This is a genomic window from Streptomyces sp. BE303, assembly GCF_036290945.1.
Taxonomy (GTDB): Bacteria; Actinomycetota; Actinomycetes; order Streptomycetales; family Streptomycetaceae; genus Kitasatospora.
Map to the genome: position 1 here is coordinate 57,672 of NZ_JAQYWZ010000751.1, position 55,341 is coordinate 113,012.

At 73.7% G+C, this 55,341-nt stretch carries 50 protein-coding genes and 1 pseudogene (2 of these 51 running past the window's edge); 23 read left to right on the plus strand and 28 right to left on the minus strand.

The genetic code is table 11. The annotated features are described in order from the left end of the window. The 3 genes from PUR56_RS22395 to lanKC all read right to left on the minus strand — a co-directional run. Nucleotides 1-218 carry the 5' end (the start) of an ABC transporter ATP-binding protein gene (locus PUR56_RS22395; protein ID WP_329950221.1) on the minus strand. It extends 1,573 nt beyond the left edge of the window, so 218 of the gene's 1,791 nt are visible here — the first part of the coding sequence; the start codon lies at nt 216-218; the stop codon falls past the left edge of the window. A gap of 204 nt (nt 219-422) precedes the next feature. Continuing rightward, nucleotides 423-560, minus strand: a complete 138-nt coding sequence (locus tag PUR56_RS22400; protein ID WP_329883777.1) for a SapB/AmfS family lanthipeptide — start codon at nt 558-560, stop codon at nt 423-425. Between the two features lie 115 nt (nt 561-675). Next, nucleotides 676-3,351 (minus strand): class III lanthionine synthetase LanKC, encoded by a 2,676-nt coding sequence (lanKC, locus tag PUR56_RS22405; protein WP_329950222.1) that lies wholly within the window; start codon nt 3,349-3,351, stop codon nt 676-678. A gap of 955 nt (nt 3,352-4,306) precedes the next feature. Here lanKC and PUR56_RS22410 point away from each other — a divergent pair. Further along, nucleotides 4,307-5,332, plus strand: coding sequence for a YihY/virulence factor BrkB family protein (locus tag PUR56_RS22410; RefSeq protein ID WP_329950223.1), 1,026 nt, complete (start codon nt 4,307-4,309; stop codon nt 5,330-5,332). Here PUR56_RS22410 and PUR56_RS22415 read toward each other — a convergent pair. Further along, entirely contained in the window at nt 5,329-6,534 is a 1,206-nt protein-coding gene (locus PUR56_RS22415; protein WP_329950224.1) for a mechanosensitive ion channel family protein, read from the minus strand. The two genes, PUR56_RS22410 and PUR56_RS22415, sit on opposite strands and share 4 nt — an antisense overlap. Before the next feature lie 217 nt (nt 6,535-6,751). Between PUR56_RS22415 and PUR56_RS22420 the strand changes: the two genes are divergently transcribed. Continuing rightward, a complete protein-coding gene (locus tag PUR56_RS22420) occupies nt 6,752-7,222 on the plus strand; it encodes a GNAT family N-acetyltransferase (RefSeq protein WP_329950225.1) in 471 nt (156 codons plus the stop codon). Between the two features lie 433 nt (nt 7,223-7,655). Here PUR56_RS22420 and PUR56_RS22425 read toward each other — a convergent pair whose 3' ends face one another. From PUR56_RS22425 to PUR56_RS22435, 3 genes are read right to left on the minus strand one after another with little or no spacing between them, the layout of a single operon-like run. Next, nucleotides 7,656-9,767 carry a xanthine dehydrogenase family protein molybdopterin-binding subunit gene (locus tag PUR56_RS22425; RefSeq protein ID WP_329950226.1) on the minus strand — a complete coding sequence of 704 codons (2,112 nt, stop codon included), beginning with the start codon at nt 9,765-9,767 and terminating at the stop codon, nt 7,656-7,658. Then, complete coding sequence (locus PUR56_RS22430; RefSeq protein WP_329950227.1) at nt 9,764-10,798, minus strand: FAD binding domain-containing protein; 1,035 nt, start codon at nt 10,796-10,798, stop codon at nt 9,764-9,766. The genes PUR56_RS22425 and PUR56_RS22430 overlap by 4 nt, the downstream gene beginning before the upstream one ends. Then, nucleotides 10,795-11,382, minus strand: a complete 588-nt coding sequence (locus tag PUR56_RS22435) for a (2Fe-2S)-binding protein (protein ID WP_443034547.1) — start codon at nt 11,380-11,382, stop codon at nt 10,795-10,797. The genes PUR56_RS22430 and PUR56_RS22435 overlap by 4 nt, the downstream gene beginning before the upstream one ends. Nucleotides 11,383-11,558: 176 nt before the next feature. Here PUR56_RS22435 and PUR56_RS22440 point away from each other — a divergent pair, with 176 nt between their 5' ends. After that, nucleotides 11,559-12,212: a nucleotidyltransferase domain-containing protein gene (locus PUR56_RS22440; RefSeq protein WP_329883785.1), complete on the plus strand. Its 654-nt coding sequence runs from the start codon at nt 11,559-11,561 to the stop codon at nt 12,210-12,212. Nucleotides 12,213-12,267: 55 nt separating this feature from the next. Here PUR56_RS22440 and PUR56_RS22445 read toward each other — a convergent pair whose 3' ends face one another. Then, nucleotides 12,268-12,930 (minus strand): hypothetical protein, encoded by a 663-nt coding sequence (locus PUR56_RS22445; RefSeq protein WP_329950228.1) that lies wholly within the window; start codon nt 12,928-12,930, stop codon nt 12,268-12,270. Nucleotides 12,931-13,116: 186 nt separating this feature from the next. Here PUR56_RS22445 and PUR56_RS22450 point away from each other — a divergent pair, with 186 nt between their 5' ends. Genes PUR56_RS22450 through PUR56_RS22460 form a run of 3 tightly spaced genes read left to right on the plus strand, consistent with a single transcriptional unit; the run spans nt 13,117 to nt 15,318 of the window. Continuing rightward, nucleotides 13,117-14,220, plus strand: coding sequence for a sensor histidine kinase (locus PUR56_RS22450; RefSeq protein WP_329950229.1), 1,104 nt, complete (start codon nt 13,117-13,119; stop codon nt 14,218-14,220). Beyond that, complete coding sequence (locus PUR56_RS22455; protein WP_329950230.1) at nt 14,217-14,894, plus strand: response regulator transcription factor; 678 nt, start codon at nt 14,217-14,219, stop codon at nt 14,892-14,894. The genes PUR56_RS22450 and PUR56_RS22455 overlap by 4 nt, the downstream gene beginning before the upstream one ends. 46 nt (nt 14,895-14,940) lie before the next feature. Further along, nucleotides 14,941-15,318, plus strand: a complete 378-nt coding sequence (locus PUR56_RS22460) for a hypothetical protein (protein WP_329883789.1) — start codon at nt 14,941-14,943, stop codon at nt 15,316-15,318. Between the two features lie 81 nt (nt 15,319-15,399). On the opposite strand, the gene PUR56_RS22465 is transcribed toward PUR56_RS22460, so the two are convergent. From PUR56_RS22465 to PUR56_RS22475, 3 genes are all read right to left on the minus strand, one after another. After that, nucleotides 15,400-15,834 carry a VOC family protein gene (locus PUR56_RS22465; RefSeq protein WP_329883790.1) on the minus strand — a complete coding sequence of 145 codons (435 nt, stop codon included), beginning with the start codon at nt 15,832-15,834 and terminating at the stop codon, nt 15,400-15,402. 146 nt (nt 15,835-15,980) lie between these two features. Further along, nucleotides 15,981-17,468, minus strand: coding sequence for a glycoside hydrolase (locus tag PUR56_RS22470; RefSeq protein ID WP_329950231.1), 1,488 nt, complete (start codon nt 17,466-17,468; stop codon nt 15,981-15,983). Nucleotides 17,469-17,839: 371 nt separating this feature from the next. Next, entirely contained in the window at nt 17,840-18,235 is a 396-nt protein-coding gene (locus tag PUR56_RS22475) for a MarR family winged helix-turn-helix transcriptional regulator (protein ID WP_329883821.1), read from the minus strand. A 215-nt stretch (nt 18,236-18,450) separates the two neighbouring features. Here PUR56_RS22475 and PUR56_RS22480 point away from each other — a divergent pair, with 215 nt between their 5' ends. From PUR56_RS22480 to PUR56_RS22495, 4 genes are all read left to right on the plus strand, one after another. Next, nucleotides 18,451-18,855, plus strand: a complete 405-nt coding sequence (locus PUR56_RS22480; protein WP_329883792.1) for a nuclear transport factor 2 family protein — start codon at nt 18,451-18,453, stop codon at nt 18,853-18,855. A 211-nt stretch (nt 18,856-19,066) separates the two neighbouring features. Continuing rightward, nucleotides 19,067-19,402: a hypothetical protein gene (locus tag PUR56_RS22485; protein WP_329950232.1), complete on the plus strand. Its 336-nt coding sequence runs from the start codon at nt 19,067-19,069 to the stop codon at nt 19,400-19,402. A 1-nt stretch (nt 19,403) separates the two neighbouring features. Next, on the plus strand, nt 19,404-20,402 hold the full coding sequence (locus PUR56_RS22490) for a tyrosinase family protein (protein ID WP_329950233.1): 999 nt from the start codon (nt 19,404-19,406) through the stop codon (nt 20,400-20,402). 175 nt (nt 20,403-20,577) lie between these two features. Continuing rightward, on the plus strand, nt 20,578-21,033 hold the full coding sequence (locus tag PUR56_RS22495; RefSeq protein ID WP_329950234.1) for an SRPBCC family protein: 456 nt from the start codon (nt 20,578-20,580) through the stop codon (nt 21,031-21,033). A 77-nt stretch (nt 21,034-21,110) separates the two neighbouring features. Here the strand turns inward: PUR56_RS22495 and PUR56_RS22500 are convergent, their stop codons facing one another. Next, on the minus strand, nt 21,111-22,367 hold the full coding sequence (locus PUR56_RS22500; RefSeq protein WP_329950235.1) for a GNAT family N-acetyltransferase: 1,257 nt from the start codon (nt 22,365-22,367) through the stop codon (nt 21,111-21,113). A gap of 326 nt (nt 22,368-22,693) precedes the next feature. On the opposite strand from PUR56_RS22500, the pseudogene PUR56_RS22505 reads away from it, so the two are divergent. After that, nucleotides 22,694-23,214, plus strand: a pseudogene (locus tag PUR56_RS22505) (AraC family transcriptional regulator); the annotation flags it as partial. Between the two features lie 69 nt (nt 23,215-23,283). Here PUR56_RS22505 and PUR56_RS22510 read toward each other — a convergent pair. The 4 genes from PUR56_RS22510 to PUR56_RS22525 form a co-directional block, all read right to left on the minus strand. Further along, nucleotides 23,284-27,591 (minus strand): nSTAND1 domain-containing NTPase, encoded by a 4,308-nt coding sequence (locus tag PUR56_RS22510; protein ID WP_329950236.1) that lies wholly within the window; start codon nt 27,589-27,591, stop codon nt 23,284-23,286. Nucleotides 27,592-27,600: 9 nt separating this feature from the next. After that, complete coding sequence (locus PUR56_RS22515) at nt 27,601-27,951, minus strand: CU044_2847 family protein (RefSeq protein ID WP_329883798.1); 351 nt, start codon at nt 27,949-27,951, stop codon at nt 27,601-27,603. Between the two features lie 506 nt (nt 27,952-28,457). Next, a complete protein-coding gene (locus PUR56_RS22520) occupies nt 28,458-29,204 on the minus strand; it encodes an SDR family oxidoreductase (protein ID WP_329950237.1) in 747 nt (248 codons plus the stop codon). A gap of 203 nt (nt 29,205-29,407) precedes the next feature. Next, nucleotides 29,408-30,304 carry an RNA polymerase sigma-70 factor gene (locus tag PUR56_RS22525; protein ID WP_329883822.1) on the minus strand — a complete coding sequence of 299 codons (897 nt, stop codon included), beginning with the start codon at nt 30,302-30,304 and terminating at the stop codon, nt 29,408-29,410. A gap of 353 nt (nt 30,305-30,657) precedes the next feature. Between PUR56_RS22525 and PUR56_RS22530 the strand changes: the two genes are divergently transcribed. Then, on the plus strand, nt 30,658-31,035 hold the full coding sequence (locus tag PUR56_RS22530; RefSeq protein WP_329883823.1) for a cupin domain-containing protein: 378 nt from the start codon (nt 30,658-30,660) through the stop codon (nt 31,033-31,035). A 172-nt stretch (nt 31,036-31,207) separates the two neighbouring features. On the opposite strand, the gene PUR56_RS22535 is transcribed toward PUR56_RS22530, so the two are convergent. Beyond that, nucleotides 31,208-31,888, minus strand: a complete 681-nt coding sequence (locus tag PUR56_RS22535; protein WP_329883800.1) for a hypothetical protein — start codon at nt 31,886-31,888, stop codon at nt 31,208-31,210. A 313-nt stretch (nt 31,889-32,201) separates the two neighbouring features. Here PUR56_RS22535 and PUR56_RS22540 point away from each other — a divergent pair, with 313 nt between their 5' ends. Further along, nucleotides 32,202-32,591, plus strand: a complete 390-nt coding sequence (locus PUR56_RS22540; RefSeq protein WP_329883802.1) for a hypothetical protein — start codon at nt 32,202-32,204, stop codon at nt 32,589-32,591. A 59-nt stretch (nt 32,592-32,650) separates the two neighbouring features. Here the strand turns inward: PUR56_RS22540 and PUR56_RS22545 are convergent, their stop codons facing one another. Next, a complete protein-coding gene (locus PUR56_RS22545; protein ID WP_329950238.1) occupies nt 32,651-33,187 on the minus strand; it encodes a DUF6480 family protein in 537 nt (178 codons plus the stop codon). Nucleotides 33,188-33,488: 301 nt separating this feature from the next. Here PUR56_RS22545 and PUR56_RS22550 point away from each other — a divergent pair, with 301 nt between their 5' ends. Beyond that, nucleotides 33,489-34,457, plus strand: a complete 969-nt coding sequence (locus PUR56_RS22550) for a helix-turn-helix transcriptional regulator (RefSeq protein WP_329883804.1) — start codon at nt 33,489-33,491, stop codon at nt 34,455-34,457. Between the two features lie 39 nt (nt 34,458-34,496). Here the strand turns inward: PUR56_RS22550 and PUR56_RS22555 are convergent, their stop codons facing one another. The 7 genes from PUR56_RS22555 to PUR56_RS22585 form a co-directional block, all read right to left on the minus strand. Next, nucleotides 34,497-35,021: an STAS domain-containing protein gene (locus tag PUR56_RS22555; RefSeq protein WP_329950239.1), complete on the minus strand. Its 525-nt coding sequence runs from the start codon at nt 35,019-35,021 to the stop codon at nt 34,497-34,499. Between the two features lie 492 nt (nt 35,022-35,513). Beyond that, complete coding sequence (locus PUR56_RS22560) at nt 35,514-35,747, minus strand: DUF6458 family protein (RefSeq protein WP_329883806.1); 234 nt, start codon at nt 35,745-35,747, stop codon at nt 35,514-35,516. A gap of 35 nt (nt 35,748-35,782) precedes the next feature. Next, complete coding sequence (locus PUR56_RS22565; protein WP_329950240.1) at nt 35,783-36,526, minus strand: hypothetical protein; 744 nt, start codon at nt 36,524-36,526, stop codon at nt 35,783-35,785. A gap of 97 nt (nt 36,527-36,623) precedes the next feature. Next, a complete protein-coding gene (locus PUR56_RS22570) occupies nt 36,624-37,169 on the minus strand; it encodes a hypothetical protein (protein ID WP_329950241.1) in 546 nt (181 codons plus the stop codon). Between the two features lie 238 nt (nt 37,170-37,407). Then, nucleotides 37,408-39,420, minus strand: a complete 2,013-nt coding sequence (locus PUR56_RS22575; RefSeq protein WP_329950242.1) for a PE-PGRS family protein — start codon at nt 39,418-39,420, stop codon at nt 37,408-37,410. An 87-nt stretch (nt 39,421-39,507) separates the two neighbouring features. Then, nucleotides 39,508-40,458, minus strand: coding sequence for a hypothetical protein (locus tag PUR56_RS22580; protein WP_329950243.1), 951 nt, complete (start codon nt 40,456-40,458; stop codon nt 39,508-39,510). Nucleotides 40,459-40,568: 110 nt separating this feature from the next. Then, nucleotides 40,569-40,988, minus strand: a complete 420-nt coding sequence (locus tag PUR56_RS22585; RefSeq protein WP_329883812.1) for a hypothetical protein — start codon at nt 40,986-40,988, stop codon at nt 40,569-40,571. Nucleotides 40,989-42,230: 1,242 nt separating this feature from the next. Here PUR56_RS22585 and PUR56_RS22590 point away from each other — a divergent pair. Next, nucleotides 42,231-42,707 (plus strand): DUF5959 family protein, encoded by a 477-nt coding sequence (locus PUR56_RS22590; protein WP_329950244.1) that lies wholly within the window; start codon nt 42,231-42,233, stop codon nt 42,705-42,707. A 166-nt stretch (nt 42,708-42,873) separates the two neighbouring features. Here the strand turns inward: PUR56_RS22590 and PUR56_RS22595 are convergent, their stop codons facing one another. Then, entirely contained in the window at nt 42,874-43,230 is a 357-nt protein-coding gene (locus PUR56_RS22595; RefSeq protein ID WP_329950245.1) for a hypothetical protein, read from the minus strand. Nucleotides 43,231-43,325: 95 nt separating this feature from the next. Next, nucleotides 43,326-44,099: a response regulator gene (locus tag PUR56_RS22600; RefSeq protein ID WP_329950246.1), complete on the minus strand. Its 774-nt coding sequence runs from the start codon at nt 44,097-44,099 to the stop codon at nt 43,326-43,328. Nucleotides 44,100-44,210: 111 nt separating this feature from the next. Here PUR56_RS22600 and PUR56_RS22605 point away from each other — a divergent pair, with 111 nt between their 5' ends. The 5 genes from PUR56_RS22605 to PUR56_RS22625 all read left to right on the plus strand — a co-directional run bounded on the left by PUR56_RS22605 (nt 44,211) and on the right by PUR56_RS22625 (nt 50,000). After that, nucleotides 44,211-45,818 carry a sensor histidine kinase gene (locus PUR56_RS22605; RefSeq protein WP_329950247.1) on the plus strand — a complete coding sequence of 536 codons (1,608 nt, stop codon included), beginning with the start codon at nt 44,211-44,213 and terminating at the stop codon, nt 45,816-45,818. Beyond that, complete coding sequence (locus PUR56_RS22610) at nt 45,815-47,008, plus strand: PP2C family protein-serine/threonine phosphatase (protein WP_329950248.1); 1,194 nt, start codon at nt 45,815-45,817, stop codon at nt 47,006-47,008. Before PUR56_RS22605 ends, PUR56_RS22610 begins: the two co-directional genes overlap by 4 nt. Before the next feature lie 247 nt (nt 47,009-47,255). Further along, nucleotides 47,256-47,777 carry a hypothetical protein gene (locus PUR56_RS22615; protein ID WP_329950249.1) on the plus strand — a complete coding sequence of 174 codons (522 nt, stop codon included), beginning with the start codon at nt 47,256-47,258 and terminating at the stop codon, nt 47,775-47,777. 749 nt (nt 47,778-48,526) lie between these two features. Continuing rightward, nucleotides 48,527-49,618, plus strand: coding sequence for a vWA domain-containing protein (locus tag PUR56_RS22620; protein ID WP_329883820.1), 1,092 nt, complete (start codon nt 48,527-48,529; stop codon nt 49,616-49,618). Nucleotides 49,619-49,832: 214 nt separating this feature from the next. Beyond that, nucleotides 49,833-50,000, plus strand: coding sequence for a hypothetical protein (locus PUR56_RS22625; RefSeq protein WP_329950250.1), 168 nt, complete (start codon nt 49,833-49,835; stop codon nt 49,998-50,000). A 60-nt stretch (nt 50,001-50,060) separates the two neighbouring features. Here the strand turns inward: PUR56_RS22625 and PUR56_RS22630 are convergent, their stop codons facing one another. Then, a complete protein-coding gene (locus PUR56_RS22630) occupies nt 50,061-50,753 on the minus strand; it encodes a polysaccharide deacetylase family protein (RefSeq protein ID WP_329950251.1) in 693 nt (230 codons plus the stop codon). A gap of 533 nt (nt 50,754-51,286) precedes the next feature. Between PUR56_RS22630 and PUR56_RS22635 the strand changes: the two genes are divergently transcribed. The 3 genes from PUR56_RS22635 to PUR56_RS22645 form a co-directional block, all read left to right on the plus strand. After that, on the plus strand, nt 51,287-51,790 hold the full coding sequence (locus PUR56_RS22635) for a hypothetical protein (protein ID WP_329950252.1): 504 nt from the start codon (nt 51,287-51,289) through the stop codon (nt 51,788-51,790). 418 nt (nt 51,791-52,208) lie between these two features. Beyond that, complete coding sequence (locus PUR56_RS22640) at nt 52,209-53,741, plus strand: hypothetical protein (RefSeq protein WP_329950253.1); 1,533 nt, start codon at nt 52,209-52,211, stop codon at nt 53,739-53,741. Between the two features lie 348 nt (nt 53,742-54,089). Further along, nucleotides 54,090-55,341 carry the 5' portion of a pyroglutamyl peptidase gene (locus PUR56_RS22645; RefSeq protein WP_329950254.1) on the plus strand. The gene runs 29 nt beyond the window's last position, so the window shows 1,252 of its 1,281 coding nt (coding positions 1-1,252); its start codon is at nt 54,090-54,092; the stop codon falls past the right edge of the window.

The window sequence follows — 55,341 nt, forward strand, 5'->3', positions numbered from 1 at the left end:
GCCGCACCCATCATCAGCAGTCCGGGGGCGAGGGACCGGTGGGCGGAGAAGTCGCCGACGATCTTCCGGACCAGCAGGGGGAGGGCGATTCCCGCCGCGGTGGCCACCACGGCGAGCAGCAGGGCGACGGCGAGCCGGACGGGCTGGGCGGCGAGTTCGCGGCGCAGCCGGACCACCGGTGAGGCGGGGGCGGGGGCGTTTGCGGGCTGTTCGGCCACGGAACACCTCTCTGCTGGGGCCGGCGGTGGGCGTCCGGGAGGTCGGCCCGGAGGAGCTCGGTGCGGGCGGGTTCCGCGCGCACGTGCTCCGTGCGGACGGGCCGGGCCGCAGCGGTGACCGCTGCGGCCCGGCGACCGACCGGGTGTCCGAGGACTACCGGCCGATCTCCCCGTACGGACCGCCCCGGCGGGCGGCGGTACGGATCAGAGACAGAGGAGCGTGCTGACCGTGCTGGTGCCGCAGTTCAGGACGCTCAGCGAGCTGGTGCTCGCGAGGGTGTCGTCGATCTGCGCCGCCTCGGTCTCGGGCAGCTCCAGGGTCTGGAGGTCGAGGATCGCCATGACGTTCTCCTTCGCTCGTGCGGTGCATCACCCGACCGGACGGCCGGGAGTCGGTGGGGGCGCGGGATCCGCGCCCGGGGTCGGCGGGCCGGTGGGCCCGCCGACGGGGGTGGGGTCAGCGGGGGGCGGCAGGGCGCCGGCGCGGGGGCGCGGTGCCGGGCGCCCCGGTGAACGGGAGGAACGGGGTGCCCGCCAGGGCCGTGCCGAGGGCCAGCAGCACGCCGGCGGAGCCGGTCGCGAGGTCCGTCGAGAGGCGCAGCAACTGGTCGCCGGGGAAGGCGAGCCGTCCTCGGTAGGGGATCCGGTGGAGGGCCAGCAGGGCACGTTGGCGGTCCAGCAGCGCGGTGCGGTCCGCCGAATCGGTGGCACCGGCGGTGTCGGGGGCGCCCGCCGTACCGGCGTCACCCGTCGCACCGGCCGCGCCGTTCCCGCCGCCCGCTCGCCCGCCGGTGCGGGCGAGGTAGCCGAGCAGCCCGGCCCGTCCGTTGAACAGACCGGCCTGGATGACGAACTCGGGCTCGGCGGCCCGCAGGATCGCCGCCTCCCGCTCCGCCAGGACGCAGTCCGGCCGGTGGGCGAGCAGTGCGTCCAGCACGAGGCCGATCCCGGCGCTGCCGGTCTCGATGTAGGGCAGGACCCGGCGGCCGTCGACCACCTGGAGCGTCCCGTCACTCACCTCGACGCACCGTTCGAGGTCCAGCCCCAGGAGCGTCTCGGCCTGGTCGAGCAGTGAGTGGTCCCCGGTGTGTTCGTGGAGCCGGACGAGGGCGAGCGCGGCTCCCGAGGCACCGGCCAGGAGCCCGGAGCGGCGCTTGGCGTCGCCGTTCCCGGCCTTCTCCCACGCCCCGGCGGCGGACCGGGCGACGTCGAGTGCCTCGTCCAGCATCCGGTCGTCGCCGGTGGCGAGCGCGAAGTGGAGCAGGGTGAGCGCGATGCCGGGGCCACCGGTGGCCAGGCCCGGTGATTGTTCGCCGTCCACGGCCCCGGGGAGGCGGCGCAGCAGACCCAGTGCCTGCTGGTGCTCGCCGAGCAGGTCCAGGACGTAGGCCACGCCGTGGCCGCCGTGGTAGAGGCCGGCCGGGAGGCTTCGGCTGCGGGCGGCGTCCGCCAGCCAGTCGACGTGTCCGGGGTCGACGGCGGCGCCGGTCGTGTGCAGGGCGTAGAGCACGCCGGCCGCGCCGTGGGCCAGGCCGAGTCCGCCGTGCGTGAACTGGGCGATGTCGCCCGGGAAGAGCCGGTCGGTCCGTTCGGGGGTGGCCGTCGCGGCGATGCCGGCGGCCAGCGAGTCCCTGATCGCGGGCCAGTCGGCGACCGGCTGCTCCAGCAGCGCGCGGGTCTCGGCGTGTCCGTGGCTCAGTTCGGGGCGGGGCGTGCGGCCGTCGTCCGGTGAGGAGCCGAGGTAGCGGCGGATGTCGTCGGTGTAGCCGGGAGGTACCGGGAAGCGGCGCTCGACGGCGTCCGCGAGCTGGCCGGCCTTGCCAGGGTCGAGGGCGGTGAGCTGGACCAGGGGGTAGAAGAGCCAGAGGCGGATCGCCGCCAGCCCGTACCGGTCGATGTCCGTCCCGGTGTGGCCGGGCGGGGCGGTGAACCCTGCTGCCCCGAGTGCGGGCCGGAGGAAGTCGTCGACGGTGCTGGCGAGTTCGAAGTCGATGAAGCAGAGCTCGCCGTCCGGACGGACGATCAGGTTGTGCGGGTGGAGGTCCCCGAAGACGACACCGCGGGCGTGGATCCCCGCCAGGGCCCGTTCCACCTGACCGACGACCGCGACGGCGTCCCGGGTGTACTCGGCGACGGCGCTCTCGTCGGCGTCCGGGTGGATGAGCGGGTAGCGGGCCGTGAGCCATGCGCTGAGCGACTGCCCGGCCACGTACTCCTGGACCAGGAACTCGTGCTCCCAGGCGGTGAGGAGGCCGTGTTCGGCCGGGACTCCGGGGACTCCCGACAGACGGCGGAGGACGGCGTGCTCGTTGCGCAGCCGGGTCACCGCGTCGACGCCGCGTTGGTCGAGGCCGGCGAACGGGCGCGCCTCCTTCAGTACGACGGGCGGCCCGTCCTTCCCGTCGCGGGCCAGGTAGACGCCGCCGGCGTTGGAGAAGTGCAGGACGCGTTCCACCGCGTACGGCAGTCCGGTGTCCTGCGGCGCGGCGCGCTCGGCGACGGCCGGGGCGATGCACGCCGGGACGGGCGCCCAGGAGGGGACGGAGAAACCGGCGCCGCGGACGTCGGGGACGAGCCGGCCGTCCGGTCCGACGAGGGCCAGCACCCGCTCGCCGGCCTCGTTGCGGCAGTGGCGTTCGGCGAACCCGCCGTACCTCAGGTAGAGCGGGCCGTCCTTCCAGCGCAGGTCGCTGAGGATGTACGGGCCCTTGCGGCCGGCCAGCAGCTCGCCGAGACCGTCGAGACATCGCTCCAGCTCCGCGTCGTCCACCGGGTACAGCGTGCAGAACTTGCCGCTGGAGCCGCGCGGCGCGTACTTGGAGTTCTGCACCTGGAGGATCGGCAGCCCGCGCAGGAACTTGAAGGTTACGCCCTCCCGGAGGCAGTAGGAGAAGACGGTCTCCAGCACCTCCTCCGCGGTCTCGATGCACGAGGAGACGTGGATCTTCCAGCCCTGGTCGGGGATCCGGACACCGACGGGACGCACGACGGCCCACATCTCCAGCTCGCCGTGCTCCCAGCCGTCGGGCAGCGGCCGGGTGACGGCGGCGAACTCCTCGTGCGCTCCCCAGCGCCGGGGCGAGTCGTAGAAGAGCGGGTCGGCGTAGGCGTAGGCCTCGTACCGGTTGTCCAACGGAACCCTCCTCGTGGCGGGGGTCTGGTCGGTGCAGGGTTCGGTGCAGGCGGGAAGAGCGCGCGGCGGAGCGGGGGGTGGTGGAGCGGGGGCGTGGAGCGAGGACGTGGTGCGGGACGACGGTGAATCCGTGCCCGCCCCGGGCGTCGGGGAGGTGCCGGCCGAATGCCTCGGGTATCGAAATCTTGTATGGCGATACGGCCATCCGAATAGTGGGTCCGCCGGGGAATCTCCGCAACGGCGCACGTTCTGCCCGGACGGCCGGTTCTGCGCACCCGGATTGCGCCGGTGACATTCCGAGAGCGGGGCGCGCGGCCACGCGCCGGCTGCTGCCGTTCGGCGTCGTTCGCCGCCGGTGGCGGCCTCGGGGTCGGCCGGAGCGGGGCGCGGGGGTCCGCCCGTCCCGTCGACTGTATGGCCGACCACCTGGAGGGACGGCCCCTCCGGGGCTCCGCCGACCGGCGTGGGCACGCGCGCCTCGCGGCTGCCGGCTCCGGCGCACGCCCGGCGGAGGGCAGGGTTTCGGCGTCCGTGGACCACCCGGGAAGGGAGTTCGGATTCTGTCGAAATGCCGAACAGAATCATCCGTTCCGCATTTCAGTTCTATTTCGACAGTATTTCTAGGATTCGGAAAATTCGTTTCTGCATGTCCTGGCTGCCTCGGACGGGAGCGGTCCGCCGGAACCCGTCCGGCCCCAGAGGCACCTCCGGCCCATCGGGCACCGATGAGCACGCCGGCCGTCGGGGTCGAGGCCGCACGAGCCACCCGCGTCGGTTCGCAGGTGTGCGACCGCCTGACGGCGCGGCGGGCCCGTGTGCGGCGGTCCGCGGCGGGCAGACGAGCGAGGCGCATCCACCCGCGCCGGCAGCACGCGGTGGCGGGGCGCCCGGGCCGTCCGCGCGGTGTGCGCGGGACGGGACTTGAGGAGAGCAGCCGTACGAGGAAGGAGGGACCATGCCGGCCTTGACCCACCGACACCGCGGCGACCGGGGCCCGTTCGGGTTGCGTCGCCGCCACCCGGCGCCCGGCGCCCGACGGGCGCCCCGCCACGGATCCGATCGGCACGTCCCGCAGCCCGGGCACGGGGTGCTGCGGCACGCCGGCCGGTTGCTGCTCGGCGACGAACTGTTCGACCGGGCGGCGGCCCTCACCTACTACGGGGTGCTGGCGCTCTTCCCCGGTCTGCTGCTGCTGACCGGCCTGCTCGGCCTCGCCGGGCCCTCGCCCGGAGGGCAGGTGATGGACGGCCTGCGCCGGCTGGCGCCCGGCCCGGCCGGCGACGTCCTGCGGGACGGCGTCGGGCAGGTGCAGCAGAATTCCGGTGCGGGCGGGGCGTTCGCGGTACTGGGGGCGGTCGGGGCCCTCTGGTCGGCCTCCGGCTACGTCGGCGCGTTCATCCGCTCGGCCAACGCCGTCCACGGGGTCCGCGAGCGCCGCCCGCTGTGGCGGCTGGCACCGGTACGGCTGGCGCTGACCGCGGTGCTGGTGGTGCTGCTGGCGGCGGGGGTGACGATCGTGGTCCTCACCGGACCGATCGCCGAGCAGGCCGGCCGGGCGCTCGGGGTCGGGGACTTCGGCCTCACCGTCTGGTCGTTCGCCAAGTGGCCGGGGCTGGTGCTGCTGGTCACCCTGACGGTCGCGGTGCTCTACCGGGCGGCCCCCGACCTCCCCTCCCGCGAACCGCGCCTGATCTCCCCGGGCAGCGCGCTGGCGGTCGCGCTCTGGCTGGCCGCCTCGGGCGGCTTCGCGCTCTTCGCCGCGTACGTCGACACGTTCGGGCGGATGTACGGGGCCCTGGCCGGGGTGATGGTGTTCCTGGTCTGGCTCTGGCTCACCAACCTGGCGGTCCTGCTGGGCCTGGAACTCGACGCCGGGCTCGCCCGCCGGCGGACGGCCGCGGCGTCCGGGCCCGCCGTGTCCAGGGCAGCCGTGTCCAAGGCCGCCGTGGCCGGGCCCGCCGCCGGGCGGGACGCGGTCTAACTCCGCCCCGGCCGCTCCCGCTCCTGATCCCGGTTCCGGTTCCGGTCCTGATCGCCGCCCGCCGGCTCGGACGGGTTCGGCCGCTGCGTGGGCACCTCGGCGTGGCCGCGGGCCGGGACCGCATCGGGAGGGAACGGGGCCGTCTCGTCCGGGAAGGACCCGGCCACCGCCTCGGTCCGGGCGACGGTGACCCGCGGAAGCGCGTAGGGGTGCCGGTCGCGCAAGAACGCGACCAGGTGCTCGCGGACCGCGCAGCGCAGCTCGAAGGCCCGGTCGGCGTCGGCCGCGGTCATCAGGGCCCGGACCACGATGGTGCTGGGGGTGGTGTCGACCACCTGGAGCGCCCGGCCGGTGCCGTCCCACCGCTCGTCGCCCGCCAGCAGCTTCTCGAACTCGGCGCGCAGCTCCTCGACCGGCGTGCGGTGGTCGAGGTGCAGCAGGACGGTGCCGGTGATCCCCGGGTCCCGCCGGGACCAGTTCTCGAACGGCTTGCCGGCGAAGTACGAGACCGGCATCACGATCCGCCGCTGGTCCCAGGTGGCGATCACCACGGCGGTGAGGGTGATCTCCTCGACCGTGCCCCACTCGCCGGCCACCACCACGACGTCGCCGATCCGCACCATGTCGCCGAAGGCCAGCTGGATCCCGGCGAACAGGTTGGCCAGCGAGGACTGCGCCGCGACGCCCGCCACGAGGCCGAGCAGACCCGCCGAGGCGAGCAGGCTGGCGCCGACCGCGCGCACCGCCGGAAACGTCATCAGGGCGGCGGCCAGGGTGAGCACCGCGATCGCCACGTCCGAGATCCGGCCGACCAGGTCGACCTGGGTCCTGACCCGGCGCACCCGCCCGGGGTCCCGCCGTCCGGCGGCGTACGTGGTCAGCGCGGACTCGATGAACAGCGACACCGTCCGCGCGGTCAGCCAGCCCGCACTGACCAGCACCGCCAGCAGGAGCGCGTGCCGGACCGGCGGCCGGATGCCCGGGCCGAGTCCGGCGGCCGGCTCGCAGCCGAGCAGCAACGCCGCCGTGGCCGTCGCCAGCACGGGTATCCGGCAGCGCCGCAGCACGTGCCACCGGCGGGCGCCGGGCCGGGCGGCGGACAACCGGCCGACGGCCAGCTGCAGCACCCGGTCCACGGCGAAGACGGCGGCCGGCACTGCGGCCGCCACCAGCAGCGGGCGAAGGACGGTCCAGATCGGCATGTGGGTCTCTCCTCCGGTCGTGATCGGGGTCCGGATACGCGTCGAGGCCCCGGGGGGAGAGCCGGGGCCTCGACGCCGGGCGCCGCGGACGGGGCGGCGCTGTCCGTCGCCTTCCCGCTGAGGGTTGTTCAAACATCCGCACGGCACCTGACCGGCCGGGCACCCCGGAGAGGCCCCTTCCGGGCGCGCCCCCGGGGCGGGCTGACACGATGACCGCATGGATGACGTGGACCTGGGCGGATTCGTCGTGCGCCGTGCGCGGGAGTCGGAGGCGGATGCCCTGGCGGGGATCGACACGGTCGCGGCCGGAGGCGACGACGGGCGGCGGGAGAGCATCCGGAGGTGGTGCCGGGAGGGCCTCGCGGTGGTGGCGCAGGGGCCGTCCGGCCTGCTGGGCTACTGCGTGGTCGAGTACACGTTCTTCGGGCACGGCTTCGTCCCGATGCTGATGGTGTCCTCCGCCGCGCGCGGCGGAGGCGTCGGCCGTGGACTGCTCGACGCCGCGGCGCACGCGTGCGCGACCCCGAAGCTGTTCACCTCGACGAACGTCTCCAACCAGCCGATGCAGCGGCTGCTCCGACGGGCCGGGTGGAGCCCGGTCGGCCTTCTGCACGGCCTCGACGACGGCGACCCCGAGCTGTTCTACCTCCTGCCGGTGGCCGGAACGAACTCTGTACCCGTGACCTGACCTGACCCGGCGCCGGCCGACGCGCGGCAGGGGCCCTCCACCCGACCCGAACGGTGACTCGGAGTGTCCGGCCGGTCGCCGGGCGGCGGGAGCGGAGGCATGTCTGCGGACCGGAGCGAGGGCGAGCGGTGAGTTCTTCCTGCCCGTGAGCGACGTGATCGTCACCTGACGACGTGGCGGACACGGGTCCGGCCCCGGCGGAGCTTCGCCGGGGCCAGGTCTCTCCGTGTCTCCAGGGCTACCGTGTCGCAGGCTCGGTGACGGATGCCGCGCAGAAGTGGGACCCGCTGCGCCCGGGCGCCGATGGGTCGGCGGCCGGCTCTGACGAGAAGATCTTCAGCGTCGACCCCCCTAAATGACGGTCGCTCACCAGCCGGAGCCGAAGAATTTTCGGTCTCGGTGCCGGCTTCCCTGCCGGTTTCCGTGCCCCGGGTCAGCCCGGCAGGTGCGGCAGGTGCGGCAGACGGGGCAGCAGGGCCTCGGGCCGGATCGGCAGTTCGCGGACGCGGACGCCGCACGCGTGGCGGACGGCGTTGACGACGGCGGCGGCCGTGCCGACGATGCCGAGCTCGCCGATGCCCTTGGCCCCCATCGGGTTCAGGTGTTCGTCGTGCTCGTCCAGCCAGAACGCCTCGACGACGGGGACGTCGGCGTTGACGGCGACGTGGTAGGAGGCCAGGTCCCGTTCGGCGTGGTCACCGAACCCCGGGTCCAGGGTGCTGTGTTCGAGCAGGGCCATCGACGCGCCCATGATCATCGCGCCGGTGAACTGGGAGCGGGCGGTGCGGGTGTTCAGGATCCGGCCGGCGGCGAAGACGCCGAGCAGCCGGCGCAGCCGCACCTCGCCGGTGTCGGCGTCCACCTCGACCTCGGCGAACTGGGCGCCGAAGGCGTGCCGGGCGAAGGTACTGCCCGCCGCGACCGCGTCGGTGGTGTCGGCACGATGGCGGAGCCCCTCGGAGGGGAGGGGCGTACCGCCCCGGTCGGTGAGCGCGCGGCGCAGCCCGGTGCAGGCGTCGTGGACGGCCCACCCCCAGGAGGCGGTGCCGGCCGAGCCGCCCGCGAGCGGCGCAGGCGGCAGGTCGCTGCGGCCGATCTCCACGGCCACCCGGTCCGGGGGGACGGCCAGGGTCTCGGCGGCGACGGCGGCGAGCACGGTGCGGGCACCCGTGCCGATGTCGGTGGCGTTGACGCGCACGAGGAAGGTGCCGTCCGGGCGGGCGAGGACCTCGGCGGTGGAGGGCGCGATCAGCACCGGGTAGGTGGCGGCCGCGACCCCGCTGCCCAGCAGCCGGCGCCCCTCGCGGCGCGGGCCGTCCGCGTGTCGGCGGGACCAGTCGAAGCGGCGGGCGCCCTCGCGCAGGCACTCCACCAGGTGGCGGCTGCTGAAGGGGCGGTCGCTGTCCGGCTCGACGGCCGGTTCGTTGCGGATCCGCAGCTCGACCGGGTCCAGCCCGCAGGTCTCGGCCAGCTCGTCCATCGCGCACTCCAGCGCGAACATGCCCGGGGCCTCGCCGGGCGCCCGCATCCAGGACGGGGTGGGTACGTCCTGGCGCACCACCCGGTGGACGGTCCGGCTGTTCGGGGAGTGGTACATCACCCGGGCCGGGACGGCGGCCTGCTCGACGAACTCCCGCACGGTCGAGGAGCGGGTCGTCACCTCGTGGGCCAGCGCGGTGATCCTGCCGTCGTCGTCGGCGCCCAGCCGGACCCGGTGGACGGTGGGCGCGCGGTATCCGGTGAGGGCGGGCAGTTGGTCCCGGGGCAGCGCGAGCCGTACCGGGCGGTCGACCCGGCGGGCGGCCATCGTCGCCAGCACGGCGTGCGGCCGGGTGGTGCCCTTCGAGCCGAAGCCGCCGCCGACGTGTTCGCTGATCACCAGGACGTCGGTGACGGCCAGGCCGAACAGCGTGGCGAGGGTCGTCCGGACCTGGTTGGTGCCCTGGCTGGAGTCGTGCACGGTCAGGCGTTCGCCGTCCCACTGCGCGGTGGCGGTGTGCGGCTCCATCGGGTGGTTGTGCAGCGGACCGATCCGGTAGGTGCGGTCGATCCGGACGGCCGCCTGACCGTGGGCGGTGTCGAAGTCGCCGCGCTCGCGGACGGCCGGGTGGCCGCCGTTGGCCTGGGCCGGGGTGTAGAGGCCCTGGTGGTGGTCGGTCAGGACGACGTCGAACGGCTCCGGCCGGTAGACGCACTCGACGGCGGCGGCGCCGGCCCGGGCGTCCTCTGGGGTCTCGGCGACGACCAGGGCGACGATCTGGCCGCGGTGGGCGATCCGCGGGGACTGCAGGACGGCGAGCGTCGGATCGCCGTCGTCGGGGAGAGCGAGCGCGGGCGCGTCGTGGTGGGTGAGTACCGCGAGCACGCCGGGGACGGCGAGTGCGGCCTCGGTCCGTACGGCGGCGAGGTCGCCGCGGGCGATCGTGGCGGGCACCGGCCAGGCGTGGGCGAGGCCGTCCGGATGGTGGTCGCCGGCGTAGCGGGCGGTGCCGGTGACCTTGGCCCAGCCTTCGAGGCGGGCGAGGTCCGCCCGGTCGGTGATCATCTGTCCTCCTGGACTTCGTCGGTCGGCGCGCTCGGGGCGGACGTTGCGGCCTGCACCGCCAGCGCGGTCAGTTCGGTGACGGCCAGCCGGTGGGCCAGCGGCACCTTGAACGCGTTGTCGCGCAGCGGGCGGGCGGTGGTCAGCTCGGCGTCCATGGCGCGGGCGAACGCCTCCTCGGTGGCCGGGCCCCCGGCGAGCGCGGCCTCGGCGGTGAGGGCCCGCCAGGGCTTGGGCGCCAGTCCGCCGAAGGCCAGCCGGACGCCGGCGACCCGGTCGTGGCGCACCGTCAGCAGGACGGCCAGGGAGACGGTCGCGAACGCGAAGGAGGCGCGTTCGCGGACCTTGCGGTAGCCGCCCGTCGCGCCGGCCGGCGGCGCGGGCAGCTCGACGGCGGTGATCAGCTCCGCCGGTGCGAGCTCGGTGTCGCGGTCGGGCGTGTCGCCGGGCAGCCGGTGGAACGCGGTGAGCGGGAGCGCGCGGTCGCCGCCCGGTCCGGTGAGGTGCACCACGGCGTCCAGCGCGACCAGGGCGACCGCGAGGTCGGAGGGGTGGGAGGCCACGCAGTGCGCGGAGGTGCCGAGCACGGCGAGATCGCGGTGGACGCCGTCGAGCGCGGGGCAACCCGAGCCGGGAAGACGCTTGTTGCAGGGTTTGGTGACGTCCTGGAAGTAGAGGCAGCGGGTGCGTTGGAGGAGGTTGCCGCCGGTGGTGGCCGCGTTGCGCAGCTGGCCGCTCGCCCCCGCCAGGACGGCCCCGGAGAGGAGCGGGTAGCGGTCGCGGACCAGGGGGTGCGCGGCGAGGTCGCTGTTGCGGACGGTGGCGCCGATCCGCAGGCCGCCGTCCGCCGTCTCCTCGATCCGGTCGAGCGGCAGGCGGGCGATGTCCACCAGCAGGGCGGGCCGTTCCACACCGAGCTTCATCAGGTCGACCAGGTTGGTTCCGCCGGCCAGTGCCCGGGCCTGCGGGTGGGCGGCCAGCAGGGCGACGGCCGACGCCACGTCGGCCGGGCGGTGGTATCCGAGCGGCCTCATCCGGCGACCCGCGATCCCGCGCCGGCCCCGGCCGGCCGCCCGCCGGCGCCCTGCCCGCCGGCCGCTCCCGCGGCGGCGTCCCGCAGCACCCGGCAGACGGCCCGCACGATGCCGGGGTAGGCGCCGCAACGGCAGAGGTTGCCGCTGAGCAGCTCGCGGACGGCCGCTTCGTCGAGCCGCTCCGCCGCGGCGGCCGTCTCGTCGAGCAGGCCCGCGGCCGAGCAGAGCTGGCCCGGTGTGCAGAAGCCGCACTGGAACGCGTCCTCCTCGACGAACGCGCGTTGCAGCGGGTGCGGCCCGTCCGGCCCGGCGAGCCCCTCCACGGTCCGGACGGCCGCGCCGTCCTGGGCGACGGCGAGCAGCAGACAGCTGTTGAACCGGCGCCCGTCCAGCAGCACCGTGCAGGCCCCGCACTGGCCGTGGTCGCACCCCTTCTTCGCGCCGGTCAGACCGAGCCGGTCCCGCAGCGTGTCCAGCAGGGTGCTCCGGTGGTCCACCGTGAGCGTGTGCGGGTGGCCGTTGACGGTCAGCGTGATCGTGCTCGCGGTCGGCACGGTTTCGGTGGGATCCATGAGGCCAGGCATTCCACCGGGGTCGCGTCCGGACACGCCGCCGCCGCGCAGACCACCGAAACGCCGCACCGTGCCGCGTCGAGGGGGGAGCGGTGCCGCAGGCGGGCGCGCCTCTCGCCGTGCTCGCTCACCGGACGGCGTCCTGCGGGGAACCCGTTCCGTGATCGACCTCTCGGTAGGCTGGTCGGATGACCGATGGACTTCCTCCCGGTGGCGTCGGGATCACCGAGGCCGAGGCCGGGGCCAGATGGGCGAACGCCTGGACGCCCGCCGAGGTCGCGGCCCGGCTCGCAGGCGTCTCGGCTCCCTGGTGCGTTGCCGGGGGATGGGCCGTCGACCTGTTCAGGGGCGAGCGGACCCGGCGGCACGACGACCTGGAGATCGCGGTCCCGGCCGCGCGGTTCCCCGAGATCCGGGCCCGGTTCGACGCGTTCGCCTTCGACGTCGTCGCGTCCGGCCGTCTCTGGGAGCTCACGCCGGAGGTGGCGGGACTGTCCCACCAGACCTGGCTGCGCGACCCGGCGACCGGGGACTTCCTGGTGGACGTCTTCCGCGAGCCGCACGACGGACCGACCTGGATCTGCCGGCGCGACCCCTCGATCCGCCTGCCGTACACCGCCGTCGTCCGCCGGACGGTGGACGGCATCCCGTACCTCGCGCCGGAACTGGCGCTGCTGTTCAAGGCCAAGGCCGCCCGCCCCAAGGACCGGCACGACTTCGCCGGCGCGCTCCCCCTGATGGACGGGGCCCAGCGGCAGACCCTGGCCGCGCTCCTCACCCGGGTGCATCCGGGACACGGCTGGCTGGCGGACCTCCCGCCGGTCGACGGCCCCGCGCGCTGAAGACCCCGCACACGGACGGCCCCGCACTCCGACGGCTCCGGTTCGCCGTGCAGCGTCACCGGCGCCCCCGGGTGCGGCGGGCGTAGTCGACGGTGACGGCGGCGAGGAGCGGGCCCCAGGCCACCAGGGGGAGGTAGCAGAGGGTCATCACCAGAGCGGCGAGGCCCTGCGGGGCGTCGGGGCTGCCCATGTTGTCGGGGCTGTTCCAGCAGAGGACACCGAGGACGCCCGCGGCCGTCAGGACCAGTGCGCCCAGGGCGGCCGGGACGGCCGCGGCGAGGGGGCGGACCGCGCGCCCGCCGATCAGGGGCATCCAGCGGGGGACCACCCGCCCCCAGGGGCGGACCAGGCCGAGGGTGAGGAAGGCCAGGACCTCGGCGAGCGTACTCAGGGTCAGCATGTAGACGGTGCCCCAGCCGGGGACGTTCTGGTGGAGGAAGGCGAGCGCCTCACCGGAGAAGCCCATCGTCGCGCCGAAGGCGAAGGCGATCCGCCAGAGCCCGGACGGCACGGTGGTCCAGACGGCCGCCTTGGCGGCGAGTTCGGCCCAGCGTGGGGCTGGGGCGACGGCGGGGGCTTCGGCCGGGACGCCGGCCGGATGGAACGAGGACCGGACGGCGCCGTGGCCGGACGGCCGGGCCTGCCGGGCCGGAGTCCGGGTGGACCGGGCGGACTCGGCGGACCCGGCGGACCGGAAGGACTGCGTGGTGTCGATCATGGGACTGGCTCCTCTTCCCGGCGGCCCGGTCGGCCGCTGCGATGCCTCAAGACTGCTGGTCGGGCGGGGTGGCGCGGCAGATGCCGATCGGGCTGTTCCGGGAGGTCCGGCCCGGGCCCGTATGTGCCGATCGGCAGGGGTGGCCGGGCCCGAAGATCCGTAAGGTGGGGGCATGGGGGTGGAAGAATGATCGGACGAACGCTGGCGGCTCTCGCCGTACCGGGCGTGGCGGTGCTCGCTCTGACGGTGCGACGACGGCACGGGCCGGCGACTCCGGCGGGTGCGGCGAGTGCGGCGGTGACCGCGGCGGTCGCTGCCGCGGTGTCGCTGGCGGTCACCGCCGCGACCGCGCTCCTCGGTCGGTGGGAGGAGGCGGACCGGATACCCGCGCTGGCGGCGCTGGCCGAACTGGCCGCGCTGATCCTGCTGGTGGTCCTCGCGCTGCGCCACTCCCGGCGCCGGCCCGGATCGGTGTCGGTCGCGGCCGTCGGCCTGGCGGTGGCACTCTGGCCGTCCCGGTTCGAGGGGGCCGACGCGGCGGCCGACCCGCTGACCCTCACCGGGTTCGGCGCGGTCCTCGTCGTCCCGGCGGCGCTCGCCGGGCTGTACCTGCGCGGCCTGGACGACACCCGGCGCCGTTCGGTGGAGACCGCCCGCCGGGCCCAGCGGATCGAACTCGCGCACGACCTGCACGACTTCGTGGCGCACGACGTCAGCGGCATGGTCGCGCTGGCCCAGGCCGGCACGGTCCTGGCGGCCGCCGACCCGGTCGGCGCGGCGGCGCTCTTCGAGCGGATCGAGAAGGCCGGGCAACAGGCGCTCGGTGCCCTGGACCGGACGGTCGACCTGTTGCGGACACCGCGGGATCAGCCGGGAGCCGAGCGCGCACCGCAGCCCGGTCTGGAGGAACTCGCCTCCCTGGTCGACCGGTTCGCGTCCTCCGGCCGTACCTCCGTGCAGCTGGAGGCCCCGGAGGAGGACACCGGGGTACCGCGCGAGGTGGCGGCGACGGCGTACCGGGTCGTCGTCGAGGCGCTGACGAACGTCCGGCGCCACGCGCCCGCCGCGCGTGCGGTCGTGGTGCGGGTCCTCCGGGTCGGGGGCGGTCTGGAGGTCACGGTGGCCGACGACGGCACCGGCGGCGCGGCCAATCCGGGCCCGCGCCGGGGCGGCGGCAGCGGGCTGGCCGGACTGGCGGCCAGGGTGGAGGCGCTGGGCGGAACGCTCACCGCCGGTCGGGGTGACGGCGGTTGGCTGGTCACCGCACGTATGCCCTTGGAGGGCCGATGACCATCAGGGTTCTGCTCGCCGACGACGACGAGGCGATCCGCAGCGCGTACGCGATCATCCTCGGAGCACAGCCGGACATCGAGGTGGTCGGCGGCGCGGCCGACGGTGTGGAGGCCCTCGAACTGGCCCGGCGGCTGTGCCCGGACGTGGTGCTCGCGGACATCCGGATGCCCCGGCTGGACGGCCTGGAGCTGACCAGGCAGCTGGGCGGGGAGTTCCGGGTGGTCGTGGTGACCACCTTCGACCTGGACGAGTACGTGCACGCCGCGCTGCGGGCCGGGGCGACGGGCTTCCTGCTGAAGCGGTCGGGCCCGGCCCTGCTGGCGGAGGCGGTCCGGGCGGCGGTCGCCGGGGACACGTTGATCAGCCCGCAGATCACCGTCCGGCTGCTGAAGCAGCTCTCGCAGCCGGAGCTCCTTCCGGCGCAGCGCCCCCGGGCGGGCGGTGCGGGGGCGGCGTCAACGGGGGGTGCGGAGGCGCTGACCGCCCGCGAGAGCGAGATCGCCGTGCTCGTGGCGGACGGGGCCACCAACGCGGAGATCGGTGCGGCGCTGTTCATCACGTCCGGCACGGTCAAGAACCACCTCGCCTCGATCCAGCGCAAGATCGGGGCCCGCAACCGGGTGGGGATCGCCGCCTGGGCGTGGGAGCACGCCCGTACGGTCGGCGGCTGAGGGCGGGCCCGGCACCGTGGCCACGACCGGTTGCTAGCCTGCACGGATGGGACTGGACATCACCGTGGTCATGGCCGACTGGGAGCGGCTGGCCCGGATACCGGCGGGGGAGCGCCTGGTCGTGGTGACCGACGCCGTGCACCCGTACTTCTGCTGCGAGTCGTGCGAGGACGCCGACTTCCTGCTCCGTGCGCCGGGTGAGGTGCCGGCGCTCGTCCGTGACTGGCGGACGGCGGAGCCGCGGCTGGAGGAGCTCCGCGAACCGTTCGACGCCCAGGCCCAGGCCCGGACCGAGGACGAAGCCGATGGCCGGGCGATCCGGTCCGGCCGCTTCGACGAGGCCGTCGCGCTCCTGCGCGAGTGGGGCGAGGTGGTCACGGGGGCCGGGGAGCGGGGCTGGGGCCTGATCGGACTCCCGTACTGATCACGGCCCACCGCATCAGCCCCACCCGGACTGGACCGGCCCGGCCCGGAGCGGGCACAGGGTGCCCGCTCCGGGGCGGCTTCAGGCCGAGGCCGCGGCGACGCAGAACTCGTTGCCCTCGGGGTCGGCCATCACCACGTGATGCCCGTCGAACTCCGCCAGGACGGACCCACCCGCCGTCACCAGCCGATCGGACTCCGCCTTGATCCGGGCCCACCGCTCCTCGGGGCTGCCGTGTCCCGGCACCCGGACGTCGATGTGGAGCCGGTTCTTCGCCGTCTTCGGCTCGGGGACCTTGAGGATCGTGAGGCGGGGGCCGACGCCGTCGGGATCGCAGAGCCACGCCCCGTCGTCGACGGATTCGTCCTCCGGCAGGTCGAACTGCGCGAGCCACTCCTCGCGGGTCGCGAAGGGGGCGGGTGGCGGCTCGTCGACGTAGCCCAGCGCCGTCTTCCAGAAATCGGCGAGGAGTTGTGCGTTCGCGCAATCCAGGGTCAGATCGATGGTGGCTGACATGGCAGGAGCGTACTGCGGACCTCCGACAGCCGCCGGTCGTCCGCCGGCACGCGTGAGCGCCAGGACGGGCCGACGCCCCTCGCGGCCGCCGGACGGGGCGGCCGCGAGGGGCGCGACGGGTGTGACGGGCGTGACGGGCGTGGGGCCTACAGGTACACGCCGGAGACCTCGAAGGTCTGCACGGTACGGGCGTTGAAGGTGGACCAGAACCGGTTGCCGTGGAGGTAGGTGTCCTCGTAGTACCGGTAGCGCTCGCCACCGGGGTTCGTTCCGGTGGCCCACCGGCCGATCAGGGCGTTGTCCTGGCCGGGCGTGCTGAACCTGGACAGGTCGAAGTCGATCGTCTGCCCGTCTCCCCCGTAGTTCACGGCGACGATGACCAGCTTGTGGTTGACGCCGTCGTAGGCCGCGACGGCGTCGGGGTGGCCCGCGTCGATGATCGTCATACCGGGGCGGATGTGCCGTATGTACTGGGCGAGGACGTAGAACTTGGGGTTGACCGCGCCGATCACGCCGTTGGTGAGGCTGATCGCGCCGTAGTTGTTCCAGTCGAGGATCTGCCAGATGACCCAGGCCGTGGGGTGCAGCCAGCGCAGGTCGTAGTTGAGGTTCCGGGCGAGGAGCATGCCGCTGGTGTCCCCGTCGCCGTACTCGGACATCCAGATGTCCTTGTTGTCCGCCGCCACGGCCTGGTGGAGTGCGTAGCGGTCGCCGTTGTCCTCGTAACCGTGGACGTTGACCCGGCCCACGGCCGCGCGGGTGGCGGCGTCGAAGTCGGAGTTGTTGGTCCAGTTGTACACGGCGCTTCCGACGCCCCAGTCGTCGAGACCCGCCACCATCATCCAGTGCAGGCCCCGCACGTCCAGCTGGGCGCGGGTCTGCCGGACGATCTCGGCGATCTGGGGGCGGTCGTAGTGGCAACCCTCCTGCCCCTCGATCGACTCCGTCGACGCCTCCCACTTGGCCAGCGGTTCGTTGACGGGTTGAACGGAGGTGAAGTCGATGCCCCAGTGGTCGTGGGCGTACCGCGCCACCGTTGCCAGGTACGCCGCGTGACGGCCGAAGTTGCCGTCCTGCAGGTTGCAGGTGTGGCCGCTGACCGCTCCGCGCGGATCGTCGTTCTTCAGCATCCACCACATGGGCGAGTTGGTGAAGAGTTCGAACTTGTCTGCGCCCCGGTCCCGGGCCAGCCACATCATGTCGCGCTGGTTCGCGTCCGCGTTCCAGTTCCAGCTCGCCGACTGCGGGTCGTCCGAGAACCAGTCGAGCTGGTAGCCCTCGATCTTCTTGAAACCGTCCAGCGCCGGGACGGGCTTCATCGTCCTGCCGCCGATGCTGTTCGTCCCCGAGGCGCCGGCGTTGTAGCGGACCACGTTCATGCCCAGGCCGGGCACCGTCTCACCGTGGAACTGGACGGTCTTCCGGCTGAACAGCACGTCGGCCAGGTCCTCCTGCGGGCCCAGCTGGTTGGCCCACCAGGCCAACGACGTGCCCCAGCCCTCCCAGGTGCCCCAGGTGTGCGACGGATTGACCGTGGTGGTGAAGTCGGCCCTGGCGGGCCCCGCAGCGGCAACCACCGCCATCGCCCCGACCGGCACACCCACCAGTCCGCGCAGGACAGTACGACGTTCCATCAGCCCCCCAAACAGGTCCCCCGCGCCGGAATCCCGACGCACGCGAACGGCACAGTACCGTACCGACACGACGACGAGGTCGGTCGGACGATCACCGCTTCCGGCCACCTCGTCCGCCGGTCTGCCGGGAGTTCCCGGAGCCCGTCGAGGCCCGGTTCCCGTCGAGGCCCGGTTCCCGTCGGCGGGAGCGGACCTGAGGCCGCGCCGGGAACGAACGCTGCTCCTCCGGCCGGCCCCGCGCGCAGCCGGTCGGCGTCGCGCCGGGCATCGACCGGCCGGGGAGGGCCGGCCGTTCTCGTCGACGCCTGCTCCGGGTGAGCCCCGAACGCGCGGACGTCCGGGTGCCGGGCGGTCCCGTCCGTGCCTCCGGGTCAGCTGAACGGGCCCTGTTCGGTGAAGCGTTGCAGGGCGCGCGCGAAGATCCCGGCCTCGGCGGGGGGCCAGGTGGCGAGGGTGGCTTCGATACTGTCGGCCAGACGGCGGCGCATTTCGGCGACGGTGCGCTCGCCGTCCGGGGTGAGGGCGAGCAGGGTGGCGCGCTGGTCGTGGGGGTCGGGCTGGCGGCGGAGCAGGCCCGCCGCCTCCAGGCGGGTGGCGCGGCGGCTGACGCCGGAGCGGTCGAGGCCGATCTCGACGGCCAGGTCGGCGGCGCTGCGCGGGCCGGTGCGGCCGAGGCCGCTGAGGACGGGGTAGGTGACCTCGTCCACCGCTTCGCCGAGGTGCTCGGTGAGGCGGTGGTAGAGGGTGGTGCGGGTGCCGCGTCGCAGGAGGGTGGCGAGGGCGTCCGCGACGGCGTCACCGAGACCGGCGACGGCTGCGGCGTCGGGGGTGTCGGAGGTGTCGTCGGGGGTGGTGGCAGGCCTGGGGGAGGGGGTGTCCTTCACGCCCCCTATCCTAGCGTGCGCGGCGCACGCGTTCTGGGGTACAGTCCTTCCGTAAGCGTGCGGCACGCACGCACTCCTGGTCCGTGGAAGGAACCGCCATGTCCGTCACCGCCTCGCACACCACCATCACCGCCGCCCTGACCGACCTGCTCCTGACCCCCGGCCTCGACCTCGACACCGCCGTCGACCGCCACTTCACCCCCGACTACCGCCAGCGCACCGACGGCAGTTGGGCCGACCGGGCCGCCTTCGTCGACCACATCCGCCACCTGCGCGGGGTCGTCGCCTCGGGCACCCTGGAGGTCCACGAGGAGTTCCACGCCGGCAACCTCACCGCCGACCGCCACACCGTGGACGTCGTCAAGACCGACGGCACCCGGGTCCGTATGGAGGTCTACCTCTTCGGCGAGTACGGCCCGTGCGGGCGCTTCCGGCGCATCGAGGAGACCACCCTCCTCCTCGACGGGCCCGAGGCCGAGCGGGACCTCGGCTCCGCGCGCTGAACCCCGCGCACCCGTCGCGGAGGCTAGGGCCGCTCGCGCACGGACGGCAACCGGTCGCACCACCGTCGCCCCGGTTCCCCGGCCCGGCCGCCACGCTGCGTGGCCGCCGGGTGACCGAGCTGCGCGGCTCCCGTTCCGGCGGGATGGTGAGAGGGAGAGGGCGCTCGCACTCCGGTCGCGCGCCCGTACCGCAACCTCCCGGGATGCTGACATGGATCCGACCATCACCTCGGCGGACCTGGCCGCCGCCATCGACCCGGAAACGTTCGGGAACCACCTCGCGAGCATCAAGCCCGCGCACGACCACATGGGCCACCACGGCCACGCGTCCTCCGTCCGCGAGGTGGAGTTCGAAGGCCACAAGATCAAGATCGTCACCTCGTACGAGATCACCGTGGACGGCCGGCCGCTCGCGGTCGGGCTCAACGTGCACGACGACGGCTCGCTGTCCTGCCACGGCCTGCCGGCCTACCAGTTCACCTCGGCGGTGGAGACGGTCCGGACGCTGATCCGCAAGTACCCCAGGCACTTCCCGAAGGACCCGTGACATGTCCGTCGTCCGAAGGAACATCCTCACCGACGCCGCCGCGCGGGACGACTACATCGAGGGCGTCCTCGCACTCAAACAGGAGGAGAGCGGCTTCACCACCCAGCAACTCGGCGTCCCGGGGCCGGCCGCCCCCGTGCACACCTACGACCAGTTCGTGATCTGGCACTGCTGGACGATGATGACCCCGATCCCACCGGGCGGGAACCCCGACGACCGCAACGCCGCCCACGCCGGGCCGATCTTCCTCCCGTGGCACCGGGTGATGCTCGGCCTGCTGGAGGCGAAGATCCAGAAGATCCTGGACAAGCCGGGCTTCGCGCTGCCCTACTGGGACTGGGCCGCCGACGGCGACCTCGGCTCGCCCACCGACGCGACCGTCTTCACCGAGCACTACCTGGGAGGGGACGGCGACCCCGTCAGCACCGGGAGGTTCGCGTTCGACCCGGCCGATCCGGCGACCTTCGCCGTCCGCATCGAGAGCGACCCCGGCGGGATGCCCGTCCAGGCCGACCCGCCCCGCGGCCTGAGCCGGTTCCTCGCCGTGGACTGGCCCGCCCTGCCGACCGGCACCGAGGTCAAGAGCACGCTCGCCTACGCGCCGCCGAGCGGCAGCGGGCCGGCGGCCCGCTACGACACCCTCGATTTCAACGTGTCCTCGCGGGGCTTCCGCAACCTGCTCGAAGGCTGGATCCCGAGCGATCCCGTCCGTCCGGTCCACATGCACAACCAGGTCCACGTGTGGATCAGCGGGGACATGGCGTTCGGTACGTCCCCCAACGACCCCGCGTTCTACCTGCACCACTGCAACGTGGACCGGATCTGGGAGGGCTGGATGAAGCGGTACGGCCGGATCTACTCCCCGGACATGAGCTTCCCGGCGAACCGGTTCCAGGGCGAGCGGATCGACGACCGGATCGTCTCGCCGCTCGGGGCGCACGCGACGCCGGGATCCGTGCTCGACTTCTCCGCCGTCTGCACCTATGACGTCCTGCCCTGACCGGTGACGGCCCCGCGGCCCCGGTCCGTCCGTGGCATCGGGGCCGGTTCGCCCGCGGGTCGGCGGGTTGCCGCCGCTCGGCGGAGGGACAGGATGGACAGTGGTGCCGTCAGCGGATTCCTCGTCCGGCGGTCGTGTGCGGGCCGGCCGGGCGGGGCGGTGTGGAGGTGTGGCGATGAGCAGGGTGGAGGAGTCGATCGACGTGGACGTGCCGGTCCGCGTCGTCTACGAGCAGTGGGCGTCGTTCGAGGACTTCCCGCAGTTCATGGAGGGTGTGGAGGAGGTCAGGCAGCTGGACGACCGCCGTGCCTACTGGCGGGTGAGAATCGCCGGACTGCTCCGGGAGTTCGAGACCGAGATCGTCGAGCGGGCGCCGGACGAGCGGGTCGCCTGGCGTACCACCGGCGACACCGTGAAGCACTCCGGCACGGTCGACTTCGAGTCGCTCGACACGAGCCGGACGCGGGTGAGGATGGTCATGGTCTTCCAGCCCAACGGGCTGGCCGAGAAGGCCGCCGACAAGCTGGGTGTGCTCGACCGGCAGGTGCGGGGAGACCTGCGTCGCTTCAAGGAGTTCATAGAGGATCACGGCGTCGAGGGTGGCCCCCGGCCGGCGCCGGACAGCGCCTGACGCCGGACAGCGCCTGACGTCGGACCGCTGCGGGCCGGCCATGCGCGGTGCTGTCACGCGCGGGGCGGCGAGCGCGGTCAGAACCAGTGCAGGCAGTGCGGGGAGCGTTCGGCGCGGAAGAGGGCGTCGGCACGGGCAGCCGCGTCCGGGCGGTGGGCCCGGACGTGTCCGGCCCGCACGAGCGTACTCGGGGCGGTGCCGCCGAGGTAGACCGAGCCCAGGTCGCGCACGTCCAGGGACAGGTCGGGCTCTCCGTCCGTCGGGACGCAGACGGCCCTGCCGTCCCGGGCGGTCAGCAGGTAGCGGCCGTGCTCGCCGAGGAACGGGTCGTGGACGTCGAGGACGAGCTCGCCGTCCGCGAACCAGCCGCGCGCGGCCAGCGCACGCGGGACGTCCAGCAGCCGCACCCAGAGCCAGTCGGTGTCGCCGCTCACCTGGCCGGCGCGGAAGTCGGCGAGCTGCCAGCGCAGCGGGTGCTCGGGAGGGAAGTGCTTGAACACGACCTGGGTGACGAGGTCGTGCCCGAGCACGAACCGGGCCAGGGCCGTGTAGGCGGCGTCATCGGTGGCGACGGTCTCGTCGACCGTCAAGGTGTCGGGCTCGCCGAGCGCGTAGCTGGCGTACCCGTCCGCGACGCCGTCGGCGTTCCGGTGGACGGCGACGTGGCGCGGCGCCGCCGAGACCGGGGGCTGGCCCGCGCGCAGGGCCCACCAGCGGTGCGGCCGGGACAGTGCGCCGGGCTGGGCGCGGCGGTACCGGTCGTACACCTCCTCCAGGATCCCGCCGCACTCGGCGCGCCGCAGGAGCTCGACCGTGCCGGTGTCCGAGGCGGTACCCGAGGTGGTACCCGAGGTGTTCGCCGACGCGTCGGCCCGCCCGTGCGCCCGGGGGAGCGCGAGGGCGGCCCGGTGGCGCGGCACCGTCAGCCGCTGCGTGTAGGTGGCCGGCCCGTAGCCGAACCGGCCGTAGATCGGGGCCTCGGAGGCCAGCAGGACCGAGAGGAACTCCCCGCCTGCCCGCAACCCGGCGAGCTGATGCCGCATCATCGCGCCGAGCACGCCCTGGCGCCGGTGCGAGGGCAGGACGCCGACCGCGGTCACACCGGCGACCGGGACGAGGTGCGAACCGGGCAGGGTGAGTTCGAAGGCGTGCGTGGCGGCCGTGCCGACGGGCCGCCCGTCCTCCGCCAGGGCGAGCAGGCAGCGGTCCATGTCGATCGCCGACCACCAGAGCCCGCCGCCCTCGACCGGGGTCTCGGGGAAGCGTCCGAACGAGGCATGGACCGTGTCGACGAAGACGTCAAGGTCCTCGTCGCTCGTGGAACGAATCTCCATCGCCGCCGCCGCCTCCCCGGGATGCCGGGCACCACGAGCCGTGGTGCCCGGCCACAGTGCAGCGCCTATCCACCGCCGGGGCAAGCGAATTACGGCCTGCCCCCGGGGCTGGTCATATCATCATCTAGCGTCCAACGGAGGGAGCCCGAGCGGTCAGCTAGACCTTCAGCTCCGCGCACGCGGCTTGTCGCGCTCTTTCGGAGCCGGACCACCAAGTGAACATCCGGGTACCGGAGTCGAGATCCTCCCACCACCGGCGGGCGCTCTCGGTGAGGTGGTGACGGGCAGTCCCGTCAGTCCATCGAGCAAGCTGGGGGGTGACCGAGGAGCTCGGGGCGGGTTCGTCCATCGTGGTGGACGGCGCCGGGCGGCGGTACGGGGAAGTCTCGTCGCCGGGCCCGGGTTCGGTTCCGGAGGCGCGGCCCGGGCGTGGGGCGAACACGTCGAGTGCGTCCAGGTCCGGCTGTCCCCCGTGGTCGCGGGCAGGGTCCTGGGCGCTTGCCCGGCCGATCTGGCCGGTTTCCTGGTCTCCCTGGACGAGGTGTGGGGCCGCGAGGCGTCACGGATTCGCGAGCAACTGGGCGAGATCCCGTCGTGGGAAGACCGCTTCGCGTGCACGGACGCGTTGCTCGCCCGCCGACTCGAAGGACGGTCGCCGGTGGACCCGGCGGTGGTGTGGGCCTGGGACCGGATCGTCGCCGGCCGGGGCCTCGTCCGGGTCGACCACCTGGCGGCCGAATACGACCAGTCCCACCTCCATCGGGACGTCATGGCGTTCACCGGCACGACCCCGGCCGCCGTGCTGGGCGAGCCGTTCCTGACGGTGGGCGACCGCGCCTGGCCGGCCGTGCAGCGCCCGTGTGGGGAGCGTGACGGATCCCCCGGGCCCGGCCGGTGCCCCGACGGGACGCGGGGGTCACTTCTCCGGTGCCGTGCAGGCGTCGGGGCGGCTGCCCGGCGGGAGGAGTCCACGTTCGGCCTCGGACAGTTCGCGGGCGGCGAGGTCGCACGCGCGTCGGCGCCAGGACTCCGGGTCCAGCGGCAGCACCTCCACGGACGAGCCCTCGGACCAGGCGAGCCGGCTGCCGTCCGCCGACCAGTCGCCCGTCGCCCCGTAGCCGGGGGAGAAGTGGTACAGCTCCGTGCCCTTGCCCACGTCCCAGAAGGTGAAGGAGTTGGCCGTGGCCACGGTGCTCAGCCGGGACGGGGTGGGGAAGCCGTTGAGCCACTGAACGCCTTGGTAGGCCAGTGTCCGCCACGTGTGCTTGTCCATGTCGCGGATCCTGAGGACCTCGTCGGTGGTGACCACGGCCAGCAGCCGGCCCGTCTGGTCGAAGGTCATCTGCCGGGGCGTGCCCTTCTCGGAGTCGAAGCTCTCGACGACCTTGCCCTCCTTGAAGTCCCAGATCTGGATCTCGTCTCCCCCCGAGCGGACGGCCGCCTGGTGGTGACCGGCGCGGGCCACACCGAAGACGGTGGAGGCCGCGGCCGACAGGTCGACCGGCTCCTGGACCGACGGCCGGTACGGCTTCCCGGCCTGCGCGCCGGACCGGAGGTCCCAACGGGACACGTAGGAGACGGCCGAGACCACGGCGTGGTCGTCGCCGTCGAACCAGACGTTGACCCAGGCCGGGGTCCGGCCCGTGCGGGGATCGACGCCCGCCGGATCGATCCCCGGGGGAGCGGGCAGCACCAGGCGGCGCACCTCGGCGAGTTCGGTGCCGGGGCCGGTGCCGGGCGGCCTCAGGTCCCAGACGAGGACACCGAGGCCGTCGGTCGTGACGGTCAGCAGCCGCCTGCCGTCGGGGCTGAACATCGGGTAGCTGCGCGCGAGTGGGGCGGAGGGGTGCAGGGCCGCGAGCTGGCGGCGTGTCTTCAGGTCCCACAGGCGCAGGGTCCTGCCGTCCGCGTCGACACTGGCGACACGGTCGTGGTCCACGTCCACGGTGCGGATCAGGCTCGTGAGCATGGCACTGTCGAAGCCGGTGGGCGCGGGCACCCGGGCGACGACGACCGTGCCGCCCGCGCTGACCGCGACCTTCATCGCGTCGGGGGGACCGGCGAGGCTCACGGCCGGCAGCGCGGTCGAGCCCGCGACGAACTCGTCCTGCTGTGCGGGGGCGGGCAGATCGAGCGTGGCGGGCAGTCCCTCCTGGAGGTCCAGCACCAGGAACCGGTACCGGCCCAGGCCGGCCCCGAACCGTTGCGCGGGGTTGAGCAGGAAGCGTCCCGTCCGGTCGAGCCGGGGCACGTACAGCGGGCAGACCAGGCCCAGTTGGCTGGTGCTGTACTGCTTCTTCACCCTCGGCTGCCCGGTCAGGTCCCAGGCCTGGAGGACTCCGTTGGCGGTGCACCGCACGAGGGTGGAGCCGTCCGCGCTGACCGTGACCTGCCCGACTTCCTGGCTGCCCCAGGTCTCCTCGTCCCGGAGGCCGCCGGACAGCTGCCAGCGCACCAGCTTGCCGTTCGCGCCGGCGGCTGCGCCCTCCGGGACGATCCGGCCGATGACGGTGGCACCGTCCGGGCCGAACCAGGCGTGCGAGGCGTTCCAGCCGGCCGGGGGTACGAGGGTGTCGCCGACCCGCGATCCCGTGGCCGTCTCCCACACCGAGACCCCTTCACCGGGGACGGCTGCGAGCAGCCGCTGCCCCGGGGCGTCGAAGCGGATGTCCGAGGCCGCCCGCGCGTTGTCGCGGGCCTGCGCGGTGTCCCGCAGCTTCACCGTCCGCCAGCTGCCGTCGGTCTGACGGGTGCCCGCCGTGACGAGACCGTAGGGGGTGGAGGTCGCGACGGTGCGGCCGTCGGCCGAGGCCGTGACCAGCCGGACGACCCCCGTTCGGATCTGTGAGAGGTGCGGCGATCCGGTGGTGAGGTCCACCCCCAGGAGGTCGCCGGAGTGGAGGCCGACGGTGACGTGCTTGCCGTCCTCGCTGATGAACGTGTCCCGGACCTCGCCCTTGCCCTCCAGCACGATCTGCTCGACGTGCCGCATGCGGACGTACTGCTCGAACAGGGCCGTCTGTGCCTCGGGGGCCGGGTCCGTGCGGTACGCGGCGGCGCTCACCAGGGCCGAGGTGGTGAGCGACACGTCGTCGAGCCGGCCCGCGAGTTGCGCGAGCTGCGGGGAGGCGGCCCGCCGCAGGTCCTCGCCGAGCTTGTCGTTGGCCCCGTAGAACATCCAGCAGAAGGTGCCGGCGACGACCAGCAGGGCGCTCAGGAGGCAGATCACCGCCTTCCTGCGCCGCTTGGCCCAGCGGGCCTGGGAGGCCTCCTCGGTGCGCCGGGCCAGGCTTGCCTCGTAGAACTCCCTCTCGGGAATCGAGAGTTCGCTCATGCGGGCCCGGACCTGGGCGACGGCAGTGTCGAGCGGTGCGCCCGTCAGGAGCTGGTCCCGGGCCTGGTCCAGCTCGCGCCAGCGGTCGAGGTCGTGGCGGAAGCCGGCGCGCCAGGTGAGGAACTCCCGGTCCTGCGCCACCTGGTGGGCCAGGGTGGGCCAGGCGCCGATGAGCGCCTCGTGGGCCAGCTCGACGGTCTGGCCGCGCTCCGGATCCCCGCCGACGACCAGGATCCGCCGCTCCGCGAGCCGACTGGCGATCCGCCACCGCCCCTCCCCGGCCTCGGCCCGGCTCAGCACCCCGCGCAGCGGCGCCTCGCCTCCCGGCATCAGCCTGACCAGCGCCGTGAGCAGCCGCAGGGCCTCCTCCCGGTCGACCTCCGCGATGCCGTCCCGCCAGGCGGCCTCCGCGTGGCGGCCCAGGGCGCCGCGAACCCCGCCGATCTCCTCGTACGCGGTGAACCTCAGGCGGCCCAGGGCCCGTTCGTCCCACAGTCGCGCCAGGACGAAGCCCAGCAGGGGCAGGACACCGGGCCCGGTGCCGGCGTCGTCGAGCATCCGGGCGACCAGCCCGGGGTCGTACGAGAAGGCGGGGATGCGGGCCAGTGGCCGCAGGATCACCTCGGACATCTGGGCACGGGACATCGGCAGCAGCGGCCGGACGGCGGCCCGGTCCAGGGCCGGTCCCAGCACGGGGTGCGAGAGCGCCGCCTCCATGAAGTCGGCCCGGAGGGTGACGAGTACGCGCAGCCCCGGGGGGCGCGGCTCGGGGAAGAGGAGTCCCACGGTGAGGTCGTCCGCGCGCCGGGGGTCGGGCAGGACCGCCTCGGCCTGGTCGAGGACGACGAGAAGGCGTTGGGCGCGCTCGCCCAGCGCGAGCCGGGCGGTGACCGGCAGGCCGTGGCGGATCAGGGACTCCTCCAGGTACCGCGGCCCCGCCGGTCCGGCGCGCAGCTCCGGCCGGGCCAGCCGGGCGAGTTCCGCGGCGAGGGCGGTGCGTACGGGGATCCCGTCGGCGGCGCGCACCACGAGTACTTCGAAGCCCCGCGCACGCATCCGCGGCGCCACTCCGGCCAGGGCCAGGGAGGACTTCCCGCAGCCCGAGGGGCCGACGACGGCCACGCAGGTCCGCGGGCCGGAGTCGAGGAGGGCGGTCACGTCCGCCACCTCGCCGTCGCGGCCGAAGTACACCTCGGCGTCCGCCTCCTGATAGGTGCCCAGGCCCCGGAAGGGGGAGGCGGGGGTGAGGACGGCAGCGAGCGGCGGGACCTCCGCGATCAGGGTCTGCGTGGGGATCATGAAGCTCTGCCGGGCTCCGGATAGCTGGGCGGCCACGACCATCCCGACGACGGCCCCGGCCTGTTCGTCCCAGACGGGGCTGCCGCTGAAGCCCTTGTCCACGCTGACGCCCTGCTGGTCGGCGCCCGAGAGCTGCACCCACCCCTCGGCGGTCGCGCCGCGCAGCCGCCCGGCGTGCCACACGCCGCCGGGGGAGACGGCGGGGAATCCCGCCACCCGTACGGGGTGCTGCCACACGCTCGCAGGCGAGGCCATGGCCAGCGGGGTCGCGCCGGGGATCGGTGCCGCCAGTCGCAGGACGGCGATGTCCCCGGTGCCGTCGGCCCGCAACGGGACCCAGTACGTCACTCCCGCCCCGGCCCGGCCGGCAGCGCCGGACAGGGGCCGGTCCAGGGTCAGGGTGCCCTGCGGCTCCCGGACCTGCGTGCGCGGCAGGCCCAGGGCGTCGGCGACGACATGGGCACAGGTCACGGCCAGGTCCGGGGCCACGAGGAACCCGACGCCGCCGACCGTTCCGTCGGGGCCCGTGACGCGGACGATGGCGGAGCCCAGCGCGGCGTCCGCGTTCGCGGACCCGCTCGCGACGGTCATCCCGGCCCCTTACGGAGTGTCGAGCGGCGCTGGGGAGTTCCAGGTCAGGGTCACCGAGAAGTTGGCCTCGGTGGCGGTGCTCGCGATCACGATGTCCGCCTCGGCCGACAGGGAGACCCCGAACTCCAGCGTGATCTCGTCCGGCCGGTGGACGAGACCGCCCAGCCGGCTCACGAAGCTGTCCGCGACCGGCCGGATGCCGTCCAGCATCTCCCCGAAGGAGCGCGACGCCCGCGCGACGGCGCCACCGCCGCGCCCGACCCTCGCCAGCGACTCGTCCACCTCGCGGATCTGCACGCGCAGCACCCCGTCGGTACCGTCCCCCAGTGGGACTTCGACCGTACGCACCTCGGTACCCATGCTCCGACCACCTTCCCCCGTTGTCCGGTTTCCCGGTTGCCCGGCAACTTTCCCATGACCATGGGGAGTTGCGGCAAGACCGCGAGCGATGTGCGCGGGGATGGCCGAATCGGAACCACCGGGAGGCGGACCGCGACGGTCCTCCCGCCACCGCCCACCGCCCCCCGCTCACCGCGCAGTTACCAGGGGCCGACGCGTCGACCTCGGTCGGAGCCGGGGTCGAGAACCGGCAGGTACCGTCCCACCGGGGCCGGCCCCTGGGCGCGTGGGTGCTCGGCGGGGCCTGGGTCCTCGAACCGTCCGGCTTCCCGCGCGGCCTGATTCCGGCCGTGCTGCTCCTCATCGCGGGGCGCATCGGGTGCGCCGAGCGAGGAGCCGGCCGCACCGCGGCCCGAGACCGGCAGCCCCTGGGTGCCGACCGGTGGGCGGCGTCCGCCCGGAGTCCGTCCGGCGGTCGGCGTGGCCGGGCCGGGGTGGCCCTCGCGACAGGGCCACCCCGAGCGGACTCAGCCCTGCTGCGCGAGCCAGTCGGTGTAGCGGGTCTCCGCGAGGCGGGCGTCGGGGCCCGGGAGGAGGGTGGCCTCCTGAAGCCGGGCGCCGAAGTAGGGGGCGGCCGGGTCCGCCACGACCGTGCGCGGGTCACCCTTGTCCGCGAGCCCCTTGCGGATGAGCTCGTCCAGCCGGAACGCCTCGGGTCCGGCCACCTCCACGATGCCGTTGACGGGGCTGCCGACGGCCGTGCGGCCCACGGCGGCGGCCACGTCGTCGGAGTGGATGGGCTGGATCCTCACGGGGGCCAGGCGCACGGTGTCGCCGTCGGTCGCCGCATCCGCGATGCCCTTCATGAACTCGAAGAACTGCGTCGCGTGGACGATGGAGTACGGGATCCCACCGGCTGTGATCAGCTCCTCCTGCGCCTGCTTGGCACGGAAGTAGCCGCTCTCCTGGAGCAGCCGGGTGCCGACCACGGACAGTGCGACGTGGTGGGTCACGCCGGCGTTCGCCTCGGCCTTCAGGAGGTTGGCGGTCGAGGTGCGGAAGAACCTCAGGACGGCCTCGTCCTCGAACGAGGGGGAGTTCGACACGTCGACCACGACCGAGGCGCCCTCCATGACCTCGGCGAGGCCCTCGCCCGTCAGTGTGTCGACGCCGGTGTTGGGCGCGGCCGCCACCGCCTCGTGGCCGTGTTCGCCGAGCCTGGCGACCAGCTTCGAGCCGATGAGTCCGGTGCCACCGATCACTACGACCTTCATGGGGGTGATCCTCTCGCGGAGATCCTTCTGACCTGTCCGGGGCGGTCCGATCGGCCGCTCGCGCGCACCGGCCGGTCCCGCCCCACACGGGTAGACCGGACGGCCGGCTGATCTGTGACGCGGCACCCGGGTGAATCTCCGGAATCCCCCGGGGAGCGCAGCGCGGCCGGTCACCGCGACCGCGACGCGCGCCCCGGGGGACCTCAGCCGTCCAGGGACGCCACGAAGGGCGACACCTTGGCCGGGTTCATCAACCACATGATCGTCTCGATCCCCTCGGTGGACACGTCCACGCAGAGGAGGGCCGTGGTGGCCCCGGCCGACGATATGAGAACGGCAGGCCGGCCGTTGGCCTCGACCCACCGGAGTTCCGTTCCGGGCCAGAACCGCGGGGCGAAGGCCACCAGGTACCTGGCCACGGGGAGACGCCCGACGACCGGGATCCTGGACGCGCCGCGCGTTCCTCCGCCGTCGGAGTAGCTGACGACGTCCGCGGCCAGCACCTTCTCCAGCACCGCGAGGTCGCCCGTCTGCGCGGCGCTGAGGAACACCTCCAGAAGGCGCCGGTGCTCGGCGGAGCTGACACGCTCCCGGCGTGCGGCGGCCAGGTGCTTGCGCGCCCGGCTCACCAGCTGACGGGTGTTGGCCTCACTGGTCTCCAGGATGTCCGCGATCTGCCGGTAGGGGTAGTCGAAGGCCTCCCGGAGGACGTAGGCCGCCCGCTCGACCGGGTTCAGCCTCTCCAGGAGCCGGAGGACGGCCAGTTCGAGCGCCTCGGCCCGCTCGGCCCCCACCTGGGGATCCGCGCCGGTGTTGACCGGCTCGGGCAGCCACGGACCGACGTACGACTCGCGCCGGACCCGGGCGGACTGGGCGAAGTTGATGGCCAGACGGGTGGTGACGGTGGCCAGGAACGCGGCGGGTTCGAGGATCTCCGCGCGGTCGGTGTTCTGCCACCGCACCCATGCTTCCTGGACGATGTCCTCGGCCTCGACCGTGCTGCCGAGCACCCGGTAGACGATGCCGAAGAGTCGCGGGCGTATCGCGAGGAAGTCCTTCGCCGCCCGGTCGAGCGAATTGGCGTCGGCGCCGGCGTCCATGATCGTCCCTTCCAGCCGTGAGGGCCTCATGGTACAAGCCGTTCGAGTACGGTGCGCACGCGGTCGGGAGAGATCGTCCTGAGGGTCGGTCCGAGCTGAAACCCCCTGTGGTCAGCGGTCGTTCGCGACCTGCGGACGTCCGTGTCACAACGCCGGGGAGTGTCCGGTCATTGTCGTCGAACGGCTGGGGAGCGCGGCGGCCGGGCCTCCGCCGGACGGTGCGCCGCCCCCGGAACGGTGAACCGACGGAGGGGTACGAGGCAATGACGGTCAAGGACACGGCGCACGGGCACGGGCACGCGAACGGAGCCGACCACGGTGGCGCGTCGGAGGGTTGGACGAGGGCGGCGACGATGCTGCAGGACGCCTCGCCGATCACGGTCCCCGAGGGGGCCTCGGCGATGACCGTCCACATCGAGTGGGCACCCGGCGACCCCGGCACTCCGCCGCACCGCCATTCGGGGCCGGCCTTCGGGTACGTCGTCGAAGGCGCCGTCCGCTTCGAACTCGAAGGCGAGCCCGAGCGGGTGGTCGAGGCCGGCGGCACGTTCTGGGAGCCGGGCGGTGACGTGATCCATTACCAGGACGGCAACGCGCTGACGGACGCCCGGACCCGGTTCGTGGTGACGATGATGTGCGCGCCGGGCAAGCCCATGCTCGAACTGGTCGACCAGGACGAACTGGAGAAGCGCGTGCACCTGCGTGCGCCCCGGCCGACCGGGGACCGCTGACCGGTCGGCGTGCCGCGATCGTCGGCCCGCTGGTCCGTCGGCCAGCCGTGACCGCCCCGCGCGACGTCGGGCCGGCGCTGCGAGGGCCCCGGCAGCATCCGCGCCCGACGGTTCGCCGTCGTCGTGGCGGAGGGGGGAGCCGCCGACACGGGAGCGGGCCGGTGAGCGGGAGTCAGCCGGCGGTCCGCGAGGGCGGGGTGTCCCCGGAACCACCTGCGAGGGGGATGTCCGCGACCGGTTCCCAGGAGAGTTCCCAGGCCGACTCGCCGTCCGGCCGGGGGGACAGGCGGAACTGCACGTCGAGCAGGCGGAGGCCGGTGAAGCGGAGGCGCGCGTGGCTCGGTGCCAGGCTCCGCAGCGCCGTCTGCAACGCGTCGGAGGACGCCTCGGCCCAGGCGTAGCCGAGCGAGATGTGGTGTCGGCCGCCGTTGTGGAGCAGTGCGCCGGGCCCGCGGACTTCGCGGATCGCGTCGCGGACCCGCTCGCGCAGCTCGACGAGTCCGTCGTCGGGGGCCAGGTCCAGGAACGCGCCGAAGCGGTTGGCGATCGGGGAGCCGGCCGTGACCTCCAGCGGGCCCGTGGCGGCCACGTGCCTGTGCAGGGCGGCGACGAGGTCGTCGCGCTCGTCGGCCGTGATCCTGTCCGCGGTGGTGTCGGCGATCATCTCGACGGTGCAGTGCAGCGTGTCGTCACCGATCGGGGTGATCGGGTAGGAGCTCATCTCGCTTCGGCACGCGCCGACCAGGCGGGCCAGCGGGCGGTTGCTCCACACGTCCGGGACGGCGTAGACGTGCAGGACGCGGGCGCCGTCGGGCCACGGCGCGCCCTGGAACCTCGGAACGAACTTCTCCACGATCACGACTCCTCGGCATCGGCATCGGCATCGGTGTCGGCGGAGTCGAAGTCGGTCGGTGGAACCCGGTGCCGGGACCTCCCAGGGGCCGCCGAGAGGCTCCGACGCCAGGGTGTCCAGTCTGCCGTGGAGGGTGGGGCGGCACCTCCGGTTTCGTGATTTCCGGCGGCCACCCCCGGTCCGGAGGCTCCGCGCCCGCAGGTGCCGACCGGCCGGCTGGTCGGCCGAGGTCGGAAAATCGCACCGGAAGTCGATCACACGCGAGACTTTCGGAGACAGCCCCTCGCCACGGCCCCTCGCGACAGTGGTCCCCATGCACGAAACGACGACCAAGCGACGCAACGGCTGCCTGATCGGCTGTGGGGTGATCGGGGTGCTCCTCCTCGTTCTCCTCGCCCTCGGAGGCTGGCTGCTCTACAGCAACTACCGCGACGGTTTCATCGAGGGGAAGGAGTACGACGCCGTCCAGGTCGGCACCCCGGAGGCGGACGTCCGCCGCGAACTGCCGGACGGCGAAAGCTTTTTCACCAGGATCCTCGCCGAGGACCTGAGCAGGGGCGAACCGGCCGTGCCCGAGGGTTCCGGGTGCCTGCGCCTGCTCTCCACGGAATCCGCAGAGCGGAACGACGACGTGATCGTCTTCCGGTTCTGCTTCCGCAACGGCACCCTGGCGGAGAAGACCTCGTACACCGTTCGGGGCTGACGCCGCATCAGGCCGTTCCGGCGCCGCGGGCGGTGCGCGACCGGTGCCACACGCCCTCCTCACCAACCCGCGATCCGGGCGACGAAGAAGAGCACGACGCAAACCACGAAGACCGCGACCACCATGATCGGCCACGGGCCCCACGCCCGGCGCAACTCCGGAGACTCCGGGGTGGAGATGCCGGCGGTGGTGCTGCTCTCCGCGGGCGGCGTCTCCTGGGGAGTCGGGCCGGCGGCCGGCCGGGCGGTGTCGTCGCCCGACCGTGTGGCGGCCGCGGCGGAAGCGGCTCCGCCCCGGACCCGCCCGCCGTCGGCCCCGGTCCCGTGGCGCTCCAGGAAGGCGAGTGTCGACAGGAGGTCGAGTTCCTCGCCCGGCCCGGCAGGCCCGTGGACACGGGTGAAGAGGAATCTGCCGTCGTCCGAGAAGAACGACTCCACGGCGAGGCCGGACCGCGCGAACCGGAGGGTCCTCCGTGGTCGTGGAGCGGCGTCCTCCACCGACCATCCGAGGGCCGCGGCCCTCGCGTGCAGATCGGGTCGCTCCAGGCTCCCGGGCGTCCGCGAACCCCGGGGCGTCTGCGAACCTGCTGTCGCCATGATCGGCCTCCCGTCCCGTGGGCGGGCTGCGCCGTCCACGTCACCCGGCACGTCTACCCGAATGTATGCGAATCAATCGTGCGGGGGAGTTCTGCCGCCGCCGGCCCGCCCGACCGCCGGCCCGACCGCCGGCCCGCCCGCCCGGGTGCGCCGTCGCCGCTGACGAGGGCGCTGATCTGCGCGTCCGCCCCGTGGCTTCCGCCGGGCCCCGGAGGTGCCCCGCCGGGTTCGGGCCGTACCCTGCCGGAGCGGGCGTAGCGCGTACTTCACCCGGACGCGGTGGGTGCGAGAGAGTGGGCACATGGACAGCTTGGACTTTCGCAGTGGCAACCTGGACGCTACGGAAGCCTTCCTCTCATCCGCGTACACGCCGATGCGGATCGGGGGGTCGGTGAGCGACGCCCGGGTGCGGATCAGCCGGCGAGCGATGGGGTCGCTGAGCGTGGACCGCCTCGTGCTCGGCTACGACATGCGGTACGACGCCGGCAGCCTCGGAAAGGTCTGCCTGATCAGCATGCACGCCGGTACGCTCGTGGACCGGACCGGTGGCCGCGAGACGGTGTTCGGCCCGGGGGAGACGTTTCTCCTTGCCCAGCCCGACCTTCCGTACCAGGGAGAGGTGCGGGCAGCGCGCTACACCATCGCGATGTTCGACACCGTCCTGCTGGACCGGATGGCCGTCGCCGGCGGGACGGCCGGGCCGGGGCCGGTGAGGCTGACGGCCCCCAGGGCGACCACCGCTGACGGGAACGACCGGCTCACCGCCGCGGTCCTCTACCTGCGGGACGCCGTGCTGAACGATGCGGGGTCCTCCCCGGGCGCCCTGGTCGTCTCCACCGCGGCGCACCACCTGGCCGCAGCCGTGCTGTCCGCGCTGCCCCACACCGCCAGGACCGCGCCCGCTCGCGTCGACACCCGCGACGCCGGCAGCGGCACGCTCCGACGGGCGGTCGCGTTCATCGACGACAACGCCCACCGCGACCTCACGCTCGCGGACATCGCGACCGCCGCCAGGGTCACCCCGCGCGCACTGCAGTACGCGTTCCGTCGCCACGCCGGGACCACACCCCTCGGCCATCTGCGCCGGGTCCGCCTGGAGCGGGCGCACGCGGACCTCGCGGCAGCGGACCCGTGCGACGGTGCGACCGTCACGGAGATCGCCATGCGCTGGGGGTTCGCCCACCCGGGCCGCTTCGCCGACATGTACCGCAGGGCGTACGGCCGGGCGCCCTCGCTCACGCTCCACGGGGACCGTACCGGCCGACGATGACTGCGGGCGGCCGGGAGCCGGTTCGCGGCGAGCGGCCGGTCAGGACGGCGTGGACTCGGTGGCGGGCCGCACCCCCAGGAGGGCGCTGGTCTCCGTCAGGTGCAGCAGTCTGCGCAGCTGGTCCCGAGGTGAGGCCACCTGGAAGGTGACGCCCAGGCCGGCGGCGGTCAGCCGGCCTCGGAGGAGTTCGTTGAGTCCGGCCGACGCGCAGAAACTCAGCTCCCCGCAGTCGACGACGAGGGTCGTCGGCAAGGGGGTGGCACCGAACTCGTCCTCCAGGGCGGCGCGCAGGACGGCGGCCGTGTCCATGTCGGCATACCCGTCCAGTGCCACCTGCCGTACACCGGGCGCGGTTTGACGGCGGGTGATGCGAAGTCCGGATTCCACTGCTGCCTTTTCCTGAACACGGCCGACGCTTGCTCCGCCCCACTGTGCCGTGCCCCGGCGCTCCTCGCAGCACCGGGAACGAAGCCGGCCGGCCCCTAGGCCGGCCGGAAAACGAAACCGGGGCCCCGGGCCGCTGCGTCCGGTGGGTACGGGTGCCGTCGAGGTATCCCGGCGCACCCGGCTCCGCGGCCCGGGACCGGGCGTCGCGGCGTGCGGCGGGTTCAGAGGCGTGCGGCGGGTTCAGAGGCGTGCGGAGGGTTCAGAGGGCCCCGCAAACCCGGGGCGATCGAGTGGCGCCGCGCGGTGGCCCCCGTCGAAGCACGCCGGCCCGACTGCGGCGCGGGCAGGTCGGGGCAGGGGCGGTGCGATCCGAGTCCGCCGTTCCGGGGACGACGTGGACGGACCGGCTCGAACGCGGGCGCTGAGCGGGTGGCCGTGAGGACCCGCGCACGGCGCCGGCCGCCACCCCACCGCGAACAGCGGTGGGGTGGCGGCCGTGGAGGGCCTGCTCCCTACGGTGGGACACGGCTGCGGAGGCACCGGGTAAGGGGCCCGGTCCCACGCGGCCCGCACGGGCCACGAGGCGGCGGCCCGGTCCACTGCGGACCGGGCCGCCGTAGGGGTGCGCCGTCAACCGTCGGCTTGCCCAGGTGTCCCGGAACCGCGGGTTCAGGGACCGTCGAAGTAGCGTCGCTCCTCGACCATGGGCTCCTGGACCACGCGCGAGCCGCCGAGCGCCCGCCGGCGGCGCAGCGCCCGGGCGTAGACCGCGATTCCGAGCAGTCCGGCGACCATCAGGATGATGCCGACCACGTCCACGTTCACACCGGAGAGCTCCCAGTCGACGGCGAACGTGAGGATGGCGCCGGCCGCGAACAGGATGATGCATCCGCCGATTCCCACAGGTCTGTCCTTTCTCCGAGCTGACCGGTGTCCGGTCAGGAGGCGATCAGGCGGTCCAGGACGCTGCGGAAGTCCCGCATGGCGAGCCTGAGTTCCTCGGTCGACCCGGCCCCGGTGCCGGACCCGCCGGATCCCTTGGCGGCTGCGTCGACCATCGGGCGCAGGGCCGCGCGGCGCTGCGCCACCGCCTCGGCCACCTGGTCGGCGGTCCGGCCGATCAGGTCGTCGGCGCGGGTGACGGCGCCGGCGGGGTCGTCGACGAACCCGGCCTGCACGGCGCCCCACTCGGCGGCGATCACCTCGACCCGCTGCCGGTCCAGCCAGCCGCCGGGGGTCGGCCGGGCGGCGCCGTGGGCTCCGGCGTGCGTGGCGGTGTGGGCGCCGGCCTGCGGACCGGGGTCGGCCTTCGTCATGGCCCCGGCCGGAGCCGCGGCGGCGTCGGTACTGCGGGCGGCCACGTCGTGGGCGGGTGCCGCACCGTGCGCGGGCCGGTCGTGCGCGGGCCGTACGTGCTCGGCGGGTGCGGCGCCTGCGGCCGGGCGGTCCGGCCCGGCCGGGGTCCCCCCGGGGACCTGCTCCGGTGCGCGGCCCGGCGTGTGGTCGGCTGCGTCGTGCGGCAGGTGCACCGGGGTCTGCGCGACGGCGAGCCGGGCCCGGCCGTCGGGGGCCGTGCCGGGTGCGGCGGGCGGTGCGGCGTGAGTCGGGGGCACGTCCGGTACGGCGGTGGGCGGCTCCGCGGGCAGGGCGGGAGCGCGATGGGTGTGCCGGGTGTCCGTCATGACGGTCCTCCTCGTTCGAGTGCTTCGGGTGCGTCGGGTGCGTCGGGTGCGTCGGGAACGGAGCGCGCGGGGCGCGGAGTGCGTCGGGCGCGGGGCGTCAGCGCGTCGCGAGTGCGCCCTGGCGGGTCCGGTGCAGCAGCTCCTGGGCGAGGTCGCGGACCGCGATCAGGGCCATTCGCAGTGCCTCGCTGTCGCCGGCCTCGCCGCCCTGGGCGCGGACCAGCGTCCGGCGGGCGGTGCGGTAGCGGGCGAGCGCGGCGGGGTGGTCGACGGAGACGGCTTCCAGCCGGCCCTTCTCCGGGTACCCCATGCGGCCGAGCACGGTGTCCAGCAGGCTGTCGGCCTCGGCGACCGCGCGCAGCGGGTCCTCGACGAACAGCGCCTGGAGGCCCTGGAGTTCGGCCGCCGCCCGATCGCGGTCGGCGGCGTCGAGCGGGGTGATCCGCAGGCTCCGGTGGCGGGAGATCCGGTCGGAGAGCTCCTGCTCGGCGAGCCGGACCTGCCCGTCGTGGCCCAGCACGGCGTTGTCGTACTCGGGTCCGAAGCGGGCATGCAGCCTGCGGGAGCGCAGTCGTGGCAGCACGACCGCGAGCAGTGCGGCCAGCACGAGCAGTGCGGCGATGGCGATGTAGCCGGGTTCCATTCTCCGGGTCCCTTCCCTCGGTGCTGCCCTGCCCGGCTCCGCGCCGGGTGGCCTGCCGAGGGCCCGTCTTGCCCGATCCGCCGGGCTCAAACTCCCGGTGGCACAAGGACCGTGGTCGCGGGCCCGGAGGGGCCCGCCGGGTGCGGAGCCGGCGCCAGGGCCGCCGACGCCGCGTCAGGGCGTCGGCGGGGCCGGGCCCGGAGGGTTGCGGGGCGCTCGGGATCGGCGACGCGGGCCGTCACGACAGGGGGCCGCCGGTGGGACCGGCCGCCATCCGGCGCATGACCTCGGCCGGGAGTGCGGGCTGGGCGGCGGCCTCGGCCGCGGTGCAGGAGTCCAGCAGCAGCCGGACCAGGACCCGTGCCGGTAGCCCGGGGTGGGCAGCGGCGGCCTGCCGGATGTGCCGGTTCGGGTCGTCGAGCAGCCTGACCGCCGAGGCAGCCCCGAGCCGCGGGTCGGTGGCGGCCCGGTACCGCACCTCCGGGTCGGCGTCCCGGCTGAACCGCTCGACCAGCCCGGCTGTCGAGGCCGGGTCCTCCAGCGCGAGCCTCCGCATCCGCGGATTCGGGTCGTCGGCGTGGCGCAGCAGGTCGGTGCGGGGGAAATTGGGGTGGCCGAGCGGTCGGTCGGGACGGGTGAGGCTGCCGGTCCACCACTGCCACACGCTCATCAGCATGTCGGCCGGCGCGTCGTCGCAGGACTCGGCGAGGAAGAGCCGGACCACGCGGTCCTCGTCACGGGCGAGGCGATCGACCACGTCGGACGGAAGGCGGCGGGCCCGGGCGACGCTCCGCCGGATCAGCGGGTGGCCGGAGGCGGCCAGCCGGCGCATGGCGTCGGGATCCTCGTGCAGGGCCACGACCCAGTCGAGTGCCGACGAATGGGCCGATGGGTCGAACGCGACCACGACGGCGGCGCGTTGTTCCTCGGTGAGGTCGTGGCGCAGGGCCACCCGGTGGCGTACGGCCTCGTCGGGGTCTCGGCCGAGCAGGTCGACCAGGTCAGGGTCCAGCCGAGGGTTGTCGGCGAGGGCGCGGCGCTGGTTCGCGGCGCCGTGGCGGGCCAGGTGCCCGGCGAGGTCGCGGTCCAGTCGGCAGGTCTGCAGTGCGTCGGTGTCCAGGCCGTCCTCGGCGTCGAACACGGCGCGGGTGAGGGGGTGGTCGATGTGGTGCCGGTGCCGCGCGTGGGTGCGGACCCTGCCGTCGGGGTCGGTGAGCAGCACCTCGCGGGCCGGGCCGTCCAGGTGGGGCCAGGCCCGGCGGCAGGCGGCGGCCCGGACCGTCGGGTCGGGGTCGGCCGCTAGGTCGGCGAGCAGGTCGGCGGGAAGCCCGGGCAGCCGGGCGGCCTCGGCGCGGACTCGGGCCTGGGAGTCGGACGCGAGCTGTCGGCAGGTGTCCGGGGGGAGTTCCCTGCCGTACTCCGCCGCCAGCATGGTGACGACCCAACGGGTCCGGGTGGATCCCGCGTCCCGGAGCACCTGGGCCCAGTGTTCGGGGCCCAGGCCGGGTTGGTGTTCGAGGGTGGAGATGCGGATGGCTCGGTCGGGGTGGCCGAGTGCCTTCGCCAGGGCCTTCGCGGGCATCCGGCGGTAGAGGATCCACCCGGTGCGATCCACCAGGTCCTCGTACAGGTCCTCGGGCAGGGCGGGGTTGCGGCCGAGGCCGTCGGTCCACGCCCGGCCCAGCGCCTCGGACGGTCCGGGGCCGTCGACCAGGGACGTCCAGGCGGCGGCGCGCTCCTCGGCCGTCTCGGTGACCTCCCGCGCGGCGGAGGTCTCCTGACGCTCACGGACCCGCTCCACGGCGACCAGCCGGGCGATCGCGTCCTCGGAGGTCACACCGAGCAGGGTGCCGCCGTCCGGCGAGGCCGTCAGGAAGGCGGGCCGCCCGCGGGGGGCGCCCAGGACGCCGGCGAGGTCCCAGTCCTCGGTGAGGCGCACCCTGGTCCAGTGGCGGCAGCCGCAACTGCCGGACGAGCCGGGGACGTCGATCAGGAACGCGCCGTCCGCGCCGAGGATTCCGTGCTCGATGGCGAACCGGTGCCACCGCGCGTTCAGTGCGACGACGGCGTCGGGACGGTCGAGTCGTACGGTCGTGGCGGGTTCGACCTCGCCGGACAGCACGGGACGCCAGGCGGCCGACGGTGTCAGGGCCTCCGGGTCCGACCGGTCGCTGATGGTCTCCAAACCGGCCCGCTTGAGAAGGTCGGGGAGGTCGGGCAGTTCCGGCAGCTCGGCGTTCGCACTCGTCATGGCGGCCATCCTCGCCGATCGACGGCCGGGACCGGTCGACGGGCCACCGCGAAGGTGCGGCCGGACGGTGCGGCCCCCGGCGCCGTCTCAGCTGCCGGAGGCCGTCACGGACCGGGCGAGTTCCAGCATGGCTTCGTTGTCCGCCTTCACCGCCGTCAGCTCCGGCAGGCGCCGCCGGATCAGCTCGTTCTCGTACGCGGTCTCGACGGTGAACCACGTCCCCACCACGTTGGTCCGGGCCTTGCACTCGACGTCGGCGGTGGCCGTGGCGATCTCCTCCGCGGTCGCCCTGGCGGTGGCCGCCCACCGCGGGTCCTTCAGGGCGTCCCCGGGCGTGGCGTAGGAGTGGCCGCGGTCGGCCATGCAGCGTGACCAGTCCTGGAAGGCGGCCTTGACCCGGGGGTCCTTCATCGAGCGCTCGAAGCCCTCGTAGTTGATCCCCACCGCGACGTCGGCGTCCCGGCCGGTCCCGCCGCGCGAGGTCAGTTCCTTCTGCGCGGCCCCGATGCATCCGCCGGGCGGGAGCGGCTTCCCGCGGAGCGTGGAGGCGGATCCCGGGGCGGGTTTGCCGTCCGGCCCGAGGCCGGAGCCGAGCACCGTGGTGAGGTCGGCACTCAGGGAGGGCGCTCCGGTCGGCTTCTTCCCGCGGTCGGGGTCGGGCGAGTGGTAGCCGTTCACCGTGACGTCGGCGATCTCGATCGGGTCGTACCGGTGGGTGGTCTGGGTCTCGGCGGACGCCCCGGCTCCGTCCGGGCGGGTGTAGTCGAGACCGAACCCCCGCACGCACCGGGCGACCAGCACGGTCTGCGCCGCGTCGTACTGCCGGAACTGCTCCCCGCTCAGCAGGTAGGCCTCGATGGGCAGCGTCCGGTCGTACACCCGGTTCAGCAGGGGGACGTCCCCGATCGCCGGCGGCTCCATCGGGGCGAGGGAGGAGGTGGGCGCGGCCTCGGTAGCGGCGGGGCGGGAGGCGCAGCCGGCGAGGAGGAACAGGGGGACCAGCAGCAGGGCGGGCAGCGAACGGCGGAGGGATGTCATGGCGGGCTCCTCGGGAACCGGCCCGCTGGGTGGTGCGGGCGTTCGGGGGTGGGGCCGGTCCGGGTGCCGGGCCCCCCGGGGAGGGGGCCCGGCACCCGGTCAGGGCCGGGTCAGCGCTCCCAGCTCTGCGAGTGGTTGTTGTTGCGCATGTTGACCGAGCCGCCGTTCCACGGCACCGCGCCCAGGTTCACCCACTGGTCGTGGGGCACGTACTGGTTCGGGCCGGAGTTGCGGATGCTGTACTCGCGGTAGTGGACGCGCAGGTTCCACGAGTGGTCGAGGTTCTGCACGGAGGCGGCGTTGTTCACGACGGCCTGGCCGTTGCCGGCCCCGCCGCCACCGAAGTAGCCGTCGTAGTTGCCGCCCTCGCCCTTGCCGAACTTGGCGCCCTGCAGGTTGGGGCTGTAGTAGACACACGCGTCGCCGGTGACGCAGCCGCCGCTGCTCGCGAGAGCCGGTCCGGCGGTGCCCAGGAGCACCGTGCCGAGGGTGACCGCGGCCAGCGCGGCGGCCGCCATCTTCTTTGTCATGTCACTGCCTTTCGGTGGGTGGACAAGGAATTACCTGCGCTCCCGCTATCGGGAGCGAGGTCATTGCCTGGCCATGTCCGGGCCGATTTCCGCCCGGCGATTGACGACTCTGCCCGAGGGGTGGGGTCGATCCAAGGGAAACCGGCCTCCTTGAGACGTCTCAACCGTCGCCGACCCGCTGACGTGGGGTTTGAGAATATTTCACGTCCTACTGTGAGACGCCCGGGATTCGGTCGCCGGGGGATTCGGCCCGTTGTTCCCCTGTTTCTTGTTGGACCACACCTGATCCGCTTCGGGGGATATGCCCCGCACTGATTAGCCCGCAGTGCGGAAGAATCACGCGGTCCGGGTGGCAGTGGCGGTCCCGGCGCGGGCGCCGGAAATTCCACGGCATATCCGGAGGCTCCACGGAGCGGCTTCCGGAGCGGCTCGGAGGGGAGCCCCGCCGCGGCCGTGCCCCGGCGGCCGGCCGGCCCCAGGGCCGTCACGGCGTCCGCAGGGCCTGTCGTAACCGCTGCGCCGTCCCCGCTGCGCCGTCCCCGCTGCGCCGTTGCGCGGGCTTCGGTGGAAGGGGGTGCGGGTGGGGGAGGTCGTCGTGCCGTGACGGCCCTGGAGGGGGGATCCTGCGGCGTGTGCCTCTTGCCGGCCGCGGTTCCGCCGATTTCACGCGGCTTCATCCCGGTTCGACCTCCATGGCCTCCAGGAAAAGGTTATGGGGCGAAAAGGTCGGCCATGGACATGGCGGCCGGCTCGAAAAGATCCGGGTCGGATTCGATCCGTTCTGTCGGACGCCGCCGGGGAAGTATGCGGGGGCGGGAATCCCGGTGAATCCGGAATAGTGGATTCCGATATTCGAGGATGGCGGCGGGGCGAAGGATCGAAACCCGACCGCGGGCCGGCCGAACGGCCGCGAAAAACCGGAACGGGGTGCTCCGAATTGTGCCCGCCCGGTATTCGCCGAGGAATCCCGCGAGCCGCCCGCCCGTGGCAGGCCGCGCGGTCGCCAAAGGGGCGGGGTGCTGAATCGGCCGGGGGAGAACCGGGCGTCGCATGCGGCCCGCTCGACCGTCGCCGCCCGCGGCGGACAGCGGGCACTGCGGGTCACGCCACCCGTGTCACCGGTCGCCCCGGTCCGGCACCGCCTCGGGGTGTCCCCGCGCTGCCCGGGCCCCGCCGTCCACCCCCGTCGGTGTGCCGGGAGAGGATGCCGGGGCCGATGTCGCCGCAGGGAAGAGAGCTGTCGTGGAAGAGACCGAGTCCGTCGACCTGATCCGCCTGGCCGACCGCCCCGGGCTCGGTGGCCAGAGCGTCAGCGTGCGGGTGACGGGCCGGAGTGCTCCGGGCGCTCTCCTGGGCCACGACTGGCTCGACTGCGAGATCGTGATCACTACCGAGGTCGTCCACGGCTGCCTCCCGGTGGTGCTGACCCCGGACGACGTCGAGGACTGGGAGAGGAAGCTCGACGAGCTCGCCGGCGGGCGGAGCGCCTCCTGGCCGGACTCGGGACGCGGTCCGGAGCTGACCGTCCAACCGACACGGAACGGCGGAATGTGGGTGTCGGTCGGCGATCCCGAGTCCTCGGGAGTGGTGGTCAAGCTCCCTCTGGCCCCGGCGGCCGGGTGGGTCGAGGAGCAGCGAGCCCTCCTGGCGCGCGTGTCCGGGGTGTTCCCGCGAGAGACCGTGGAGACGTCGCCCGGAGTGTTCGTGTGGCGCCGGTAGCACCTGGCCCGACCTCGGAGCGGCAGGCGGCCCGGCCCCTGGGTCGTCTGCCGGGCGCCCCGAGACGGGCGTCGCCGCCCAGGACGGCCGTCCGCCGAACTGCCACGTGCGGACTTCTGCGCCGGCGCACCGCCCCGCCAGGCTCGGAGGTGTCACGTGCCGGTCGTCACTCCGGGTCGAGGAACTGTTTCAGGGTGCGCCGCTTGGGCGGCTGGTGGTCGATCACCTCGACCAGCTCGGCCACACCGATCCGGACGTGCAGCGTGCCGGAGTGCGACTCCAGCGCGACCAGCCAGGCGCCCCTGCCGAGCCGGTACACCAGCCTGCGGTACGGCTTGCGCTCCGACAGCAGGCTCGGCACGTACGACCGCGCCAGGCTTTCCGCCAGTTCGTGAGCGTTCGCCGCATCGCGGGCCGGGTGCCGGGCGGCCAGGCCCCACCGGTGGTCGTCCTCCCCCCAGGTGTTCTTGGACTCCTCCTCCACGAGCACCTGCCACACGCCGTCGGACACCATGTCCACCACCCCCGGCTCCACTCCTACCCGGCGGCGTACGGGCCACTCCGCCCGCTCGGGAACCGGCGGCCGGCGTCGGCGTGTACGGCGCCGGCCGGGAGCGCCTACGCGCGGGGCGGACGGGTGGCGGTGTCGAGGTAGAAGGCGTCGATGGTCTGGACGGCCCGCTCGAACTCCTCCAGGTTGACGGGCTTGGTCACGTAGGCGTTGGCGTGGCTGCTGTACGCGCCGGTGACGTCGTCCGGGGCCGAGGAGGTGGTGAGGACGACGACGGGGATGGTCCGCAGGTCCTCGTCGGCCTTCAGGACCTTCAGCAGGTCCCGGCCGTTCATCCGGGGCATGTTGAGGTCGAGGACGATGAGGTCGGGGCGTACGCTGTCGGGCGCGCGCAGGTGCTCCAGTGCGGCGAGCCCGTCGGTGACCTGGATCAGGTTGCGGGTACCCCGCTCGGTGAGGGCCTCCTCGATGAGCATGGCGTCGGCCGCGTCGTCCTCGACGAGCAGGACGTCGAAGGGGCGGGCGGGAGAGGTCATCATCGGTTGCTCCGCAGGGTTGTCGTTCGAGTGGGGGAAGAGCCCCGGCCACCGGCGGCGGGCGCCTTGGCGGGTCATGCCGCAGGCGGCGCCGAGCTGGGGATAGCCGGCGCCCGCGCCGGCGGCGGCGGCCGCCGCCTCTTGCTGGAGCCGTACTGTGGCCTGCTGAAGGTGGTCCAGCAGGTGCAGCAGGCTCAGCGACCGCGCCGGGCCGTCCGTCGCAGGCGGCGAGGGGTCTTCCAGCAGCTGAAGAGCAAGACGCCGCGCAAGGTGGGCGACCGCGGCGTCCGCGACCGCTGCCGTCTCCTGCGGAGTGGTCCGCAGGACGAAGTTCTTGCCAGGCATATCCGCACTCTAGGCCCCTGCTTGACCCCGCGACAACAAGCGTTGTCGGATGCCCTCTACAGTGAGCGCTGCGCCGCTGGACGCGGCCGCCACACCGGAGGAGCTCAGAGGATGACCGGCTACGACAGGCCGCCGCGGACGCGGAGGTTTTCCACGTGGACGACCAGGCGATGGCTGCGGGTGGGTGCGGCCGTCTCCCTGGTGGTGTTGGGCCTTCTCGGTGTGACCGGAGCATGGGTGCTGGAGCGGACGGCGTCGATCAGCGAGGACCTCGTGGACGTCAAGTCGCCCGCGGTGACCACGGCGTTCCGGTTGGAGTCGGCCCTGCTCAACCAGGAGACCGGCATCCGGGGGTACGGGCTCACCGGCAACCCCGAGTTCCTCGAACCCTACCGGCAGGGAATCACCGAGCAGGAGACCCACGTCGCACGACTCGCGGTCCTGCTCCGGGACGACGACGACGCCCTCGTCGACCTGGCCGAGGTCGAGGGGCTGATCTCGACGTGGCAGGAGAGGATCGCCCGGCCGACCGCGGCCTCGCCGTCCGGGGCACCGTCACCGCTGGTCGTCGAACGGGCGGCGGAGGGCAAGAGCACGTTCGACGCGGCGAGGTCGGCGCTCCTCAGGCAGCAGGAGCGGCTGCGCGCGGACCGGGTCGAGGCGCGGGACGACCTCACGCGCATCATGGAGCTGAGGAACTGGATCTTCACCGCGATCGCCCTGGTGATCGTGGTCCTCACGGTGCTGATCTTCGAAGGGCTGCGCCGCGGCATCACCACTCCGCTGGAACGGCTCGGGGCCGACGCCCGTGCCGTCGCCGGCGGCGACTTCGACCACCCCATCGCGTCCGTCGGCCCCGCCGACCTGCGCCGGCTGAGCAGTGAGATCGACTCCATGCGCCGGCGCCTGGTCCAGGAGCTCGCGTTCACCGAGGAGGCCCGCCTGCGCCTGGACGCGCAGGCGGCCGAGCTCCAGCGCTCCAACACCGAGCTGGAGCAGTTCGCCTACGTGGCCTCCCACGACCTGCAGGAGCCGCTGCGCAAGGTCTCCAGCTTCACCCAGCTCCTCCAGCGGCGGTACGGCGGGCAACTCGACGCGAAGGCGGACCAGTACATCGGGTTCGCGGTCGACGGCGCCAACCGCATGCAGACCCTCATCAACGACCTCCTCGACTTCTCCCGCGTGGGGCGGCTCCACCACGCCCACAAGGAGGTCGACCTGACCGCGACGCTGGAGCAGACCCTGGCCACGCTCAGCGTCGGTATCGAGGAGGCCGGCGCGCTCGTCACCCACGACCCGTTGCCGACGCTGGTCGCCGACCCCACCCAGATGGGGATGCTCTGGCAGAACCTGATCGGCAACGCCGTCAAGTTCCGCCGGCCCGGCCGGGAGCCGAAGATCCACGTCTCGGCCGAGCGGGAGGGGGAGCTGTGGCGGTTCGCGGTGACCGACAACGGCATCGGCATCGCGCCGGAGTTCGCGGAGAAGGTCTTCGTGATCTTCCAGCGGCTGCACACCAAGGACGCCTACAACGGGAGCGGCATCGGCCTGGCGTTGTGCAAGAAGATCGTCGACTTCCACGGCGGCACCATCGCGGTCGACCCCGAGTACCGGGACGGGACCCGGATCACCTTCACCCTCGCCTCCGAGGCCCCCGAGATCGCGGACGGTCCCGAGCTGCGGGAAGCCACCCGCGTCGGCGCGGAGCCGGCACGATGACCGCGGCCCTGGCAGCCGCCACCGGGGCGGCCTCCGACGAACCGGTCTACCGCATCCTCCTCATCGAGGACGACGAGGGCGACGCCCTGCTCGTGGAGGAACTCCTCCACGACACGGAACTGCGCTTCGAGCTGACCGTCAGCGCCACGCTGGCCGCGGCCCGCACGGTGCTGGCCACCAGCCCCGTCGACTGCATCCTCCTCGACCTGCACCTGCCCGACGCGTCCGGCACCGCCGCGCTCACCGCCGTCCGCGCGCTGGCCCCGCACACGGCCGTGGTCGTCCTGACCGGGCTGTCCGAAGCCCGGGCGGGCACCGAGGCGATGGCCGCCGGCGCCCAGGACTACCTCGTCAAGGGCATGGTCGTGGCCGACGTGCTGCGCCGGACGGTGCGCTACGCCGTCTACCGCAGCCAGACCGAACGCGCCAACATCGAGGCCCAGGCCGTCCGCCTGCGGGCGGAGGAGAACGCCCGCCTGGAGCGCGGCCTGCTGCCCCCGCCGATCCTCGACACCTCCCGGGTGACGGTGACCACCCGCTACCTCCCCGGCGTCACGACGGCCCTGCTCGGCGGGGACTTCCTCGACGTCGTGGAGGGCGACGACGGACTGCTGCACGCCGTCGTCGGGGACGTCAGCGGGCACGGGCCCGACGCCGCCGCACTCGGCGTCCTCCTGCGCATCGCCTGGCGCTCCCTCGTCCTCGGCGGACACCGGGGCGGCGACCTGCTCCACCTGATGGAACGCATCCTCGTCGCCGAGCGCGGCGGCCCGTCCATGTTCGCCACCTGCACCCTCCTCACCCTCGACCAGAACGCGGCGACCGCCACCCTCCATCTCGCCGGTCACCACGAACCCCTCCTCACCACGGCGGAGGGCACCCGGGAGCTGACCGCCACCCACGGCATCGCCCTGGGCCTCCTGCCGGGGCTGCGCGACTGGCCCTCCACGGTCGTCCCGCTCCCGGCCAACGCGGCCCTGACCCTCTACACCGACGGCCTGACCGAGGGCCACAACGGCACGATGGGCGAGCGCCTCGGCGTCGAGGGGCTGCTCACCCTGATCGGAAAACTGCCGCCGACCGATCCGGCCGCCCACGTGGACCTCGTCATCCAGGAGACCCACGCCCTGAACGCCGGCCGTCACACCGACGACCTCGCCGTTCTGCGCCTCGACTGGGACAACCGGTAGCCGACGGTCCGGCGGGCAGCCCCCGCCGGACCTCCGGCAGAGCGTTCACCGTCAGGTGAGTGCAACGAGCGGGCGGTGGACGTTGCATTCGATCCAGAGTCCATTGCAATGAAAATATTGCCATGAGCTGCATGAATGGCGCTTCTTTGCAACTGTCGTGTTGCTTGAGCACTGAAGGCAACGTAGCGTTTCCTTCATCGGAAACCGCATGGGCGGTTCGTAAGGTGGTCATCGACGGGGGCGGATCATGGAGACAGCGCAGAGCCGGAAGCAGGCCGAGCCCGGAGCCTTCACCGCCTTCGCCCGCTTCGTGCTCTGCGGCGGCGGGGTGGGGCTCGCCTCCAGTTTCGCCGTGACGGCCCTCGCCTCCTGGACGCCCTGGATCCTGGCCAACGCCCTGATCACCGTGGTCTCCACGCTCCTCGCCACCGAACTGCACGCCCGCTTCACCTTCGGCGCGGGCGGCCGCGCGACCCGGCGCCAGCACGCGCAGTCGGCCGGCTCGGCGGCGGCCGCGTACGCGGTGACCTGCGCCGCGATGCTCGCCCTGCAGCAACTGGCGGCCGCGCCCGGAGCGATGCTCGAACAGGCCGTCTACCTGTCGGCCTCCGCACTCGCCGGTGTCGCACGGTTCGCGGTGCTGCGCCTGGTGGTCTTCGCGCGGAACCGCTCGCAGGCGGCCCCCGCCCCCATCGCCCGTCCGGTGTACGCGACCGTGGCCCGCTCCTCGGCCCCGGCCGGCCCCGCAGGACTCTGCCGCGCCGCCTGAACGTCCCGGGCCGGGCGCCGCGAAGCCGCCGCCCCGCTCCCGGCCCGGGCCGCCTGCGGGCCCTGCTCCCGCGCCAGGCCCGGGCCCATCACCTTCAGCAGGTCGCCGGGCATGCCCAGTCCGCGGACCCCGGGGCCGCCCGGGTTGGTCTGGAGGATGCCACGCCGTCTCGAAGGGTCGGTCGACGCGATGCGCGAGACGGCGATCTCGATGGTGCGCCCGTCCGGCTCGCCGTAGTCGAGGGGGACGGTGAGGCGCGCGCACCGCGTGCCGCTCGCGGTGCGCGCGGCGTCCCGGCAGGCCGTCCAGTCGACCGGTCGGTGGCGGTACCGGTCCAGACCGTGTCCTTCGGCCGCCGGGCCCCCGACGCGGTCGAGGTGGCCGGCACCGGCGGGGCCGGGGCCGCCGGCGCCGCAGGCGGGGAGGTCGTGGCGACGGCGGCGACCGACAGGACGAACGTGCCGAGTGCGGTGGCTTTGCTCACGGCTCGCCAACGTACGGGTCCGACACCGGGCCGGGCGCGTACGTCGTGGAGTGTCGCAGGGCCGGGCCGCCGAGCACTCCGAACAGTGCAGCCACGCGACCGGGGATCAGGCACCGGCCCGCTCCGGAAGGTGGGCCCGACGGACCGTCGACCCTCGCGAAACCCCAGGTCGGAGGGGACTGTCAGTGCCCCGACCTAAGGTGGGAACAACGTTGGAGGGGGCGCCGGAAAGGCGTCGAAGAAGCGTGGGAAGAGGGGCAGTACCTTGTCTGCGAACCGGATCAAGCACAAGGTCAACCACGTCTCGCTGGTGGTCGACAACTCCGGCTCGATGCGCCAGCACGAGGCACAGCTCGTGCGCGTGGTGGACGAGTTCGTGAAGGGCCTTCAGGAGGAGTCCGACCGGCTCGGTCACGAGACCCGCATCAGCCTCTACGCCTTCGATCACGAGGTGCAGAACCTGGTCTGGGACATGGACGTCAAGCACCTGCCGTCCCTGCGGGGCCTCTACGAGGTCAACAACGGTGCGACGGCGCTGATCGAGGCGGCCGTGAAGTCCGTCGACGACCTGAAGAACATCTGGGAGGGGTACGGGGAGCACTCCTTCCTCCAGGTGGTCGTCACCGACGGCGAAGAGAACGCCTCGGGCTTCTCGGAGTCCGGCCGGATGCACACCCGCCTGGGCGGCAGCCGGGGCAAGGCCGTCCTGAGCACGTGGATGGACCGCATCCGGAGTGCCATGGACGACCTTCCCGACCACTGGACCTCGGCGATCCTCGTCCCGAACTCCCTGGCCAAGCGCACCGCCCAGGAGTACGGCTTCCCGGCGGGCAACATCGCGATCTGGGACGCCGACTCCAGCAAGGGCGTCGAGGAGGCCATCGGCACCGTCAAGAAGGCTGCCACGGACTTCCTGCGGGGCCGCGAGCAGGGGGTGCGCGGCACCAAGAACCTGTTCTCCATGGGCCAGGACCTGAGCACGGCCGAGGTGAAGGCCAGCCTCGACGCCCTGGACACCGGCAAGTACGTCCTGATCCCGGTCGACGAGCAGTCACCGATCCGCGACTTCGTCACCGGCGCCGGACACCCGTACACCACCGGATGCGCCTTCTACGAGCTGTCCAAGCGCGAGAAGATCCAGGGCACCAAGCAGCTCGCCGTGGCGGAGAAGGACCCGGCCACCGGCCTGATGACGGGCAGGGTGTTCTCGGGCCCGGCAGCCCGCCGGCTTCTCGGCCTGCCGAAGTCGGAGGCGACGGTGAAGCCGGGCGACAACCCCGAGTACACCGTGTTCGTCCAATCGACCTCCGTCAACCGGAAGTTGGTGTCGGGCACCAACGTGCTCGTCATTCTCTAGCCGGGGACGGCGTCCGGGCGCGGGCCCGGCCGACAGCGTCCCGGAGTCCGTCGGTCGGGGTGGCGGCGGAGGTGGTCGGGCAGTCCCACGCGCCGCCGGCCGGGCCCGCTGACGGGTGGCGACGAGGCTCCTGTCGGCCGACGGCCGCCGACGTGACCGGGCTGCGCCCCTATATCGGTTCGGTGCGGGTCCGTGGCATGTCACACTGGCGATCATGAACACCTCCGACCGGCTCCCGCTGTGGCAGCCCTTCTCCGAGCCCGCCACCACCGCCCCCGTCCCGGCCCCGGCCGGAGCCCGGCCGTTCGCCGTCGAGCTGGCGCCGTTCCTGGAGCCCTACCTCGACGACTTCGAGCCCGCGGCGGGCCCCGCGGCCGGCTGACCGGGCGTTCGGCCGCCCGGGCCGCCGTGCCCGGACGGCCGAAGGGCCCCGATCGCTACGTCACCAGCGGGCCGCCTTGGCGTGGAAGGTCAGCCCCGGCCAGGCCTCGACGGGCTCGGCCGAGTACACGATCTGGCCCGCACACAGGCGCCGCTCGGCGAGGCCCTGGACGATCTTCGGGATCGCCGCGAGCGTCGTCGGCAGGCCGTCGTGGAGCAGGACGATGCCGCCGGGCTTCACGGTGAGGGCGTTCGCCACGACGGTCTCGGTGGGGATGCCGCTCCAGTCGACGGTGTCGGTCGTCCAGATCACCTCCGTCATCCCGAGCCTGGACGCGTCCTGCCTGGTCCGCGCGTCGGTGCTGCCGAACGGCGGCCGGAAGAGCGTCGGTGCCCGGCCCGTCTGCGACCGGATCACGCGGCTGGTGTCCTGCAGCTCGGCGAACGCGGTGGGCGCGTCGAGCTCGACCAGGTTGGCGTGGGTGTACGAGTGGTTGCCGATCCGGTGGCCTTCCGCGGCGATCCGCGGGGTCCCGTCCGGGCGCGTCTGGGCCAGGCCGCCGGTCACGAAGAACGTGGCCCTGGTGTTCCCGGCGTCGCGCAGCGCCTTCAGGTACGCGGGTGTACTCGCCGTCGGACCGTCGTCGAACGTGAGTGCCACGTAGCCCCCGGAGCAGCGCCTCCCCGCGTCGTCGTGCCCTGTCCGCGCGGTTTGTGCGGCCTGCGCGGTCGCCGGTGCCGTGGCGAACGCCATCAGTGCGGCCAGGGTGACGCCGAGCCGGACCCGGGACCTCCCGCGTGTCGTCCTGCTGTCCTTCGTCCGGGCCTCTGCCGCTCCTGCTGCTCTCGCCGCTCTCGCTGTGAGCTTCACTCCGGGTGTCCTCTCGATCGCCGGGTCGCCGAATCGCCACGGCCGGTCGGGGAGGTCCGTGCGAGGCCGAAAGCTCCGCGCACGGTCGTGCGGGCTTCGGTCGGGCACCATTGAACGCGAGCGGAGCGGCTCCGCGATACGGCAAACGCGGATTCCGTTCCCGGACCGGACACCTTGGTGACGTATCGTCAAATCACGGTCACGAAAACGTCGGTGGGGGCTCGGCGGGTCGTGCCGGGTCTGCCTCTCGCCCCGGTCCGGCGGTCCGCAGGCGTCCGTGGGCCCGCCTCAGGGGGAGCCCGTCAGGTAGCCGCGGAGCTGTTCGACCCGCAGGGTGTCGTACCGAAGGCGATCCGGTGGCGGGCGCCGGTGAGCAGGGCCGAGCCGGACGTGAGGGTGGCCGAGGTGGTGGGTTCGTGGGTCCAGCCGTCGAGTGCGAGGTCTCTGACACCCGTGAGGACGAGTTCAACTACCCGGGCCACTACGCGGCGGTCCAGTACCAGTGCGCCAAGTGGCACGGCTCCGCGAAGCAGGCCGACGCGTTCGCCGACCGCGCGGCCACGGCTGCCCCGGAGAGCAGCCTGCTGGCCGGGATGCGGCTGATCGCGCTGCACGAGCACGAGCCGGACGGCGCGGAGGAGACCTACTGGTCCACCCCGTACGCGCAGGCTGCCGTCGATGCCGCCCGCCGGGCCGTGGACGCGGCACCCGCCGGTCACCCCCGCGCCGCCGAGATCCGGCACCTGCTCGCCTGGTGCTACGTCATGACGGAGCGGCCGGTCGAGGCGATGGCACAGTTCCAGCTGGTCGACGGCTACGTGAACGCCCTGCCCTGGCGCTACGCGGAGGACTCGGCGGGGTACTTCTGCTACACCCGGGCCGCCACCGCCTTCGCCGCCGAGAGGCAGCTCGCCGCCTGACCCGGGCCGCCCCGGGCCGCTCCATCGGTCAGGCCCGGCCCGCGGCCCGGCCCGTGACGGCCGCCCCCGCAGTCCGGGGGCGGCCGTCCACGTCGGACCCACCCCCGCCACCGCCACCGGGACGGCGTCCGCGCCGTCCTCGACCCGGGGCCCGCCGGACCTGCACGGACACCCTCGGTCCCACGCGGCCCCACCCTCGCCCCCGGGCGACTACACGCCGGCCTCCGACGACACCGACGGCGGAGCAGGCGCGTTCCCGCGTGGCGGGCGGCGACTCCGACGGTATACGTCTGTTGACGTATCTTCCGCCGGGATCACCTGTGGCTGTTGACCGGCGCCCCTCCCGGCGATTGGCTCGCCTGGAGCCCGCCGCCGGGAGGGAGCCCGGCCGGGTGATCCCAGGGGAAGGACAGATCTCATGGCCCATCGCATCCGTACCGTCCGCAACCGGTGGCTGGCCGGTGGCGGCAGCGTCCTCGTCGCCGCCGCCGTCCTCGCCGCGACCGCGGCCCCCGCCCAGGCCCGCCCGGCACTGCGCGGCACCGTCCAGATCAGTGTCGGGGTGAACGGCACCGTGCCGGACAGCCAGTCATGGAGCCAGGCGATCAGCGCCGACGGCCGGTACGCCCTGTTCACCTCGTGGGCCACGAACCTGGTGTCCCAGCCGGCGAAGAGCGGACGCGACGCCTACGTCCGCGACCTGAGGACAGGCCGCACCGAGCGCGTCAACCTGTCCGACGACGACAACGCGCTGGACGGCTTCACCGACTACGTCGCGATCAACGCCGACGGCCGTTACGTCGCCTTCGACAGCGAGGCCGAGAACGTGGTGCCCGGCGTCCAGGTCCAGGGGCGCACCGAGGTGTACGTCCGCGACCGGAGGACCGGGCGCACCGAGCTGGTCAGCGGTGGGCTCACCAGCACCGACACCGACCGGTTCCACGCCTCGTACGCGCCCTCGCTCAGTGCGAACGGCCGGTACGTGGCCTTCGTCTCCAGTCGGACCGACCTCGTCCCGGACCTGCAAGGTGGTGACCCGTCACTGGCCAGGCCCTACACCTGGGACTACAACATCTACGTCACCGACCGCTGGACGGGGAAGACCCGTCTGGTGACCCGCGGGGTGGACGGCAAGCCGGGCGACGGCATGTCGCTAAACCCGACGATCAGCGCGGACGGCCGCACCATCGGCTTCACCTCCCTCGCGGGCAACCTGGTGCCCGCCGAGGAGACCCCTGCCGTCGCCGCCGCGGCTGTCGGGGGCGGCGCTCCCGCCGACGTGGAGCTGGCCCCGGGCCTCGCCGCAGCCACGCCCCGCAGCGCGGGAACGAGCCTCGCCCGGCCGACGACCGGCGTCTACTACACGTACGACGTGAAGTCCGGCCGCATCTCCGCCGCGAGCCTCGACCTCGACGGCAACCTCGGCTACGCGAGCTTCGGTGCGACGATCAGCCCCGACGGGCGGCGTGCGATCTACGCCCTGCCCGAGCCGGGCGGGTCGACCAACGGCCACCGGTTCCACACCGTGCTGTACGTCCGGGACCTCAGGAAGGGCACCGTGACGAAGGTCAGCGGGGGGCTGCCCGGCACCGCGTCGGTCGGCTCGTCCGACCACGGCCGGATCACCGCCGACAACCGCTGGCTCTACTTCACCTCCGCCGCCGACAACCTGGTGGCAGGGCCGCAGCACGCGGGCTGGGACGTCTACCGCCACGACCTGCGCACCGGCCGTACCGAGCGGATCGCCACCGCGCCGGACGGCTCGCTCGGCAACGGCTCCTCGATCGACCCGGTCGTGGACGCCGCCGGTGACACGGTGGTGTTCGGCTCGACCAGCGGCAACCTGGTCGCCGGCACCGGCGGCCCGGCGGGCACCGACAACCAGGTCTTCGCCCGGTCCGCCGGGCACCACCGCGACGGCGACGACCGGGGCCAGGACGGCGACGGCTGACCGCGTTCCGCTGTCCGCACCACCGACCGATCGACCGCGCGGGCGGGAGCACCGGGTGGAAGGACCGCGCGGTGGGGGCGAGCCGATTCGCCTCCACCGCAGGACAGTTGTGAGCCCGTGAGCCCGTGAGCCCGTGAGCCCGTGAGCGCGGTCCGCCGGGCGCGGACCCCGCACTCCACGAGGGGCCCGCGCCGCCGCACCGCGTGCCTTCAGAGGTGGGCGGGGCGGCGGGGCGGAAGACTGCTGGGCCGTGGGTCCCGTCCGGATCCGCCGCCGCCGACCGTGACTGTCGGCGGTGACGGTGCGGCACCCTGGTGAAGCCGGGGGCGCGAATGTAGTGTCCACGTCATGACGACCGCCCGGCGCCGTGCCGCCCTCGCCGCGACCCTCATCGGCGCACTCGCCGCCACGATCACTCCCGCCGCCACCGCCACCGCCGGTACCGCGCAGCAGGCCCGTCCCCACTGCCGGACCGTCGACTCCGCGCAGCCGGACCGGGAACAGGCACGTACGGCGGACCCGCGGACCGCTGCCCTGACCGAGCGCGGGGGCTTCGGCGACTTCGTCCGCCGGTTCCCCACAGCGCTCTGCACCGCGCGCACCGCCGAGCAGGCCGGCCGGCTGGTCGACGCCTGGGGCGAGGCACTGTGGCGGGCCGGCGTCGACCGCGCCCAGGGGCGCCGTCCCGGCGGCGACCTGCCGGCCGTCGACGACCGGCCGCTGTACTGGACCAGGGTCGCCATGGCCCTGCAACTCGGCCGCTGGAAACCGGACTTCGCCGTCGACGCCGCCGTCCTGCGGCAGCGCTTCGAGGACGCCTCGCGCGGACTCGCCGACAGTGGGTTCGGCGGCCGTCCGGGCGTGCGCCGGATCTTCGTCAGCGGGTTCGACCCGTTCGGTCTGGACGCCGAGCTGCGCCGCGCCAATCCGTCGGGCTCGGCGGCCCTGCAACTGGACGGACGGCGGATCGTCCTGGCCGACGGCACCCCCGCGGAGATCCAGACGGTGCTGTTCCCGGTCCGCTACGGCGACTTCGACCGCGGCATCGTCGAGCGCGCCTTCGCCCCGCGGCTCGCCCCCGGCCACCGGTCCGCGGACCTCATCACCACCGTCAGCCAGGGCTACCCCGGACTGTTCACCCTGGAGGCCTGGGCCGGCCGGTCCCGCTCCGCGGACCCGTACCCCGACAACACGGGCGCGCTGTCCGGTGGCACCCGCGAGCACCCCGTCACCGCCCCCGGCCTCGGTCCCGGCGCGGAGTTCATCGCCACCAGCCTGCCCACCGGGCCGATGACCGCCGTCCAGCAGCCGTACCCGCTCAAGGTGAACACCACCGTCACCGAGATCCCCGCCGGGGCGAGCGGCCCGGTCGACCGGACGGACGGCCCGACCCCCGGTTCGCGCGCGGTCGCCGGTGGTGGCGGGGGCTACCTCTCCAACGAGGTGGCCTACCGCACCAACCGGCTACGGCTGGAGCTCGCCCCGCAGCTGCCCGGCGGCCACCTGCACACCCCCGTGCTCACCGGTCTCCCGGAGCAGGCGGAGCAGCTCACCGGGCCGGAGTTCGAGCAGAACGAGGCCGCGATCACCGCCGAGATCC

What these genes read in the sequence shown, in the direction of transcription:
- PUR56_RS22400 (WP_329883777.1), bottom strand. Translation starts at nt 560, where the DNA reads ATGGCGATCCTCGACCTCCAGACCCTGGAGCTGCCCGAGACCGAGGCG.
- PUR56_RS22410 (WP_329950223.1), top strand. Translation starts at nt 4,307, where the DNA reads ATGCCGGCCTTGACCCACCGACACCGCGGCGACCGGGGCCCGTTCGGG.
- PUR56_RS22415 (WP_329950224.1), bottom strand. Translation starts at nt 6,534, where the DNA reads ATGCCGATCTGGACCGTCCTTCGCCCGCTGCTGGTGGCGGCCGCAGTG.
- PUR56_RS22420 (WP_329950225.1), top strand. Translation starts at nt 6,752, where the DNA reads ATGGATGACGTGGACCTGGGCGGATTCGTCGTGCGCCGTGCGCGGGAG.
- PUR56_RS22425 (WP_329950226.1), bottom strand. Translation starts at nt 9,767, where the DNA reads ATGATCACCGACCGGGCGGACCTCGCCCGCCTCGAAGGCTGGGCCAAG.
- PUR56_RS22430 (WP_329950227.1), bottom strand. Translation starts at nt 10,798, where the DNA reads ATGAGGCCGCTCGGATACCACCGCCCGGCCGACGTGGCGTCGGCCGTC.
- PUR56_RS22435 (WP_443034547.1), bottom strand. Translation starts at nt 11,382, where the DNA reads ATGCCTGGCCTCATGGATCCCACCGAAACCGTGCCGACCGCGAGCACG.
- PUR56_RS22440 (WP_329883785.1), top strand. Translation starts at nt 11,559, where the DNA reads ATGACCGATGGACTTCCTCCCGGTGGCGTCGGGATCACCGAGGCCGAG.
- PUR56_RS22445 (WP_329950228.1), bottom strand. Translation starts at nt 12,930, where the DNA reads ATGATCGACACCACGCAGTCCTTCCGGTCCGCCGGGTCCGCCGAGTCC.
- PUR56_RS22450 (WP_329950229.1), top strand. Translation starts at nt 13,117, where the DNA reads ATGATCGGACGAACGCTGGCGGCTCTCGCCGTACCGGGCGTGGCGGTG.
- PUR56_RS22455 (WP_329950230.1), top strand. Translation starts at nt 14,217, where the DNA reads ATGACCATCAGGGTTCTGCTCGCCGACGACGACGAGGCGATCCGCAGC.
- PUR56_RS22460 (WP_329883789.1), top strand. Translation starts at nt 14,941, where the DNA reads ATGGGACTGGACATCACCGTGGTCATGGCCGACTGGGAGCGGCTGGCC.
- PUR56_RS22465 (WP_329883790.1), bottom strand. Translation starts at nt 15,834, where the DNA reads ATGTCAGCCACCATCGATCTGACCCTGGATTGCGCGAACGCACAACTC.
- PUR56_RS22470 (WP_329950231.1), bottom strand. Translation starts at nt 17,468, where the DNA reads ATGGAACGTCGTACTGTCCTGCGCGGACTGGTGGGTGTGCCGGTCGGG.
- PUR56_RS22480 (WP_329883792.1), top strand. Translation starts at nt 18,451, where the DNA reads ATGTCCGTCACCGCCTCGCACACCACCATCACCGCCGCCCTGACCGAC.
- PUR56_RS22485 (WP_329950232.1), top strand. Translation starts at nt 19,067, where the DNA reads ATGGATCCGACCATCACCTCGGCGGACCTGGCCGCCGCCATCGACCCG.
- PUR56_RS22490 (WP_329950233.1), top strand. Translation starts at nt 19,404, where the DNA reads ATGTCCGTCGTCCGAAGGAACATCCTCACCGACGCCGCCGCGCGGGAC.
- PUR56_RS22495 (WP_329950234.1), top strand. Translation starts at nt 20,578, where the DNA reads ATGAGCAGGGTGGAGGAGTCGATCGACGTGGACGTGCCGGTCCGCGTC.
- PUR56_RS22500 (WP_329950235.1), bottom strand. Translation starts at nt 22,367, where the DNA reads ATGGAGATTCGTTCCACGAGCGACGAGGACCTTGACGTCTTCGTCGAC.
- PUR56_RS22510 (WP_329950236.1), bottom strand. Translation starts at nt 27,591, where the DNA reads ATGACCGTCGCGAGCGGGTCCGCGAACGCGGACGCCGCGCTGGGCTCC.
- PUR56_RS22515 (WP_329883798.1), bottom strand. Translation starts at nt 27,951, where the DNA reads ATGGGTACCGAGGTGCGTACGGTCGAAGTCCCACTGGGGGACGGTACC.
- PUR56_RS22520 (WP_329950237.1), bottom strand. Translation starts at nt 29,204, where the DNA reads ATGAAGGTCGTAGTGATCGGTGGCACCGGACTCATCGGCTCGAAGCTG.
- PUR56_RS22525 (WP_329883822.1), bottom strand. Translation starts at nt 30,304, where the DNA reads ATGGACGCCGGCGCCGACGCCAATTCGCTCGACCGGGCGGCGAAGGAC.
- PUR56_RS22530 (WP_329883823.1), top strand. Translation starts at nt 30,658, where the DNA reads ATGCTGCAGGACGCCTCGCCGATCACGGTCCCCGAGGGGGCCTCGGCG.
- PUR56_RS22540 (WP_329883802.1), top strand. Translation starts at nt 32,202, where the DNA reads ATGCACGAAACGACGACCAAGCGACGCAACGGCTGCCTGATCGGCTGT.
- PUR56_RS22545 (WP_329950238.1), bottom strand. Translation starts at nt 33,187, where the DNA reads ATGGCGACAGCAGGTTCGCAGACGCCCCGGGGTTCGCGGACGCCCGGG.
- PUR56_RS22550 (WP_329883804.1), top strand. Translation starts at nt 33,489, where the DNA reads ATGGACAGCTTGGACTTTCGCAGTGGCAACCTGGACGCTACGGAAGCC.
- PUR56_RS22565 (WP_329950240.1), bottom strand. Translation starts at nt 36,526, where the DNA reads ATGACGGACACCCGGCACACCCATCGCGCTCCCGCCCTGCCCGCGGAG.
- PUR56_RS22570 (WP_329950241.1), bottom strand. Translation starts at nt 37,169, where the DNA reads ATGGAACCCGGCTACATCGCCATCGCCGCACTGCTCGTGCTGGCCGCA.
- PUR56_RS22575 (WP_329950242.1), bottom strand. Translation starts at nt 39,420, where the DNA reads ATGACGAGTGCGAACGCCGAGCTGCCGGAACTGCCCGACCTCCCCGAC.
- PUR56_RS22580 (WP_329950243.1), bottom strand. Translation starts at nt 40,458, where the DNA reads ATGACATCCCTCCGCCGTTCGCTGCCCGCCCTGCTGCTGGTCCCCCTG.
- PUR56_RS22585 (WP_329883812.1), bottom strand. Translation starts at nt 40,988, where the DNA reads ATGACAAAGAAGATGGCGGCCGCCGCGCTGGCCGCGGTCACCCTCGGC.
- PUR56_RS22600 (WP_329950246.1), bottom strand. Translation starts at nt 44,099, where the DNA reads ATGCCTGGCAAGAACTTCGTCCTGCGGACCACTCCGCAGGAGACGGCA.
- PUR56_RS22605 (WP_329950247.1), top strand. Translation starts at nt 44,211, where the DNA reads ATGACCGGCTACGACAGGCCGCCGCGGACGCGGAGGTTTTCCACGTGG.
- PUR56_RS22610 (WP_329950248.1), top strand. Translation starts at nt 45,815, where the DNA reads ATGACCGCGGCCCTGGCAGCCGCCACCGGGGCGGCCTCCGACGAACCG.
- PUR56_RS22615 (WP_329950249.1), top strand. Translation starts at nt 47,256, where the DNA reads ATGGAGACAGCGCAGAGCCGGAAGCAGGCCGAGCCCGGAGCCTTCACC.
- PUR56_RS22625 (WP_329950250.1), top strand. Translation starts at nt 49,833, where the DNA reads ATGAACACCTCCGACCGGCTCCCGCTGTGGCAGCCCTTCTCCGAGCCC.
- PUR56_RS22630 (WP_329950251.1), bottom strand. Translation starts at nt 50,753, where the DNA reads ATGGCGTTCGCCACGGCACCGGCGACCGCGCAGGCCGCACAAACCGCG.
- PUR56_RS22640 (WP_329950253.1), top strand. Translation starts at nt 52,209, where the DNA reads ATGGCCCATCGCATCCGTACCGTCCGCAACCGGTGGCTGGCCGGTGGC.